This is a genomic window from Erythrobacter sp. S158, assembly GCF_057364915.1.
On sequence record NZ_CP200279.1, the window covers coordinates 3,179,821 to 3,229,147 of the forward strand.

At 61.5% G+C, this 49,327-nt stretch carries 44 protein-coding genes and 1 tRNA gene (1 of these 45 cut by a window edge); 25 read left to right on the forward strand and 20 right to left on the reverse strand.

Annotated features, from left to right (window positions below; translation table 11 throughout):
• The 3 genes from AC0V6T_RS15615 to groES form a co-directional block, all read right to left on the reverse strand.
• Positions 1-249, reverse strand: the 5' portion of a protein-coding gene (locus AC0V6T_RS15615; RefSeq protein WP_486128380.1) for a baeRF12 domain-containing protein. The gene continues 162 nt to the left of window position 1, outside the view; only the first 249 of its 411 coding nucleotides appear in the window; it begins with the start codon at positions 247-249; the stop codon falls past the left edge of the window.
• Between the two features lie 124 nt (positions 250-373).
• Positions 374-2,026, reverse strand: a complete 1,653-nt coding sequence (gene groL / locus AC0V6T_RS15620; RefSeq protein ID WP_007165479.1) for a chaperonin GroEL — start codon at positions 2,024-2,026, stop codon at positions 374-376.
• Between the two features lie 66 nt (positions 2,027-2,092).
• Positions 2,093-2,380, reverse strand: coding sequence for a co-chaperone GroES (gene groES, locus AC0V6T_RS15625; protein ID WP_007165478.1), 288 nt, complete (start codon positions 2,378-2,380; stop codon positions 2,093-2,095).
• 278 nt (positions 2,381-2,658) lie between these two features.
• Between groES and AC0V6T_RS15630 the strand changes: the two genes are divergently transcribed.
• Positions 2,659-3,495: a mechanosensitive ion channel family protein gene (locus AC0V6T_RS15630; RefSeq protein WP_486128383.1), complete on the forward strand. Its 837-nt coding sequence runs from the start codon at positions 2,659-2,661 to the stop codon at positions 3,493-3,495.
• Here the strand turns inward: AC0V6T_RS15630 and AC0V6T_RS15635 are convergent.
• Positions 3,476-4,912, reverse strand: coding sequence for an MATE family efflux transporter (locus AC0V6T_RS15635; RefSeq protein WP_486128385.1), 1,437 nt, complete (start codon positions 4,910-4,912; stop codon positions 3,476-3,478). The two genes, AC0V6T_RS15630 and AC0V6T_RS15635, sit on opposite strands and share 20 nt — an antisense overlap.
• 183 nt (positions 4,913-5,095) lie before the next feature.
• On the opposite strand from AC0V6T_RS15635, the gene AC0V6T_RS15640 reads away from it, so the two are divergent.
• The gene (locus tag AC0V6T_RS15640; RefSeq protein WP_486128387.1) at positions 5,096-6,667 is read left to right on the forward strand and encodes a hypothetical protein; all 1,572 of its coding nucleotides are present in this window, start codon (positions 5,096-5,098) and stop codon (positions 6,665-6,667) included.
• A gap of 82 nt (positions 6,668-6,749) precedes the next feature.
• Here the strand turns inward: AC0V6T_RS15640 and rplL are convergent, their stop codons facing one another.
• Both rplL and rplJ read right to left on the reverse strand, forming a co-directional pair.
• Positions 6,750-7,127 (reverse strand): 50S ribosomal protein L7/L12, encoded by a 378-nt coding sequence (gene rplL, locus AC0V6T_RS15645; RefSeq protein ID WP_007165475.1) that lies wholly within the window; start codon positions 7,125-7,127, stop codon positions 6,750-6,752.
• A 72-nt stretch (positions 7,128-7,199) separates the two neighbouring features.
• On the reverse strand, positions 7,200-7,715 hold the full coding sequence (rplJ, locus tag AC0V6T_RS15650) for a 50S ribosomal protein L10 (RefSeq protein ID WP_040464980.1): 516 nt from the start codon (positions 7,713-7,715) through the stop codon (positions 7,200-7,202).
• Positions 7,716-8,053: 338 nt separating this feature from the next.
• Here rplJ and AC0V6T_RS15655 point away from each other — a divergent pair, with 338 nt between their 5' ends.
• The gene (locus AC0V6T_RS15655) at positions 8,054-8,890 is read left to right on the forward strand and encodes an AraC family transcriptional regulator (protein WP_486128389.1); all 837 of its coding nucleotides are present in this window, start codon (positions 8,054-8,056) and stop codon (positions 8,888-8,890) included.
• A gap of 63 nt (positions 8,891-8,953) precedes the next feature.
• Positions 8,954-10,093 carry a 3-keto-alpha-glucoside-1,2-lyase-like domain-containing protein gene (locus AC0V6T_RS15660; RefSeq protein WP_486128391.1) on the forward strand — a complete coding sequence of 380 codons (1,140 nt, stop codon included), beginning with the start codon at positions 8,954-8,956 and terminating at the stop codon, positions 10,091-10,093.
• Between the two features lie 148 nt (positions 10,094-10,241).
• Here AC0V6T_RS15660 and AC0V6T_RS15665 read toward each other — a convergent pair whose 3' ends face one another.
• The 4 genes from AC0V6T_RS15665 to AC0V6T_RS15680 are packed head-to-tail and all read right to left on the reverse strand — an operon-like array spanning position 10,242 to position 11,857.
• On the reverse strand, positions 10,242-10,913 hold the full coding sequence (locus AC0V6T_RS15665) for a hypothetical protein (protein WP_486128393.1): 672 nt from the start codon (positions 10,911-10,913) through the stop codon (positions 10,242-10,244).
• Complete coding sequence (locus AC0V6T_RS15670) at positions 10,910-11,140, reverse strand: helix-turn-helix domain-containing protein (protein WP_486128395.1); 231 nt, start codon at positions 11,138-11,140, stop codon at positions 10,910-10,912. The genes AC0V6T_RS15665 and AC0V6T_RS15670 overlap by 4 nt, the downstream gene beginning before the upstream one ends.
• Positions 11,140-11,691: a DUF2975 domain-containing protein gene (locus AC0V6T_RS15675; protein ID WP_486128397.1), complete on the reverse strand. Its 552-nt coding sequence runs from the start codon at positions 11,689-11,691 to the stop codon at positions 11,140-11,142. Before AC0V6T_RS15675 ends, AC0V6T_RS15670 begins: the two co-directional genes overlap by 1 nt.
• A 25-nt stretch (positions 11,692-11,716) precedes the next feature.
• Complete coding sequence (locus AC0V6T_RS15680; RefSeq protein WP_486128399.1) at positions 11,717-11,857, reverse strand: hypothetical protein; 141 nt, start codon at positions 11,855-11,857, stop codon at positions 11,717-11,719.
• A 497-nt stretch (positions 11,858-12,354) separates the two neighbouring features.
• Between AC0V6T_RS15680 and rpoB the strand changes: the two genes are divergently transcribed.
• From rpoB to AC0V6T_RS15705, 5 genes are all read left to right on the forward strand, one after another.
• Positions 12,355-16,557 (forward strand): DNA-directed RNA polymerase subunit beta, encoded by a 4,203-nt coding sequence (gene rpoB, locus AC0V6T_RS15685; protein ID WP_486128401.1) that lies wholly within the window; start codon positions 12,355-12,357, stop codon positions 16,555-16,557.
• 82 nt (positions 16,558-16,639) lie between these two features.
• Complete coding sequence (gene rpoC / locus AC0V6T_RS15690) at positions 16,640-20,911, forward strand: DNA-directed RNA polymerase subunit beta' (protein WP_486128403.1); 4,272 nt, start codon at positions 16,640-16,642, stop codon at positions 20,909-20,911.
• Positions 20,912-21,054: 143 nt separating this feature from the next.
• Positions 21,055-21,495: a DNA-directed RNA polymerase subunit beta' gene (locus tag AC0V6T_RS15695; RefSeq protein ID WP_486128405.1), complete on the forward strand. Its 441-nt coding sequence runs from the start codon at positions 21,055-21,057 to the stop codon at positions 21,493-21,495.
• A 42-nt stretch (positions 21,496-21,537) separates the two neighbouring features.
• Positions 21,538-22,863, forward strand: a complete 1,326-nt coding sequence (gene gltX, locus AC0V6T_RS15700) for a glutamate--tRNA ligase (RefSeq protein WP_486128407.1) — start codon at positions 21,538-21,540, stop codon at positions 22,861-22,863.
• A gap of 87 nt (positions 22,864-22,950) precedes the next feature.
• Positions 22,951-24,657, forward strand: a complete 1,707-nt coding sequence (locus tag AC0V6T_RS15705) for a SulP family inorganic anion transporter (protein ID WP_486128409.1) — start codon at positions 22,951-22,953, stop codon at positions 24,655-24,657.
• A 3-nt stretch (positions 24,658-24,660) separates the two neighbouring features.
• On the opposite strand, the gene pyk is transcribed toward AC0V6T_RS15705, so the two are convergent.
• On the reverse strand, positions 24,661-26,148 hold the full coding sequence (pyk, locus tag AC0V6T_RS15710; protein WP_486128411.1) for a pyruvate kinase: 1,488 nt from the start codon (positions 26,146-26,148) through the stop codon (positions 24,661-24,663).
• A 63-nt stretch (positions 26,149-26,211) separates the two neighbouring features.
• On the opposite strand from pyk, the gene AC0V6T_RS15715 reads away from it, so the two are divergent.
• Entirely contained in the window at positions 26,212-26,529 is a 318-nt protein-coding gene (locus AC0V6T_RS15715) for a DUF1244 domain-containing protein (protein ID WP_486128413.1), read from the forward strand.
• Here AC0V6T_RS15715 and AC0V6T_RS15720 read toward each other — a convergent pair.
• Positions 26,526-27,734 carry an adenylate/guanylate cyclase domain-containing protein gene (locus AC0V6T_RS15720; protein WP_486128415.1) on the reverse strand — a complete coding sequence of 403 codons (1,209 nt, stop codon included), beginning with the start codon at positions 27,732-27,734 and terminating at the stop codon, positions 26,526-26,528. The genes AC0V6T_RS15715 and AC0V6T_RS15720 overlap by 4 nt on opposite strands.
• 263 nt (positions 27,735-27,997) lie before the next feature.
• On the opposite strand from AC0V6T_RS15720, the gene AC0V6T_RS15725 reads away from it, so the two are divergent.
• From AC0V6T_RS15725 to AC0V6T_RS15735, 3 genes are all read left to right on the forward strand, one after another.
• Positions 27,998-28,234: a DUF2312 domain-containing protein gene (locus AC0V6T_RS15725; protein WP_007165461.1), complete on the forward strand. Its 237-nt coding sequence runs from the start codon at positions 27,998-28,000 to the stop codon at positions 28,232-28,234.
• A gap of 96 nt (positions 28,235-28,330) precedes the next feature.
• Positions 28,331-30,106, forward strand: a complete 1,776-nt coding sequence (locus AC0V6T_RS15730) for a S41 family peptidase (protein WP_486128417.1) — start codon at positions 28,331-28,333, stop codon at positions 30,104-30,106.
• Between the two features lie 83 nt (positions 30,107-30,189).
• The gene (locus AC0V6T_RS15735; protein ID WP_007165459.1) at positions 30,190-30,507 is read left to right on the forward strand and encodes a heavy metal-binding domain-containing protein; all 318 of its coding nucleotides are present in this window, start codon (positions 30,190-30,192) and stop codon (positions 30,505-30,507) included.
• Here the strand turns inward: AC0V6T_RS15735 and AC0V6T_RS15740 are convergent.
• The gene (locus AC0V6T_RS15740) at positions 30,504-31,256 is read right to left on the reverse strand and encodes a CPBP family glutamic-type intramembrane protease (protein WP_486128419.1); all 753 of its coding nucleotides are present in this window, start codon (positions 31,254-31,256) and stop codon (positions 30,504-30,506) included. The two genes, AC0V6T_RS15735 and AC0V6T_RS15740, sit on opposite strands and share 4 nt — an antisense overlap.
• Before the next feature lie 54 nt (positions 31,257-31,310).
• On the opposite strand from AC0V6T_RS15740, the gene AC0V6T_RS15745 reads away from it, so the two are divergent.
• The 4 genes from AC0V6T_RS15745 to AC0V6T_RS15760 all read left to right on the forward strand — a co-directional run bounded on the left by AC0V6T_RS15745 (position 31,311) and on the right by AC0V6T_RS15760 (position 34,035).
• The gene (locus tag AC0V6T_RS15745; RefSeq protein ID WP_007165457.1) at positions 31,311-32,057 is read left to right on the forward strand and encodes a YebC/PmpR family DNA-binding transcriptional regulator; all 747 of its coding nucleotides are present in this window, start codon (positions 31,311-31,313) and stop codon (positions 32,055-32,057) included.
• A gap of 105 nt (positions 32,058-32,162) precedes the next feature.
• Positions 32,163-32,636, forward strand: coding sequence for a crossover junction endodeoxyribonuclease RuvC (gene ruvC / locus AC0V6T_RS15750; RefSeq protein WP_486128421.1), 474 nt, complete (start codon positions 32,163-32,165; stop codon positions 32,634-32,636).
• A gap of 11 nt (positions 32,637-32,647) precedes the next feature.
• Positions 32,648-32,998, forward strand: a complete 351-nt coding sequence (locus AC0V6T_RS15755) for an ArsC family reductase (protein ID WP_486128423.1) — start codon at positions 32,648-32,650, stop codon at positions 32,996-32,998.
• A complete protein-coding gene (locus AC0V6T_RS15760; RefSeq protein WP_486128425.1) occupies positions 32,977-34,035 on the forward strand; it encodes a glycerophosphodiester phosphodiesterase family protein in 1,059 nt (352 codons plus the stop codon). Before AC0V6T_RS15755 ends, AC0V6T_RS15760 begins: the two co-directional genes overlap by 22 nt.
• Here AC0V6T_RS15760 and ubiG read toward each other — a convergent pair.
• A complete protein-coding gene (ubiG, locus tag AC0V6T_RS15765; protein ID WP_007165451.1) occupies positions 34,032-34,769 on the reverse strand; it encodes a bifunctional 2-polyprenyl-6-hydroxyphenol methylase/3-demethylubiquinol 3-O-methyltransferase UbiG in 738 nt (245 codons plus the stop codon). The two genes, AC0V6T_RS15760 and ubiG, sit on opposite strands and share 4 nt — an antisense overlap.
• Positions 34,770-34,839: 70 nt before the next feature.
• Between ubiG and AC0V6T_RS15770 the strand changes: the two genes are divergently transcribed.
• From AC0V6T_RS15770 to purT, 4 genes are all read left to right on the forward strand, one after another.
• Positions 34,840-36,123, forward strand: a complete 1,284-nt coding sequence (locus AC0V6T_RS15770; RefSeq protein WP_040464432.1) for an aspartate kinase — start codon at positions 34,840-34,842, stop codon at positions 36,121-36,123.
• Positions 36,124-36,256: 133 nt separating this feature from the next.
• The gene (locus AC0V6T_RS15775; RefSeq protein ID WP_486128428.1) at positions 36,257-36,973 is read left to right on the forward strand and encodes a helix-turn-helix domain-containing protein; all 717 of its coding nucleotides are present in this window, start codon (positions 36,257-36,259) and stop codon (positions 36,971-36,973) included.
• A 242-nt stretch (positions 36,974-37,215) separates the two neighbouring features.
• Complete coding sequence (locus tag AC0V6T_RS15780) at positions 37,216-38,292, forward strand: GGDEF domain-containing protein (protein ID WP_486128638.1); 1,077 nt, start codon at positions 37,216-37,218, stop codon at positions 38,290-38,292.
• A 44-nt stretch (positions 38,293-38,336) separates the two neighbouring features.
• On the forward strand, positions 38,337-39,512 hold the full coding sequence (purT, locus tag AC0V6T_RS15785; RefSeq protein ID WP_486128430.1) for a formate-dependent phosphoribosylglycinamide formyltransferase: 1,176 nt from the start codon (positions 38,337-38,339) through the stop codon (positions 39,510-39,512).
• Between the two features lie 64 nt (positions 39,513-39,576).
• Here purT and AC0V6T_RS15790 read toward each other — a convergent pair whose 3' ends face one another.
• On the reverse strand, positions 39,577-39,912 hold the full coding sequence (locus AC0V6T_RS15790; protein ID WP_486128432.1) for a UrcA family protein: 336 nt from the start codon (positions 39,910-39,912) through the stop codon (positions 39,577-39,579).
• Between the two features lie 291 nt (positions 39,913-40,203).
• Between AC0V6T_RS15790 and AC0V6T_RS15795 the strand changes: the two genes are divergently transcribed.
• Positions 40,204-41,007, forward strand: coding sequence for a DUF4198 domain-containing protein (locus AC0V6T_RS15795; protein WP_486128434.1), 804 nt, complete (start codon positions 40,204-40,206; stop codon positions 41,005-41,007).
• Positions 41,004-41,873, forward strand: coding sequence for a formyltetrahydrofolate deformylase (gene purU / locus AC0V6T_RS15800; RefSeq protein WP_486128436.1), 870 nt, complete (start codon positions 41,004-41,006; stop codon positions 41,871-41,873). The genes AC0V6T_RS15795 and purU overlap by 4 nt, the downstream gene beginning before the upstream one ends.
• Positions 41,874-41,877: 4 nt before the next feature.
• On the opposite strand, the gene AC0V6T_RS15805 is transcribed toward purU, so the two are convergent.
• Positions 41,878-44,073, reverse strand: coding sequence for a PQQ-dependent dehydrogenase, methanol/ethanol family (locus tag AC0V6T_RS15805; protein ID WP_486128438.1), 2,196 nt, complete (start codon positions 44,071-44,073; stop codon positions 41,878-41,880).
• Positions 44,074-44,181: 108 nt separating this feature from the next.
• Between AC0V6T_RS15805 and AC0V6T_RS15810 the strand changes: the two genes are divergently transcribed.
• Positions 44,182-45,084, forward strand: coding sequence for a dienelactone hydrolase family protein (locus tag AC0V6T_RS15810; protein WP_486128440.1), 903 nt, complete (start codon positions 44,182-44,184; stop codon positions 45,082-45,084).
• Positions 45,085-45,343: 259 nt separating this feature from the next.
• On the opposite strand, the gene AC0V6T_RS15815 is transcribed toward AC0V6T_RS15810, so the two are convergent.
• Complete coding sequence (locus tag AC0V6T_RS15815) at positions 45,344-46,348, reverse strand: complex I NDUFA9 subunit family protein (protein ID WP_486128442.1); 1,005 nt, start codon at positions 46,346-46,348, stop codon at positions 45,344-45,346.
• A gap of 198 nt (positions 46,349-46,546) precedes the next feature.
• Between AC0V6T_RS15815 and AC0V6T_RS15820 the strand changes: the two genes are divergently transcribed.
• Positions 46,547-46,633, forward strand: a tRNA-Leu gene (locus AC0V6T_RS15820).
• Between the two features lie 373 nt (positions 46,634-47,006).
• On the opposite strand, the gene AC0V6T_RS15825 is transcribed toward AC0V6T_RS15820, so the two are convergent.
• From AC0V6T_RS15825 to AC0V6T_RS15835, 3 genes are all read right to left on the reverse strand, one after another.
• Positions 47,007-47,477 carry a c-type cytochrome gene (locus tag AC0V6T_RS15825; protein ID WP_486128445.1) on the reverse strand — a complete coding sequence of 157 codons (471 nt, stop codon included), beginning with the start codon at positions 47,475-47,477 and terminating at the stop codon, positions 47,007-47,009.
• 46 nt (positions 47,478-47,523) lie between these two features.
• Positions 47,524-48,243, reverse strand: coding sequence for a hypothetical protein (locus AC0V6T_RS15830; protein WP_486128447.1), 720 nt, complete (start codon positions 48,241-48,243; stop codon positions 47,524-47,526).
• Positions 48,240-49,327 (reverse strand): O-antigen ligase family protein (locus AC0V6T_RS15835; RefSeq protein WP_486128449.1); only part of this gene is annotated, 1,088 nt, incomplete at its 5' end. The genes AC0V6T_RS15835 and AC0V6T_RS15830, both read right to left, overlap by 4 nt.

Below are 49,327 nucleotides of genomic sequence, written 5' to 3' on the forward strand. Positions count from 1 at the left end.
GCCCGAGACGGCCTTTGCGCTGAGCCATTCGGCAACCGCTGCACCATGCGCGAGTTCGTCAAGCTGGGTGCGGCCGAGTTCCTGTCCGATATCGTCCTGGTGGCGCACGCCTGCGCTGAAATTGGTCACGTCGAGGTCAGGGCTTTCTTCCTTGCGCAGTTTGGGTTCGAACAGCTGACCTTCATTGCGGAAGAGGAGGAAAGTCTCTCCATCGACGACGGCAACGTGGGCATTGTGTGGCAGTTTCATGATGCTGATCTCCTTTACCGACTTACACGCAAGCACGCCGCGTGGTTGCAAAGGAGGTACGAAAAAGGCCCCGCCGGACGTTGCCGACGGGGCCTTTTGAAAGGATTGGCTGGGGGTGAGTGGCTTAGAAGCCGCCCATGCCGCCCATACCGCCCATGCCGCCCATGTCGGGCATTGCAGGCGCAGCCTTGTCATCTTCCGGAGCGTCGGTGATCGCCGCTTCGGTGGTGATGAGCAGGCCAGCAACCGAAGCTGCGTCCTGAAGTGCGGTGCGAACGACCTTGGTCGGATCGATAACGCCGGCCTTCACCAGGTCTTCGTAAGTGTCGGTTGCAGCGTTGAAGCCCTGGCTCTCGTTGTCTTCGCGAAGCAGGTTGCCAGAGACAACTGCACCGTCATGGCCAGCGTTCTGGGCGATCTGGCGAACCGGCGCCATGATCGCGCGGCGAACGATGTCGATGCCGCGGGTCTGGTCGTCGTTGTCGCCCTTGAGGCCCTCGAGAACCTTCGTGGCGTAGAGCAGAGCGGTACCACCGCCCGGGACGATGCCTTCTTCAACGGCTGCGCGGGTTGCGTGCAGAGCGTCGTCAACGCGGTCCTTGCGCTCCTTCACTTCGACTTCCGAAGCACCGCCGACCTTGATCACGGCAACGCCGCCAGCAAGCTTGGCGAGACGCTCTTGCAGCTTCTCGCGATCGTAATCGCTGGTGGTGTTGTCGATCTGCGTGCGGATTTCGCCGACGCGGGCCTTGATGTCGTCTTCGCTGCCAGCGCCGTCGACGATGGTGGTGTTGTCCTTGTCGATGGTGACGCGCTTGGCTTCGCCGAGCATGCCCAGCGTGACATTTTCAAGCTTGATGCCGAGGTCTTCGCTGATCATCTCACCCTTGGTGAGGATCGCGATGTCCTGCAGCATGGCCTTGCGGCGATCGCCGAAGCCCGGCGCCTTGACCGCTGCAACCTTCAGGCCGCCGCGCAGCTTGTTCACGACGAGGGTCGCGAGCGCTTCGCCTTCGATGTCTTCAGCGATGATCAGCAGCGGACGACCGCTCTGAACAGCCGCTTCGAGCACCGGCAGCATAGCCTGCAGGTTCGAGAGCTTCTTCTCGTGGATCAGGATGTATGGGTTGTCGAGTTCGACCTGCATCTTGTCCGGGTTGGTGATGAAGTAAGGCGAGAGGTAGCCGCGGTCGAACTGCATGCCTTCGACAACGTCGAGCTCGAATTCGAGACCCTTGGCTTCCTCAACGGTGATGACGCCTTCCTTGCCGACCTTTTCCATGGCTTCGGCGATCTTTTCGCCGACTTCACGGTCACCGTTTGCCGAGATTACGCCGACCTGAGCGATTTCTTCGGAGCCTGAGACGTCCTTCGAACGCGCCTTGAGGTTTTCGACAACCTTGGTGGTGGCGAGGTCGATGCCGCGCTTCAGGTCCATCGGGTTCATGCCGGCAGCAACTGCGGTCATGCCTTCGCGAGCGATGGCCTGGCCCAGAACGGTTGCGGTGGTGGTGCCGTCACCGGCGAGGTCGTTGGTCTTCGATGCCACTTCCTTGAGCATCTGCGCGCCCATGTTCTCGAACTTGTCCTTAAGTTCGATTTCCTTGGCGACGGTAACGCCGTCCTTGGTGATGCGCGGCGCGCCGAAGCTCTTATCGATCACGACGTTGCGACCCTTCGGGCCGAGCGTGACCTTTACAGCGTTGGCGAGCGTGTCGACGCCCTTGAGGATGCCCTCGCGGGCCTCGCGGCTGAACTTTACGTCCTTTGCAGCCATTGGTGTTTCTCCTGAGAATTGGGTGTTGAATTAGAAAACGTTGAGGGTCGGCTCAGCCCCAAGGGCTCAACCAATGATCCCCATGATGTCGCTTTCCTTCATGATGAGCAGGTCTTCGCCGTCGATCTTGACTTCGGTGCCGGACCACTTGCCGAACAGGACGCGGTCGCCAGCCTTCACGTCCATGGCGACGCGGTTGCCAGCGTCGTCACGAGCGCCTTCGCCAACGGAGACGATTTCGCCTTCGCTGGGCTTTTCCTGGGCGCTGTCGGGAATGATGATGCCGCCTGCGGTCTTGGTGTCGGCTTCGATGCGACGGACCACCACGCGGTCGTGGAGTGGACGAAATGCCATTTTGATGACCTTTCTACTTGGGTTGAAAATCACGAATTGGCACTCTTGGCATAAGAGTGCCAGCGGCAGCGCAGATGGTTGCGCGGTGTTCACGAGTCAAGGATTGTTCATCAAAAAAATGGGCCGGATCGGCACAAATTTTCGCTTCAGTGGCCAAGCGCGCGTCCAATCGTTAGGCAGCGCTGAAACTTTTCCCGAAACCGCGTGAATTCAGCGGCGTTCCTATTCAGCGCTGGAATAACCGCGCGCGGCACAAATCAACCGAGGCTTCTCACTTAATGACATTCGATGCAGACATTTCCGCACTGACTATCCCTGAACAGATCTTCGTCTGGCTGCGGCTCAACATGATGGACATTGTCGGCGCGATTGCGGTGCTGGTGATCGGCCTGTTGGTTGCAGGATTGATTTCGCGGTTTGTCTCGAACGCGCTGACCCGCTCCGACAAGCTCGATGCAAGCGTCGCGAGCCTTCTTGCAAGCCTCGTCAAATATGCGCTCTGGGTGCTGCTTGCCGTCACGGTGCTCACGCAATTCGGGGTCGAGACCACGAGTATCATTGCAGCGCTCGGTGGTATGGCGCTCGCCATCGGCTTGGCGCTTCAGGGCACGCTCAGCAATGTTGCCTCTGGTGTCATGATACTTATCCAGAAGCCGTTCCGAGTGGGTGAGGCCATCACCGTGGGATCAATCACCGGTGTGGTGCAGCAGATCGGCTTGTTCACCACCGAGCTCAAGCAGTTCGACGGCCTCTTCGTGATGATGCCCAACAACGAGCTCTGGAACAAACCGATCGTCAACTTCAACCGCCACCCCGTGCGTCGCTTCGAGCTGGTGGTCGGGATCGGCTATGGCGACAGCATGGAGCAGGCGCGCGAAACCCTGCGTGGCCTCGCCGAGGCGGATGAGCGGGTGCTGGACGAGCCCGCACCGCAGGCTTTCGTCAATTCGCTCGACGACAGTTCGGTCGGGATTGGTCTTCGCGTTTGGTGCAGCACGGCTGACTATGTCGGCCTGTCATGGGACCTGACCGAAGCGGTCAAGGCCAAATTCGACGAGGTTGGCCTGACCATCCCGTTCCCGCAACGCGAGGTGACTACGCGGGCAGCGGCGTAACCGCCTCGCCTTTTGTGCGCGTCGTCAGACCCAGTCGCTCGCGCCACATCCAGCGCCACAGCAGCAGCACGGCGGCAAAGGCGAGACCGGTGGCAAGCCCGATCCATACACCAACGCCTTCAAGCCCGGCTCCGAATCCTAGGCCAACAGCAGCGCCGATGCCCGGCACCCAGTAACTGAAGATCGCGATCCACATCGGGATGCGCGTGTCCTGCAATCCGCGCAGCGCGCCTGCTGCAACCGCCTGCACACCGTCGACCAACTGGAACGCGGCGGCAAAGACGAGGAATTGCAGTGCAAAGCCGACCACGGCTGTGTTCTTCGCTGCCTGCGGGTCGACATAGATCGACAAAAGCGCTTCGGGGAACAGCACCATCGCCGCCGCTGTCATCGACATGAAGGCGACGCTGAGCCCGAGCGCAGACCAGCCAGCGCGCGTGATGCCGACAGGGTCGCGCGCGCCGTAAAAATATCCGACGCGGATCGTCACTGCCTGGCCCACTCCAAACGGCACCTGAAAGGCGAGCGCGGCAAGCTGGATTGCGAGCGCGTGCCCTGCGACCTGCGCGGGACCGAACATGCCCATCAGGAAGGGCGCTGCGCCAAAAATACCTGCCTCTGCCATGACAGTGAATGCGATCGGCGTGCCGATGCTGATGATCTGGCGCATGCGCGTCCAGTCGGCGCGGTGCAGGCGATAGAAGATGCGATAACGGGCGAGCGCCGGATTGGTCACGATGGCGAGCACATAAGCACCCAGGACCACCAGCGCGGTGATGTTGGTCGCGATCGCTGCGCCCGCGAGGCCCAGCTCCGGCGCTCCGAAATTACCGAAGATGAAGGCGTAGTTCGCAATGCTGTTCACCACGATGCCGAGCGCGGTGATGAGCGTCGCAAAGATCGGCCGACCCAGCGCGGAAACGAAATTGCGCAGCACGCCTGCAAGCAGCATCGGGATCATCGAGAAGACGACGATGGAGTTGTACTCGTTGGCTAGCGGGATCAGTGCCTCGTCCTGACCGCTCAGAACCATTAGCGGGACTAGCAAGAGGCACACACCCATTCCGGCTGTGCCCGACATGACAGCCAGCCACAGTGCCATGCGCGTCGCGCGTCGGACGGGGCGGGGTGTGCGGGCGCGCGCGCCGATGGCCTCTGCGATCAGCGGCGCGACTGCTCCCGTCAGGGCGGTGAGCGCCCACAACACCATTCCGAAGAGTGAAACCGATAGCGTCGAGGCGGCAAGCGGATCTTCACCAAGCCGGGCAATGAAGATCACGTCCACCGCATAGGTCAGCATCTGCAGCAGATTGGCGAGCGCCAGCGGTGCTGCGAGCGCTATCGTGGCTCGAAGTTCCTGACCCCAGGTCAGTCGGGTCGCGCTGGGCGGACCAGAAGGCTTGGCAATACTCGTCATGTCATGTCCGCTCGCTGAGCCAGACCGTGACAAGCGAGCCGGACCGGATAGGGATTTGTGGGGGTCGGGGAAAGCGGAAACTTGTATCAGCGCGGGGCGCTGCGGGGGGCCGAAACAAGAAACTGCTTTAAAAGCATGGTGAAAATCTTCATAACGCTGCGCAAGATTCTAAGGGGGGAATCCGTGCCTGCACGTATTCAACATGAGGGGGCAGCGCCTGAACTGGCCTGCAATGCGCAAAGCGAGGGGGATGCACACCTCCTCCCTGCGCCGTTGACAGTGGCCGAACTAGCCGCGCGCGAAGCGAGCCTTCACACCAGCCAGCACCGCCGCGCGATGAACGCGCGCATGATGGCAGGCGCCGCTGCCGTGGCGGTCGCCGTTACCATTCCAGACATGTCACTGGGCGCAATGGGTACGCCGCTCATGCGCATCAGCATGGAGCGCGAAGTCGCCGAATTGCCAGCGACGCTCTGGTCGCCCTCTGCAGGAGCGACAACGCCAGTCTACGCGCCTGTGATCGCAGCCGAGGAAATCGCGCCCGATGCGGTGACAATGGGCAACCTCGTCACCTATCGCGAGATCGACCAGGTCATTCCGCTCGAATTTCTCGCCACCGGAGCGGATCGTTTCGAACTCGCCTTTGCCGATATCGAGATGCCGACAGTTGAATCGGTATCGCTTTCGGCTCGCGTTCGCCGGGACCAAATGACTGCACCGCGCCTCGCCGAAGCGGTTCGAGCGCCGTTGGCAGGGCTCGTCGAGGTCCAGCAAGTCACGGTGTCAAACGGTTTCCCCGGCGCAACAACGCCTGCTTTCGAAGGTGTTGGTGCGAGTGAAGCTCCGACTGCAGAATTCGGCGAAGTTTCTCAGCGCACCGTATCGCGCGGGTTCGTCGCAGCGCCCGCGCCCGAAGTGGCAACACTGGATGCATCCGGGCTGCCGCCTTCGGTGGTGTTGAGCTCGGCTTTCGCACCTATCGAGAAGCGCACGGTCTCACGCGGTTTTGTTGCAGCGCCTATTCCCGGTTTCAACGGGACAGAGGCACCCCGTGCTCCTCGCGCCGACCTAGTCGAGGTCCAGCAACTGACCGTCTCGCGCGGCTTCCAGGCCAGGCCGGCGCCGGGCCTTGCCCGCCGTGCCGAAGCGCTTGCTCCAGCAACGACCTCGGTCGGGCCGGTCACTCGCCAAAGTGTCTCTGCAGCGAATGAATTGATCGAGGCCGCGTTTGCCGGTGCGATCGACGTATCGAATGAAGCGCGCCGGTCGATCCCGACAGTTTCTGGCCATGAGCCGCAATTGCCCGCGCCGGTCGCGGCAGCCGAAACGCAGCTGGTCCCAATCCCCGCACCCGAGGCTGGCGTCAGCGCAAGCGCGGCTGCACAAGCAGAATTGGTCCAGAAGACCAAGCTTGATGCTCGCCTGAACGGCGTGTTGACCGGTTCGGTCGATTTCCGCCAGCTCGATGGCACAATTGCGATCCGGCTTGGGTCAGTGGTGGACATTCTGCACGAGCGCTTCAGCCCTGGTGAGATCGAGCATCTTCGCGCTGGCGATTCGATCGACACCTTCGTCACTCTTGCCGAGTTGCAGGCAGCGGGTATCCCGATCAGCTACAATCCGGCCTATGACGAGGTCGAATTCGGCGTCGATTATCAGGATGCCCCATACGCCGGGAAAGTGCAGATCGACCAGATTGGCGCTCCGACCGTCGGAACACAGCGAGCCGGGATCGACCAGATCATCCCACGCTAGCCCGAGGCACTCGGCGCAAAAAGAAGGGGCGGCGCCATCGCTGGCACCGCCCCTCTTTTTTGAGCAGTAGCTCGAAAGAAGCTTACTTGAGCTCGACGGTACCGCCGGCTGCTTCGATCTTGCCCTTGATCTCTTCGGCTTCCGCCTTGTTGACGCCTTCCTTGAGCGGCTTGGGCGCGCCTTCGACGAGACCCTTGGCTTCGGTGAGGCCGAGACCGGTAATGGCACGGACTTCCTTGATGACCTGGATCTTCTTGCCGCCGTCGCCGGTGAGAATGACGTCGAATTCGTCCTTCTCTTCAGCCGGTGCACCAGCGTCGCCACCGCCGGCCGGGCCAGCAACAGCAACTGCCGCAGCAGCGCTAACGCCCCACTCTTCTTCAAGAGCGGTTGCAAGTTCAGCCGCCTCGAGGACGGTCAGCTTCGAAAGTTCTTCAACAAGCTTGGCAATATCAGCCATGATGTTCACTCCAATATGTGGCGGGGCTTTTCAAATGCCCCATGATGTTTCGTCTCTTGCGAGAAAAGTCTCTTAAGCAGCGTCCTTGGCGCCATAGGCACCGAAAACACGGGCGAGCTTCGATGCGGGCGCGTTGACGACCTGGGCAATCTTTGTTGCCGGGGCGTTTACGAGACCAACGAGCTTGCCGCGCAGTTCGTCGAGCGACGGCATCGAGGCGAGTGCCCGGACCCCAGCTTCGTCGAGAACCTGCGTGCCCATCGAACCGCCGACGATTTCCAGCTTGTCGTTCGACTTTGCGAAATCGACAGCAGCCTTGGCGGCTGCGACGGGGTCTTCAGACCACGCCAGCGCGGTCGGGCCGGTGAGAAACTCATCGATCCCGACGTAGTCGGTGTCCTTCAGGGCGAGCTTGGCGAGACGGTTCTTCGCAACCTTGTAGGAAGCACCAGCTTCGCGCATCTTGCCGCGCAGTTCGGTGGACTGATCCACCGTCATGCCGAGGTTGCGGGTGACAACCACCACGCCGACCTCGTTGAAGACCGCATTGAGCTGGGCAACCGCGTCGGCTTTTTGCGAACGATCCATGCCATACTCCTTCATTATGGCCGCTTGAGCGTTGCCCGCGCGACCGGCTCATGTCTAACGGTGCCGTTCATCGACACCGATAAGTCCAGCGATGGGGAAGGAGGGTGAGCTGATATGCTCGGTTGCGGCCACGTAGGTCCGCGAAATCTCTTTTCCCCGTCTAGGCTGCAAATTAAGAACGGACCAATTCCCGCTCAGCAACTGTCTTGGACGGATGACCGATTGCTCGGTCGGGCGGGCAAATACCCTCACTCATGTGAAAGTCAAGTCAAATGCCTCTGGTCGAGCCGCGCACGTCGCTGACCGAGAGGTGCTTTCAATAGCCATGCGCAGGGTAGATGCACCCACTCATGAGCTTTGAGGAGCGCATCAGAAACACCCCGGTTCAGTCGAGCGGGTTCTATCGCGCGTGGCAGGTCGGCGGCAGCGCGGCGGCCGCGATCGACCTCGCGTGGCATAGCAGGAGCGATTATGGGCGCCCCGAAGCGCATCGCCTGCTTCCCTTTACGGAACCATCGCTCGCCCTGCGCAGACACTTTTCAAAGGCAGGTGAGACGCTCGATTGGGACTTCGTTATATTGAGAGCGCAGCCCGATGGCGGTGCATATGTGCCGCCGGAAGGTGAGGAACTCTATGCGCTTCGCCTCGCGCCTGAGCTCATGGAGGTCGCGATTGACCTTAAGGCGACTGACCACAAACGAGAGGACTGCGCGCCCCCGGGATTTCTCATGCGCCGATTGGAGGGGGCGGCTCGGCTGGCTGACTGCGGTCAATTCGGAGCAGCCTGGACTGCGATGTACCGGATCGTGTCGCAAGAGGCAGAGGGACTACACGTCGACCGGGTGTCCCAAGCGGTCCACATTGCCCGTCACAGCAAGGGTGCGATCGGGCCAGGCTCGATCGCTGAGAAAGCAGGTTTAAGCGCGCGCCACATGCGGCGTAGCTTTATGGAACGCCTCGGCCTCACGCCCCGCGCGATCCAGCGCAGAGCGCGGCTTACTGCGACGATGCTGGAAGCGGAACAATTCGCACGCCCTTCGTGGGCAGCGCTCGCTGCTGGTCAAGGCTTCTCGGATCAGGCGCACATGATCCGCGAGTTTCGCAGCCTCACCGGGATTACGCCTGGTCAATGGCATACGATGCGCCGGGACGTGGCCGTTTCTTTCAATACGTGATGCATCATCTGTGATGTCTTCCCGCATGCCGGTCACCGGGATCGGCCCTTTGCGGAGGATTGAATGCGAAGACTGTTTGTAAAGCTTGTGGGCGCCATCTGCGCGCTTGCCCTGACGGTGCCTGGCACGGCGCAGGAAAGCCCGGATGTATTTGCCGGATACACGGTGAGGCCCCTGGCCAACCCGGATGGCGTTAGCGTGCAGGATGAGGGCGGTGTTCAGACGCTCACCGTCGCGCGCGCTTCTGTAATGCTTGATGGCGCTCAGATAGCCGACGGAGTCATCGAGTTCGACTTTGCCTTCGAAAACAAGCGCGGCTTCGGAGGCTTAGTCTGGCATTCGTCAGCAGACGGCGAAAACAGCGAATACATGTATTTCCGACAGCATAAATCGGGGCTGCCCGACGCGGTCCAATATACGCCTGTGCGCTCCGGCCTCTCGGGCTGGCAGATCTACAACGATCGGAACGCAATGGCACCGTTCGCCTACACGTATGATGGCTGGAACCATGTGAAGATCGTGATTGCAGGTGACCGCGCCGATGTTTTTTTGAATGGCAGCAAGACGCCGCAGCTGCACGTGCCCGACCTTGCCAGCGACCGCGGTTCGGGCGGCACCGGTTTCCGTGCTTCTGGGCCAAATGGCCGGATGACCGTTGCAAACCTCACCGTGCGCCCACTCGCGTCGGGCGAAGGCATCGTCGGCTCGCCCGCAGAGGTCGCTGAGCCACCTGCGGGAGTGATCGGGCAGTGGACTGTTTCGGCTCCCTTCGAGGAAAGCCTAGTCACAGATGCGCTGACCCTGCCGCAAAGCCTGCCACCGGCGAGCACGGGCGAGGCGGTCGTTGCGGTCGAGCCATCGGGTATCGCCGATCTGGCGCGTGTCACTCGTCTCGAGGAAGGTGCGGACACCGTCCTGGTTTCAACCCGCATCAACTCCGATGAGGCGAGATCGGTGCGGCTGCGCTTCGGCTATTCCGACCGCGTGCGCCTGTTTCTGAACGGCGATTTGATCTTCGACGGCGTTGCCGGCTTCCGCGCGCGCGACTTCTTCTTTCTCGGCAATGCCGGCTTCAACGATGCGGTCGTGCTCAATTTGCGCGAGGGAGAGAATGTGCTCACCGCCGCCGTTTCCGAGACCTTCGGGGGATGGGCGATGGCAGGCGCGATCGAGGACCGTGCAGGGTTGCGGATTAGCCCCTGAGGCCCTGCGCGCAAGAAAGAAGGGCCGCCACTGGACAATGGCGGCCCTTCGATTCTCAGCGAAATACCTGGTCCCGCGTCCTTGCTCCAGCAGACCACCCGGCTGGCAGTCGACGCGCCGATCTTTTCTTCGTGTCCGGCAACATAGCTCAGATCGCATCCGGAGTCTCGCGCAAGAGCATCAATCCGAGCCATGAAAACCAAAGGATCTGACCAAGCCCGAACACATCTACCAGCGGCATAAGCGGCGGGAATACGGTGAGCACTCCGCAAAGGCCGACCGTATAACCCAACCAAGCTAACGGAACTGGAATCAACCGCTGACTTCTGGCGATTGCACTCACGAGTCCCATCCATAGGCCACCGACCATTTCGATCCCGCCACCCAGAGCATTCTGGAGGATCGAAAGTGATGCCCAGCTCGAAATCGCGACGGCCTGATCCTCGGCAGCCATACCGATAACCGCCTCCATCGCGATCAATCCGACAAAGCCGCTCGCCGTGAGCAGTGCGACCCAGACGATCCCGAAGATCGTGCTTACCATTGCAACAGATTGGACGCCTTCGCTGCCTTGCCCCGCCTTCCGGTGAAGGGCGGCCACCAAAATCGCCAATGCGCAGGCAGCGACTGGATAGAGGATGACAAGGGCGACAGTCAGAATGCCGTGCTGGTCGCTGATGAAGGCAAGGTCACCTGCCGGTCCATCGTACCCCGTACGGTCAATCACTCCCAAGAATAGCCCGAAGCCGAATATGTAGGAGGCGGCGAGGAACAAAGCAGCCCCGCCGCCCCATTTGTCTAGAGAATACGACAGCTTCACTTTACTGCCTCGTAACTGAGCAAGTCGCCCGGCTGACACTCCAGCTCCCTGCAGATCGCGGCGAGGGTGGAAAAGCGGATCGCCTTCGCCTTGCCGGTTTTGAGGATCGAGAGGTTGGCGAGGGTCAGGCCAACCCGGTCCGCCAATTCGGTGAGCGTCATGCGGCGTTCGTGCAGCAGGTCGTCGAGTTTGACCATGATGGTTGCTCCTTCGTCGTCGGCTGGCATCACACAGTCCCTTCGAGATCTTCGCGCATCGCTGCGCCATGTTTGAACACGCGGGCGAGGATGAAGAGCACGATCACCATCAGGATGCCTGTCAGGTCCAGGCCGACATCAATGGTGAATTCTGCGTGCTCCATCTCGTCAGCCCATTTCGCGAGCATCAGGCCAAATCCTGCGGCGGGGATGAGAAGAAACTGAATGCCAAGCATGAGCCACGCCATGATGTTCAATCGCTCGGCATTCTCCGGCACGAAGGGGTCGCCTTCACCCACGCTCGAGATGATCGCGCGCAGTTTCCCAAAGAAGAAAAATGCGAGGAACATCGCGAAGAGGACGGTCACGATGAAAGCCAACATTGCGAAGGTGGGAAATGGTCCGATCGCAGTCGTTCCCTGCTCCGCGATTTCTGCGCTGATCTCGTCGCCGAAGAAGAGGAAGAGAGGAATTGCTATCGTCAGTGCCAATCCCCCGATAGCGAGACCAATCTGACCGATCACGGTGAGGACCTTGCCTGCCAGCAGCAGGAGGTCATTGGGTCGTTCGTATTTTGTCATGGTGTCTGCCCCTTTCTGTTCGCGCTCAGGCAAGCTCGGCCGAAACCAGCGACCCGTGTGCGGTGCTTGCCGATGCGGGCGGTACGGTAATGATGGCGCCGACCGAGGTGATCGTGAGGATCACAGCGGCGAAGACGGCGAGCGATTGATTAATGAAGCGGGTCATATCGTTCTCCTTTAAGGTGCATATCGAATTTCAATAATCTCTATCTAGGCGACCTGCGATTTATCGTCAATCAATAAATATTGAAAAACGATAAGTCCCTCTATGAAAAACAATAAATTTGACCATATCGGTATTCGATAAGCGACTGTGGCGGCGTTTGAGGGTGCGAGATGGATTTGATCGCTGCCGAGTTGAATCGCGTCACGGCGCTGCCGCGCGCGGCGTTGACAAATCCAACATGGCTCCTAGATAGCCCTCACACGTCAGCTTCGAGCCGGACCGATTCATGCGCGGGGATTGGGCCAAGAATGGAAGCGGCGCTAGCCATATTCGCGACGATACAAGCTGCAACCGAAGCGGCCCGATAGGGTGCGTTCCGGCGTGCGGCTTCTTTGCGTCGGATATGGCGGGAACGCTCTCGCGTGACGAAACGTTTTCATTTTTGCGTGCGGGAGCCTCTCTCTCGTGCGCGCAGGCAAAAGAGGCATATCTCCTCCATGGCAACCAAGGCGAAGACCCCGAGCAAGGGGAAGGTCCGCAGCCGCAAGGCGCAGGGTACCGCTAAGAAGCGTATCCGCAAGATTTTCGGCGACATTCACGAAGTCGTCCAGATGCCAAACCTGATCGAGGTCCAGCGCGAGAGCTACGAACAGTTCCTGCGTTCGGACAAGGAAACGGGCTATGTTTCGGGTCTCGAAAAGACCCTGCGCAGCGTCTTCCCGATCCGCGACTTCGCCGGCACGGCCGAGCTCGACTTCGTTCACTACGAACTCGAAGAGCCGAAATACGACACGACCGAATGCCGCCAGCGCGGCATCACTTACGCAGCCCCGATGAAGGTGACGCTGCGCCTGATCGTGTTCGAAGTCGACCAGGAAACCGAAACCCGCTCCGTCCTCGATATCAAGGAGCAGGACGTTTACATGGGCGACATGCCGCTCATGACCGAGAACGGCACCTTCATCATCAACGGCACCGAGCGTGTGATCGTCTCGCAGATGCACCGTTCGCCGGGCGTTCTGTTCGACCATGATCGCGGCAAGACGCACTCGTCGGGCAAGCTTCTGTTTGCTGCACGCGTCATTCCGTATCGTGGTTCGTGGCTCGATTTTGAGTATGACGCGAAAGACATCGTCAACGTCCGCATCGACCGCAAGCGCAAGCTGCCGGTCACCGCGCTGCTGTATGCACTTGGCCTCGATAGCGAAGGCATCCTGCATCACTTCTACGACACCGTGACGTGGGAGCGTGCGAAGGACGGGTGGAAGATTCCGTTCGTCGCCGAAAACTGGCGCGGCCAGAAGCCGACCTTCCCGCTGGTTGATGCATCGACCGGCGAAGAGATCTTCGCCGCTAACCAGAAGATCAGCCCGCGCGCTGCCAACAAGGCGGCCAAGGACGGTCTCACCGAACTGCTTCTTCCTACCGAGGAAGTAGTCAGCCGCTACGCTGCCAACGACATGATCGATGAGACCACCGGTCGCATCTACATCGAAGCGGGTGACGAGATCACGCTCGAGCATGTCGAAACCTTCGACAATGCCGGCATCGACAGCCTCGAGCTGCTCGACATCGACGAGATCAACACCGGTCCGTGGATCCGCAACACGCTCAAGGTCGACAAGGCCGAGAACCGTGATGAGGGCCTTGAGGCGATCTACAAGGTGATGCGCCCGGGCGAGCCGCCGACCAAGGAAACCGCAGAAGCTCTGTTCGAAGGCCTGTTCTTCGACGGCGAGCGTTATGACCTGTCGGCTGTTGGCCGCGTGAAGCTCAACATGCGTCTTGGCCTCGATGCCGAAGACACCGTGACCACCTTGCGCAAGGAAGACATCCTTGCCGTAGTCAAGGAACTGGTCGGCCTCAAGGACGGCAAGGGCGAAGTCGACGACATCGACAACCTCGGCAACCGCCGTGTTCGCTCGGTTGGTGAGCTGCTCGAAAACCAGTACCGCGTTGGCCTCCTTCGCATGGAGCGTGCGGTCAAGGAGCGCATGAGCAGCGTCGATGTTTCGACCGTCATGCCGAACGACCTCATCAACGCGAAGCCGGCTGTTGCCGCGGTCCGCGAATTCTTCGGCTCCTCGCAGCTGTCGCAGTTCATGGACCAGACCAACCCGCTGTCGGAAGTCACCCACAAGCGCCGCGTCTCGGCGCTTGGCCCGGGTGGCCTTACGCGTGAGCGCGCTGGCTTCGAAGTCCGCGACGTTCACCCGACGCACTATGGTCGTATCTGCCCGATTGAAACGCCTGAAGGCCCGAACATCGGTCTGATCAACTCGCTGGCCTCGTTCAGCCGGGTCAACAAGTACGGCTTCATCGAAACGCCTTACCGCAAGGTCGAGGACAACAAGGTCACGGGCGACGTGATCTATCTCTCGGCTATGGAAGAGCAGAAGCACACCGTTGCGCAGGCATCGGCTGAGCTCAACGATGATGGCTCCTTCGTCGAAGACCTGATCTCGGCACGCCAATCGGGCGACAACCTGATGGCGCCGAACGATCAGATCACGCTGATGGACGTTAGCCCCAAGCAGCTCGTCTCGGTCGCCGCTTCGCTCATCCCGTTCCTCGAGAACGATGACGCGAACCGCGCACTGATGGGCTCGAACATGCAGCGCCAGGCGGTGCCGCTTGTGAAGGCCGAGGCGCCGTGGGTCGGAACCGGCATGGAAGAAACCGTGGCGCGCGATTCGGGCGCTGCGATCGCAGCCAAGCGCGGCGGTATCGTCGACCAGGTCGATGCGACCCGTATCGTGATCCGCGCGCAGGGCGATGTCGAACCCGGTCAGTCGGGCGTTGATATCTACACGCTGCAGAAGTTCCAGCGTTCGAACCAGAACACCTGCATCAACCAGCGTCCGCTGGTGAAGGTGGGCGAAGTGATCGAACCGGGCGACATCATCGCTGACGGTCCTTCGACCGACCTTGGTGAGCTGGCGCTTGGCAAGAACAGCCTCGTCGCGTTCATGCCGTGGAACGGTTACAACTACGAGGACTCGATCCTCATCTCCGAGCGTATCGTGAAGGACGACGTCTTCACCTCGATCCACATCGAGGAATTCGAAGTCATGGCTCGCGATACGAAGCTTGGCCCGGAAGACATCACCCGCGACATCCCGAATGTCGGCGAGGAAGCCCTGCGCAACCTCGACGAAGCGGGCATCGTCTACATCGGTGCCGAAGTGCACCCCGGTGACATCCTCGTCGGCAAGATCACGCCGAAGGGTGAAAGCCCGATGACGCCGGAAGAGAAGCTTCTGCGCGCCATCTTCGGTGAGAAGGCTTCGGATGTTCGCGACACCTCGCTGCGTCTGCCGCCGGGTGTTGCCGGTACGATCGTCGAAGTTCGCGTGTTCAACCGCCACGGTATCGAGATCGATGACCGTACGCGCGCGATCCAGAACGAAGAGATCGAACGTCTTCGCAAGGACGCGGCTGACGAACGCAACATCCTCAATCGTGCGACCTACAACCGGCTGAGGGACATGCTGCTTGGCCAGACCGCTTCGGCGGCGCCCAAGGGTGTGAAGAAGGGCATCGAGATCAGCGAGCAGGTGCTCCAAGATGTCGAGCGTCACGAATGGTTCAAGTTCGCGGTTGCCGACGATGGTCGCCAGGCGCAGCTCGAAGCGATCAAGTCGCAGTATGACGACAGCGCAGCGATGATCGATGCCAAGTTCGAGGACCGTAAGGAAAAGCTCGAGCGTGGTGACGAACTGGCTCCGGGCGTACTCAAGATGGTCAAGGTCTTCGTCGCGGTGAAGCGCAAGCTGCAGCCGGGCGACAAGATGGCTGGCCGTCACGGTAACAAGGGTGTGATTTCGCGCATCCTGCCGATCGAGGACATGCCGTTCCTCGAAGACGGTACGCCGGTCGACCTCGTGCTCAACCCGCTGGGTGTGCCTTCGCGCATGAACGTCGGGCAGATCTTCGAAACCCACCTTGGTTTTGCGGCTCGTGGCCTGGGCATGGACATCGCCGACAAGCTTGAGGAATGGCACGCTGCCAACCCGAATGCCAAGGAAGACTACGCCAGCGCGAAGCCTCCCGAGGCGGTCGTGGAGCGTCTCAAGGACGTTTATGGCGAGCAGTATTTCGAAGACCTCGAAAGTCGTTCGACCGCTGGCATCGTTGAGCTTGCGCAAAACCTCAGCGCCGGTGTCCCCATGGGCACGCCGGTCTTTGATGGCGCACGCGAAGCGGATGTGACCGATTACCTGGTCAAGGCCGGCGTGGACGGTTCGGGCCAGTCGACCCTGTTCGACGGTCGCACCGGCGAAGCGTTCGACCGCAAGGTCACCGTGGGCATCATCTACATGCTCAAGCTTCACCACCTCGTCGACGACAAGATCCACGCTCGCTCGATCGGTCCGTACTCGCTCGTCACCCAGCAGCCGCTGGGCGGTAAGGCGCAGTTCGGCGGACAGCGCTTCGGTGAGATGGAGGTCTGGGCACTGCAGGCATATGGCGCCGCCTACACCTTGCAGGAAATGCTCACCGTCAAGTCGGACGACGTCGTTGGTCGTACCAAGGTCTACGAGGCGATCGTCAAGGGCGACGACACCTTCGAGGCCGGCATTCCGGAGAGCTTCAACGTTCTCGTGAAGGAAATGCGCTCGCTGGGCATGAACGTCGAACTCAAGTCCCTTTCCGATGGGGAAGAGGACGAGGACGAATGGCCGGAGGCAGCGGAATAAGAGGGACGGGGCCCCTTCAAGTCTGAGGGCCCCTCCCACCTTCCGCCACCCAAGAGATTTCACCCCCCGAGGGAACTAAGTCATGAATGAACTGACCAAATTCACCAACCAGCTGGCTAAGCCGGAAACCTTCGACCAGATCCAGATCGGCATCGCTTCGCCTGAGCGTATCCGTTCGTGGTCATTCGGCGAGATCAAGAAGCCGGAAACCATCAACTATCGTACGTTCAAGCCCGAGCGTGACGGCCTGTTCTGCGCCCGCATCTTCGGTCCGGTTAAGGACTACGAATGCCTGTGCGGCAAGTACAAGCGTATGAAGTACAAGGGCGTCGTCTGCGAAAAGTGCGGCGTCGAAGTCACTGTCACCAAGGTGCGCCGTGAGCGCATGGGCCACATCGAGCTCGCCGCTCCGGTTGCTCACATCTGGTATCTGAAGTCGCTGCCTTCGCGCATCGGCCTGCTGCTCGATATCCAGCTCAAGCAGCTTGAGCGTATCCTTTACTTCGAGAGCTACGTTGTGATCGAGCCGGGTCTCACCCCGCTTGAGAAATTTCAGCTCCTGACCGAAGACGAACTGCTCGAAGCGCAGGACGAGTATGGCGAAGACGCCTTCTCCGCCGATATCGGCGCAGAAGCGGTCAAGGTCATGCTGATGGATCTCGATCTCGAACAGGAGCGTGAAGACCTCCTCGAAGAGCTCGCGACCACCAAGTCGGCTCTTAAGCCCAAGAAGATCATCAAGCGTCTGAAGGTCGTCGAAAGCTTCATCGATTCGGGCAACCGTCCCGAATGGATGATCCTTGAAGTGATCCCTGTAATCCCGCCTGAGCTTCGCCCGCTGGTGCCGCTCGATGGCGGTCGCTTCGCGACGTCGGATCTCAACGATCTCTATCGCCGCGTGATCAACCGTAACAACCGTTTGAAGCGTCTGATCGAACTGCGCGCGCCGGACATCATCGTCCGCAACGAAAAGCGCATGCTTCAGGAAGCTGTTGACGCGCTGTTCGACAATGGCCGCCGTGGCCGCGTCATCACGGGTGCCAACAAGCGTCCGCTGAAGTCGCTGTCCGACATGCTCAAGGGCAAGCAGGGCCGCTTCCGTCAGAACCTGCTCGGTAAGCGCGTCGACTATTCGGGCCGTTCGGTCATCGTGACCGGTCCGGAACTCAAGCTGCACCAGTGCGGCCTGCCCAAGAAGATGGCGCTCGAGCTGTTCAAGCCGTTCATTTACGCCCGCCTCGATGCCAAGGGGCTCTCGATGACCCTCAAGCAGGCGAAGAAGTGGGTCGAGAAGGAGCGCAAGGAGGTCTGGGACATCCTCGACGAAGTGATCCGTGAGCACCCGGTTCTCCTGAACCGCGCGCCGACGCTTCACCGTCTTGGCATTCAGGCATTCGAGCCGGTGCTGATCGAAGGTAAGGCGATCCAGCTTCACCCGCTGGTCTGCTCGGCCTTCAACGCCGACTTCGATGGCGACCAGATGGCTGTGCACGTTCCGCTCAGCCTCGAAGCCCAGCTCGAAGCGCGCGTGTTGATGATGTCGACCAACAACATCCTCTCGCCCGCCAACGGCAAGCCGATCATCGTGCCTTCGCAGGACATGGTTCTGGGTCTGTATTACCTCTCGATGGAACGTCAGGAAAAGACGCCTGAATACCTCGAGAACGAAGATGGCTCGAAGGTCGAGAAGCTGCCGCGCTTTGCCGACATGGCCGAAGTGCACCATGCGCTCGAAACCAAGGCTGTCACGCTGCACACGAAAATCCTCGCCCGCGTTCCGCAGGCCGATGAGGATGGCAACATCGTGATGAAGCGCTTCGAGACGACGCCGGGCCGTATGCTTATCGGCGAGTGCCTGCCCAAGAACCACAAGGTGCCCTACGACATCATCAACCGCCTTCTCACCAAGAAGGACATCGGTGACGTGATCGACGAGGTGTATCGTCACACCGGTCAGAAGGACACGGTGCTGTTTGCCGACGCCATCATGGTGCTGGGCTTCCGCAACGCGTTCAAGGCCGGTATCTCCTTCGGTAAGGATGACATGATCATTCCTGACGCGAAGGATCCGCTGGTTGACGAAACCAAGAGCCTCGTTGCTGACTATGAGCAGCAGTATCAGGACGGTCTCATCACCCAGCAGGAAAAGTACAACAAGGTGATCGACGCCTGGAGCCGTTGCGGCGACCAGGTGGCCGACGCGATGATGGAAGAGATCAAGGCGCAGCCGATCGACGACGATGGCAAGCAGGCGCAGATCAACTCGATCTACATGATGAGCCACTCGGGTGCGCGTGGTTCGCCAGCGCAGATGAAGCAGCTCGCCGGTATGCGCGGCCTCATGGCCAAGCCGTCGGGTGAGATCATCGAGACCCCGATCATCTCGAACTTCAAGGAAGGTCTGACCGTTCTTGAATACTTCAACTCGACCCACGGCGCTCGTAAGGGGCTCGCGGATACCGCACTCAAGACGGCAAACTCGGGTTACCTGACCCGCCGTCTGGTCGACGTGTCGCAGGACTGCGTCATCGTCGAAGATGACTGCAAGACCGAGAACGCGCTTGAAATGCGTGCGATCGTCCAGGGCGGTAGCGTCATCGCTTCGCTTGGCGAGCGTATCCTTGGTCGTACGGTTGCCGAAGACATCGTCAACGCAGCCACCGACGAAGTGATCGTCAAGGCCGGTACGCTGGTCGACGAACCGATGGTCAAGCTGATCGAGGAAGCCGAAGTTCAGTCCGCAAAGATCCGTTCGCCGCTCGTCTGCGAGAGCGATCAGGGCGTTTGCGCGACCTGCTACGGCCGTGACCTTGCTCGCGGTACTCCGGTGAATATCGGTGAAGCTGTCGGCGTTATCGCTGCGCAGTCGATCGGCGAGCCGGGCACGCAGCTGACCATGCGTACCTTCCACATCGGTGGTGCAGCGCAGCTCAACGAAACCTCCCACCTTGAGTCGATTTCGGACGGCAAGGTCGAACTTCGCGACATGCCGACCATCACTGACAAGAAGGGCCGCATCCTTTCGCTCGCACGCAACGGTGAGATCGCAGTGATCGACGCCGAGGGCCGTGAGCGTGAAATGCACAAGGTGCCGTACGGTACCGTGCTGCACTTCAAGAACGGTGCGAAGGTCAAGGAAGGCGATCGTCTGGCTGAATGGGATCCGTTCACCCTGCCTATCATCACCGAGCAATCGGGTGTGGTCCGGTATCAGGATCTTGTCGAGGGTACGACGCTCGAAGAGCAGACCGACGATGCGACCGGTATCGCGCAGCGTGTCGTTACGGAAAACCGTGCGACGGGCCGCAAGAAGAAGGAAGAGCTTCGTCCGCGCCTGATGCTTCAGGGTGAAGGCCAGAGCGAGGACGACACCGAAGCGCAGCGTTACATGCTGGCTCCGGGTACCACGCTTTCGGTCGAAGACGGTCAGCAGGTCGAGGCCGGTGACATCCTTGCGCGTGCATCGCGTGAAGCTGCCAAGACCCGCGACATCACCGGTGGTCTGCCGCGTGTGGCTGAACTGTTCGAGGCACGTTTGCCGAAGGACATGTCGGTCATCGCCAAGATTTCGGGCAAGATCGAATTCGTCCGCGAATACAAGGCGAAGCGCAAGATTGCGATCATTCCCGAGGAAGGTGATGCAGTCGAGTACCTGATCCCCAAGACCAAGGTGATCGACGTGCAGGAAGGCGACTTCGTGAAGAAGGGTGACACCCTGATTTCCGGCTCGCCCAACCCGCACGATATCCTCGAAGTGATGGGCGTCGAGGCGCTGGCCGAGTATCTCGTCAACGAGATCCAGGAAGTCTACCGACTGCAGGGCGTGAAGATCAACGACAAGCACATCGAGGTGATCGTTCGCCAGATGCTGCAGAAGGTCGAGATCACCAATGGTGGCGACACCACGCTTCTGCCTGGCGAACAGGTCGATCTTGCTGAGATGCTCGAGACCAACGCAAAGCTCGGCAAGGGCAAGCAGCCGGCTGAAGGCACGCCGATCCTGCTGGGCATCACCAAGGCGTCGCTGCAAACCCGCAGCTTCATCTCGGCTGCCTCGTTCCAGGAAACGACGCGCGTTCTTACCCAGGCTTCGGTCGAAGGTAAGAAGGACACGCTGATCGGTCTGAAGGAAAACGTGATCGTGGGCCGTCTCATCCCAGCCGGTACCGGCGCGGGCATGAACCGGATGCGCGTCACCGCCTCCAGCCGCGACGCTGCGCTCAAAGCCCAGTGGAAGAAGCAGCAGGAAGCGCTTGCCGCAGAGAATGCGTCCGAGCCTGAGCCTGAAGCCGACGCGGTTCCTTCCGAGGAAGCCATGAAGGCAGCCATGGGCGGCGGAGACGCCGCCGAATAAGAGCTCAGCTTCAAACCTGACACAAAGACCCCGCTGGGAGCGCACGCTTCCGGCGGGGTTTTTTGTGCGACAAGCGGATATTATGCAATTGCGAAGCGCTTGCAATAAGGTAGAGTGAGGGCGATCCACACGAAAGGAATCGCATGCCTTCAAGCAAGCCCTCGTTCTCTGCCGCACAAGCCACGATAGCCGCACTCGCCAGACCGGCGCGGATTGACGATCACGGCCCGATCGCTGCCCGCTTTCTCTATTCGCTGCGACTGATTGCGCTGCATGAGCGGGTGAACCGCGATCCCATACCCGAGCTGACGCAGCGTCTTGGCAGCGTCGAAACCGCCGCCCGCTCGCTCGCACTGGCTCAGACCGTCAAGGCGACGTGGCCGGAAGACATCCGGATCGGTTGCTATTGCTGCCAGATGCTTACCCATGACGAGGCGACTATCGCCAAGATGATCGATTCCGCGTCGCAGCGGGAAAGGGCTGGCTTCGAAGGCGCGGTGCAGGGCCTCGTTCGGCACGACCGCATGCATCGCCTGTGGGACGGTGTGCTCGGTTTGATTGCCGCAGAGATGCGCTCACTCTGAATTCCTTGCGGGAGGCGGCGGCGCGTTCTAACGGCAAGCGCCATGACAACCACCCGTTTTGCCCCTTCGCCAACAGGCCGCCTGCACGTCGGCAATATCCGCACTGCGCTCCATAACTGGATGATCGCCGAGAAGTCCGGCGGTACGTTCGTTCTGCGCATCGACGACACCGACGCAGAGCGTTCGAAGGAAGAATATGTCGAGGCAATCCGCGCGGACCTCGCCTGGCTCGGGATCGAAGCGGATCGAGAAGAGCGCCAGTCCGAGCGGCTCGACGCCTACGAGGCCGCGTTCGAGCGGCTGCGCGAGGCAGGACGCATTTACCCCGCATATGAGACGCAGCAGGAGCTTGAGCTCAAGCGTAAGGTGCTGCTCGGGCGCGGAAAGCCGCCGATCTATGATCGCGGTGCTCTCGAGCTAACAGACGAAGAACTCGCGGCGAAGGAAGCGCAGGGCATCGCTCCGCACTGGCGCTTCAAACTCGACCACGACCAGCCGATCGCGTGGGAAGATGGCGTTCGCGGCAAGCAGAAATTCGATCCCGCACAGCTGTCCGATCCCGTCATCCGCCGCGCCGACAGCTCGTGGCTCTACATGTTGCCGAGCACGGTGGACGACATCGACATGGGCATCACGCAGGTGCTGCGCGGCGAGGACCACGTCTCCAACACGGCGGTTCAAATTCAGATGTTCACCGCCATGGGCGCCGAGCCACCCGCCTTTGCGCACGAGGCACTGCTGGTGGGCAAGGAAGGCAAGCTGTCGAAGCGTCTCGGTTCGCTCGGCTGCGATGCGTTTCGTGAGCGCGGGATCGAGCCTGGAGCGATCATTGCGCTTCTCGCCCGCCTCGGCACTTCGCTCCCGGTGGAGCCGATTGCCGAGCGCTCCAGACTGCTCGACACCTTTGACCTGTCCACCTTCGGCCGCGCACCTGCGAAATTCGACGATGCCGAGCTCGAGCGGGTTAACACCGCGATGGTGCACGCCATGCCTTATGACGCGGTGAAGGACCGCCTCCCCGAGGGCATGGACGAGGCTGGCTGGCACGCGGTTCAGCCCAATGTCTCGACCGTGAGCGAGGTGGGCGAGTGGTGGCGGCTCGTTACCGGACCCATCGAACAGCCAGAGTTCAACGATGAAGACCGTGCTTATCTTGCCGATGCTGCACAGGCGCTGGATTGGGGCGATGATCCTTGGAGTGCACTCACATCTGCGCTCAAGGAAAAGACCGGGCGCAAGGGCAAGGCGCTGTTCCTCCCGCTGCGTCAGGCGCTAACCGGTATGAACCACGGACCGGACATGGGGGAGTTGCTGCCGTTGATAGGCGAAGATGAAGCGCGCGCGCGGCTGGAGTGCGCTGGGGGCTAAGCAAGCGTAAGCGCTACCAAATCGGAACAGGCTCCAAGCTCCATGCGTTGATGGGGCAATGATCAAATCTGTGCGCACGAGGCCTTGATGGCCAACCCGCTGATCCCGAACCTTTCGAGCCTCAAGGGCTACGAGGGCAAGACCGCGCTTGCCGATGCGATTGCGGGAACGATCCTCGCGATCCTGCTGGTTCCGCAGGCGATGGCCTACGCGCAACTCGCCGGGCTTCCCCCTCAAGCAGGGCTCTACGCTGCGCTCGTCCCGCCGGTGCTCTACCTACTTTTCGGGACCAGCCCGTTCGTGTCGGTCGGCCCGGTCGCGCTCATCTCGCTCGTCATTGCCGAAGCGGCAAGCGGGACAGACGTCGAAGTGATCGAAGCTGCGGCGATTGTCGGGATCGAGGCGGGGATCATCCTCGCAGCCATCGGCGCGTTGCGGCTTGGAAGGTTGGTCAACTTCATCAGCGAGCCGGTGCTGCTCGGTTTCACGGCGGCTGTGGCTATCCTGATCTTCACAAGCCAGCTTCCGACCCTAATCGGCACAAATCCCGAGCGCGCCGGCAACCTGCCCGACGCGCTTGCGGCTATGTGGTCCGTGCTTCCGCAATGGAATGTGACGACGGCTGCGATTGGCGCGACGGCGCTTGCCCTCTTACTGTTGTTCGACTGGCTTGCCGCGCCCGCGCTCTGGAAAATCGGTGTGCGCCCGCCATGGCGGCAGGCCATTGCAAAGTCGCTCCCGTTGCTGGTGGTGGTCGGATGCGCAATTGCAGCGAGCTACGTCAGCGCCGATGTCGCCCGCGTCTCGCCACCGTCGGGCGAGTTGCCGAGGCTCACCATGCCCCCGCTCGACCCGCAGCTCTGGCTGAAATTTGCTCCGAGCGCGCTTGCCGTGGCGGTGGTCATTTTTGCTACGGCTACCGCAGTGGCAAAGTCGCTGGCCGGCAGCGACCGGTCACGGCTCGACACGAGCCGCGAGGCGGTTGCGCTGGGTCTCGGCAATATCGGTGCCTCGCTCACCGGCGGTTATGCGGTGAGCGCGAGCCTCAGCCGCTCGGCACTGGTCGAGGACAGCGGCGGCAAGACGCCGATTGCACACGTGATCGGCGCGGCGTTGGTGCTGGCGGTCATCCTGTTCTTCGCGCCAATCCTTGCATACCTTCCTGAAACGGCGCTTGCCGCGCTGGTGATCAGTGCGGTGTTCGGCCTCATCAAACCTGGCGAGATGAAAAAGGTGTGGCAGCACGACCGGCTTGAGGGCGTGGTCATCGCGATCACGTTCGCCGCGACATTGCTGCTCGGCGTGATGCTCGGCCTCGCGGTGGGGGCGCTGGCGGGGCTTGCGCATCATCTCTGGATATCCTCGCTTCCCCGAGTAACGCGCGTCGATACCAATGACGGGGGACGCAGCTTCCGCTCGATCGAGCGTGACGAGATGGACTTAAGGACGCTGCCGATCCTCATCCTGCGCATCGACCGTTCGCTGTTTTTTGCAAACGCGGCATTTGTCGAGGACGAGTTCTTCCGCCTGCTCGGCGAGCATGACGAGGTGACGTGCCTGGTGATCGACATGCGCGCGGTGAATGCGGTCGATGCGAGCGGGGCGGCCATGATGCAGCGCCTGACCGAGCGTGTGCACAGCCAGGGGACCGCGATCCACTTCGCCGCCGTCCACGAGCCGGTGCGAGAGCGCCTCACGCGTCTCGACTCCAACAAATGCCATTTCCACCGCACGGTTGGCGACGCGATGGAGAGCTGCGGTTCGCCTCAGGACGAACCCATTGCGCCTAGCTAGCGGTTACTTCCGGTGCTTCTCAAGCTCGTCACCAGCAAGCGTGACGACGTGAAGCAGGTTGGTTGCGCCCGGTGTGCCGAAGGGGACGCCTGCAAGCACCACCTGTTTCGATCCAGCCGTTCCGAACCCGTGGCGCAAAGCCATGCGCTTGCCCTTGGCAATCATCTCTTCGAAGCTGCCGATGTCGCGGGTGACCACCGCATGTGCGCCCCACAGGAGCGCCACCCGGCGGGCCGTGCGCATACTCGGGGTGAGGACCAGCATCGGCGTGCCGGGCCGCTCGCGTGCGACGCGGCGCGCAGTGGAGCCTGAGGAGGTGAAAACTGTGATCGCGCTGATCGGGACGGTGTCGGCGATGGTCATGCACGAATGCGCCAGCGCGTCCGAAGTCGTTGCATCGGGCGGCGTGTCGAGCATGCGGATGCGCTCGCGATAGCCCTCGTCGCGCTCCACCTGTGCTGCGATTTTGTGCATCATGGTGACCGATTCCTCGGGCCAGTCTCCGGCTGCGCTTTCCGCGCTCAGCATCACGGCGTCCGCCCCGTCATAGACCGCGTTGGCAACGTCGGAGACTTCGGCGCGGGTCGGCATGGGGCTTTCGATCATGCTTTCGAGCATCTGCGTGGCTACGATCACCGGTTTACCGGCACTGCGGCTGGCAGCGACGATGCGCTTCTGTAGCGGCGGGACTTCATGCGGCTCAAGCTCGACGCCAAGGTCGCCGCGCGCGACCATGATCGCATCGGACAGCTCGATAATTTCTTCGAGCCGCCCGATTGCCTGCGGCTTTTCGATCTTGGCACACAGGGCAGGGCAATGGCCCCCGGCCGCGTGCGACGCGATCAGTTTGCGCGCTTCAGCGAGGTCAGCGGGGCGCTGGACGAAGCTGAGAGCGATCCAGTCGACACCCTGTTCGACCGCGAAGGCGAGATCTTTCTTGTCCTTGTCCGTCAGCGCCGGGATCGGAACCTCGGCATCGGGCACATTCACGCCTTTGCGGTCCGAGATCACCCCGCCAACCTCGGCGGTGCAGAAGATCTTGTCCTCGTCTGCTTCCTTCACCACGAGGCGGATCTTCCCGTCATTGATGAGCAGACGCTGCCCACGCTCGAGGATGCCGAACAGTTCGGCATGGGGAAGGCAGACACGGGTCTCGTCGCCCGGCGTGTCATCCCGGTCGAGCGTGAAATGCCCCGAATGGCGAAGCACCGCCTGACCGTCCTTGAACGGCCCGACGCGCAGTTTGGGCCCCTGAAGGTCGGCGAGGATCGCGATCGGGCGAGCGAATTCCTTTTCCAGCGCGCGAATAGAGGCAATGGCCTTTGCATGATCGGCATGCTCGCCGTGGCTCATGTTCACTCGGAACGCGTCGGCGCCAGCCTTGAACAGCTTGCGCAGCATTTCGGGTGAGCGGCTGGCCGGGCCGATCGTCGCCAGAATCTTGACCTTGCGACCGCGCGGGTCGATCCGAGTGTTATCGCGTTTTGACATGGTATTCCTGATCCCGTTTGCGCTGCTATGACACAGTATAATTGCAACTCAAGGAAAAGCCCGATGACCGATCAAACTGACCCGCTCGACAGCCTCGACGATGAAGTGGCCGCTGCTGCGTTTCGGCGGCTGGTGCGCCACCTTCGCCATCGTCACGATGCGCAGAATATCGAGCTGATGGGGCTTGCCGGGTTCTGCCGCAATTGCCTTGCCGACTGGATTCGCGATGCAGGCTACGACGGCGACAAGGCGCAGGCGCGCGAGCTCATTCACGGCATGCCGATGGACGAGTGGAAGGCGACCAAGCAGCAGCCAGCAACGCAGGAACAGATCGAGGCGATGGAAAAGAGCCTGACGAAGAACCGCGCGGATTTGCGCTAGGTCCTGGCTCCTGTCTTCGCGTTGGGCTGAGGCGGCTCGACATAATCGGCGCCTTCAAGGTGGAAGAGTTCGACCTCGCCATATTTCTTGGGCAGCAGCACACGCCCGACAGAGGTGAACTTGCAATCCTGGCAGTCGGCCATCAGCAGGGCAGCGGCGAAACTCTCGGTGCAATAGACGCCGCCCACGGGCGTCACCGGCTCGATCCGCGCCGTGCGATTGACTTCGCCACCATACCACAGCCGGTTGCCGGTGATGCGGTCGGTGCCGACCCAGATCGGGCCGTAATGCAGGCCCAGCCGCATGCCAGCTACGGCGCCTGACGGGATAAGACCCCTTGGCAGGTCAGCGAGCACTTCCTGCAATTTCAGCGCAATGGCAGCGGCGGTTTTGGGCTCATCGACAATCGCATAGATCGCATCGCCCCATGTGTTGCGAAACTCTACATGGTCGCCGAATGAATGGAGCACCTCTGCGATGCGTCCCATCACGATGTCCATGAATCCGGGCATCTCCCGCTCGCCAATGCGTGAGAAGCCCTTGTAATCGGCAAAGATGATCGAGCGGATTTCGCGCTTGGTCCCGTTACCGACTTTTGGCCTGTTGGGGAAGCGCAGCTCGCGCGGGACGGGCCCTGCCGGGATCGCAACCGTTTCGCGGCCCAGTGATTGCCAAAGCTTCATATCCGCCTTGGTCCCGGCAATTCCGGTGGTCGAGAAGCTCGCAAAACTGTCGGAAACGACCGCGATCTGGAAAGCTTCGCACTGCCGCTTTTGCGAACGCAGGATCGCAAGGCCCATCGCGTAGAGCGTGTTGTAGGCAAACTGATTATCGTCGCCGACATAGTCGCCCGGCGTTGCAAAGTTGATCGAGGTCGCCGCGTTGCGACAGGTGTAATACCGCTCAAGCCAGTCCTGCCCGCCGCACAGCACGCTTTCGGCGATGAAATCCTCCTCGCTGAACGGGAGGACCACATTAAGCTCGGCCCCGCGCGCGAGCAGGCTTTCGGCGATCACGATGTCCGCCCCGCATGCAAGCGGGCCATAACCCACCGTGATGTCGAGCGTGTCGAGCTGTTCGCGCACGCGCTTTTTCAGCTCTTCTTCGGCCTCGCTTCCGGTGTTGAACATGTGACCGCAGAAGACGGCGACGTTCCCGCCCTTGCTGGTTTCTGGCTTGGGCGCGGTGAGCTTTTCTCCGGTCACGATGCGCCGCATCCTTCGCCGGCACAACCGCCCGCGAACTTACCTGAGCCTGTCAGCCATAGCCTTGTTTCCACGTGCGAGTTCCCCCTCCGCCGCGCCGTGTCGCTAGGCTCAGACACTACAGCAAGAGGGGCAGTGTGCAAGCTTGCGCAGCCAAAGCGGCCCGGACCGGTGGAGAAGCTGCGCATCCGTGCTTTGCACGCGGCGCTGGGCTGGTAAGTCCGACGGCCAAACCATTTCACTGATTCTCACAGGATACCCCCATGGCCGAAGCCACCGACGACCGCCTGCGCCTTCTGATCGAGCGCATCGAACGCCTTGAAGAAGAAAAGAAGGGCATCGCCGACGATATTCGCGACGTTTATGCCGAGGCAAAGGCCGTGGGCTACGACGTCAAGATCATGCGCCAGATCGTGCGCCTCAGAAAGATGAAGCCCGACGATCGCAGCGAGCAGGAAACGATCCTCGAAACCTACAAGGCTGCGCTCGGCATGGGTTGATCGGCGGTTGATATGACCGGCCAAAGTTGGCTGGTTTATCCGGCGTTCATTTTGGCGATTGCATGACGTCGCTTCCGGTTTCGGGGGGACGCATCCATGAAAACACTCGCTTTTTTCCGTTTGTCGCTCGCACTCGCGCTCGCGCTCGTGCTTCCGTTTGGCGTGGCACAGGCGCAGTCGGCTGAGCCGCCCCGTGATTCTGCGGTTGAGGGAGATATTCCCGCCTCCGCGCTGAGCGATGGCGAACTTGAAAGGCTGCGGACCTTCGCGCGCATCTACACCGTCGCGCGCTGGTTCCACCCGAGTGATGCGGCGCTGAAGGCCGACTGGGATGCGCTTGCCATCGAAGCGGTCCCGCAGGTCATCGCAGCATCTGGCGAGCGCGAGTTTGCCGAGGTGCTCGAAGTGGTCTTTGCCCCCGTTGTCGAGCATTTTGAAGCCTCGGCCGAGCCGCTTGGACCCTATGCCGGGCCAGCCAATGCGAATGGCCGCTGGCAGTGGTTTCACAACGGCTTTCAGGGGATGCGCCAATCGGGATACTCGAAGTTCCGGCGTGAGATCGGCACACTTGGAAGTGGCCCGATCTTTCACGAACAGCTGGGAGGGCTCCACGTTCGTTTCCCGCTAACCGGAGAGAAGCTGGGCGACGAACATCCCCCTACCGAGCCGCAAACTACGTTCAACGGTCGCCCCGAAGGTTGGACGCCAGCCGGGTTCGACCGCACCACGCGGATCGCCGCGACGATCATCGGTTGGGGAGTGCTCGACCAGTTCTATCCCTACTGGGACGTTGTCGATGTCGACTGGGACGCCAAGCTTGGCCGGCAATTGCAGCGGGCCGCTATGGCTGAGGACGACACGGCGTTCCACGACGCCTTGCGGCTCATGATGCATGAGATCGAGGACGGCCATGGCGGAGCGCAGCTGCGATGGCGCGAAATCGAGATTGCTCCTGTGGCGCTTCAATATGCAGAAGGTCAGGTGGTCGTTGCATGGGCGCGGCCCGAAACCGGTATTCCTTCAGGCAGCATCGTTTCTGCGATCGACGGAGTGGATACAGGTGAACTGATGCACCAATTCAAGTCGGAGCGCGCTTCGGGCAGCGAGCATTTCCGCACCATGCGGGCACTCGCCGTGATGATCGAAGGCGAGCCGGGCACGCGCGCTAATTTCTCGATAGTCGAGCCGGACGGAGCCGAGCGCGAGGTCGAGGTCGAGCGCGTTGCCTATACCCGTGAAAACTGGCCCATGCCGCCGCGCCCCGAGCCCGTGACCGAAGTCGAACCGGGTATCGTCTATGTCGACGTGAGCCGCATCACCGACGAAGAACTGATTGCAAATGTCGACTTGCTGGCCGGTGCGCAAGGGCTGATCTTCGACCTGCGCGGACGGCCCAAGGGCTCCCCTTTCTTCCTGTCGCACCTGACCGATGAGCTGGCCCTCTCGGCGCGGATGGAGCGTCCGGTGATCGAGCGGCCCGACCAGCAGGGCATGAGTTTTAGCGAAGGCGGCTGGCGGATGCAGCCGCTCCTGCCGCGCCTCACCAGCAACACTGTGTTTCTGAGCGACGCGACTGCGGCGAGCTATCCGGAATCGATCCTCGGCTTCGTGAAGGGCAACGCATTGGGCACGATTGTCGGTCAAGCCAGCGCCGGGGCGAACGGCAACGTCACGCTTGCCGGTTTGCCCGGAGGCTACCGCATCATGTTCACCGGAATGCGGGTCGTCAACCAGGATGGCAGCGTTCATCACAATATCGGGGTGGTCCCGGATGTACTCGTGGAGCCGACGATTGCCGGCCTTGAAGCAGGGCGTGATGAAATCCTCGAAGCGGGCCTTGCGCTGGTGCGCGATGGAGCGGCGCGACCTTGAATTTGCGGCAAAGTGTTATATCTATCTAACACACCAAAAAGAGGAGAGAATTGATGGCCGGACCTTGGGCAGATGCACGCGGCGTGATCGTGACGACAACCCCTTCGATCGAGGGCAAGCCAATCCAAGATTATTGCGGCATCGTGGTCGGCGAAGTGATCGTGGGCGCGAACCTCTTTCGCGATCTGTTCGCCAATATCCGCGATATCGTCGGCGGGCGCTCGGGCAGCTACGAACGCATTCTTTCCGATGCCCGCAATCAGGCAATCGAGGAATTGCAGGCCGAATGCGCCGCGCGCGGCGGCAATGCGGTGGTCGGGATCGACCTTGATTACGAGGTCATCGGCGACACCGGCTCGATGCTAATGGTCAGCGCCAGCGGGACAGCGGTGAAGGTTTAGGCCCCGAGGGTCGCCAGCGCCGCAATCGACAGCGCGGTCGCGTTGTGGGCCGCGTGCAGCAGGATCGCGGACCACAGTCCGATCCGCACTCTCACATAACCAAGCAGCATGCCGAGAATGAACTGCGGCAGCACCAGCGGCAGAAGGATCGCGAGCGAGCCTTCCTCGAAGTTCCAAAGGTGAACCAGCGCAAAGGCAACCGTGCTGAGCCAGAAGAAGACGGGGAACGCGAAGGCGAACCAGCCGAATGGCGGTCGGTTGCGAAGTCGGAATGCAAGGCCGATCGCGGCAGCAATTCCGATCACCGGAGCGGCGAGGCCGAGCATCGGACTGGTTTGGTGCGCCACGCCAAAGCCCACCGCGCCAAGGATCACGGCAAGAAGAGCGTAAATGTGCGCTGGCTTGCCCGACAGCCAGCCGCGAAAGAATATCTCCTCCAGCACCGGCGCGCCGATCACGATCGACAGTATGACAAGCGGCGTAAACTCGATCCCCGCAAGCGCGGTCGCCGGGATGTAGATACCCGCCGCCACCGCGATGGTGGCCAGCGTGATGAGCACCGCCATCGCCGCCACATCAAGCGTGTAGATGCGGGCGAGCACCTTGAACGGCTGGGATTGCTCGGCATTCACGCCGAGCGAAGGGCGCTTCAGAAACGCACCGAGGCGCTGCCATTCGCCTCTCATCGTGTCGGCGGGCGCGATCAGGACGCGGGCGGGCGTCACAGGACTTGTCGGATAATCGTTCATCGGTCTAATGCGAGCACCATATTTCGCTGATTCCAGCCAACCAGAAGAGTATCCATGGCAGGCCATTCCAAATTCAAGAATATCATGCACCGCAAAGGTGCACAGGATAAGAAGCGTTCCAACCTTTTCAGCAAGCTGAGCCGTGAAATTACGGTTGCTGCCAAGATGGGTGCGCCCGACCCCGATATGAACCCTCGCCTGCGCCTCGCGATCAACACCGCGAAGGGGCAGTCAATGCCCAAGGACAATATCCAGCGCGCGATCGACAAGGCGAGCGCAGCCGATGGCGAGAACTACGAAGAGGTCCGCTACGAAGGTTACGGTCCCGGCGGCAGCGCCATCATTGTCGAGGCGCTGACCGACAACCGCAACCGCACTGCCACGGCCGTTCGCACCGCTTTCAGCAAGAACGGCGGCAATCTCGGCACCGAAGGTTCGGTCGCCCACGGTTTCGAGCGTGTCGGCTATATCGAATACGGTGCCGATGCGGGCGACGAGGAGAAAGTTCTCGAAGCCGCTCTTGAAGCGGGCGCGGAAGACATTGCATCGTCCGACGACGGCCACGAAATCTGGACCGCTGCCGAAGACCTCCACGAAGTGTCCTCGAACCTTGAAAAGGCTCTTGGCGAGGCGAAGGAAGTCAAGCTTGCGTGGAAGCCAAACCTCACCGTTGAGATGGACGAGAAAGGCGCTGGCACGCTTCTCAAGCTGATCGACGCGCTCGAAGACGATGACGACGTGCAGACCGTCTGGGGCAATTACGAGATCAGCGACGAAGTCATGGAGAAGCTCGACGCGTAAGTCGGCTCATGACGTGGCGCGAGTGGCTCTATGCTCTGATGCTGGGCGGCGCGTTCCTGCTCGCGATTGCGTGGCGGCTTGGCTGGATGGTTGGGCTTTAGCCGCGTGATAATTCTCGGCCTCGATCCTTCGCTCACCTGCACAGGCTGGGGCCTGATCCGTGCTGAAGGTTCGCGCCTGTCGCATATCGCCAACGGTCAGATAAAGACCAACACCAAGGCCCCGATGGCCGAGCGACTTGCAGCGCTGTCGGGCGGCATCGCCGAGGTGATCGCCGCTCACAGGCCAGAGCGCGCAGCGTGCGAAGAGGTCTTCGTCAACGAGAACCCTAAGTCGACGCTCAAGCTCGCGCAGGCCCGCGGCGCGGTGCTGGCGGCTTGCGGCGCGGCAGGGCTAAGTGTCAACGAACACGCGGCGCGGCTGGTGAAGAAGGCAACCGTCGGTACGGGCGCTGCGGACAAGAGCCAGGTTGCCGCCATGATCAAGGTGCTGCTGCCGGGTGTCGAGCTTGCAGGAAGCGATGCTGCCGATGCGCTCGCGGTCGCGATTGCCGACGCGCATCTCGCCCCCAAACGATAAGGACGCCACGAATGACAACCCACCTCTACGGCATTCCCAATTGCGACACGGTCAAGAAGGCACGCAAATGGCTCGAGGCCAATGACCACGATTACACCTTCCACGATTACAAGAAGGAAGGCGCGGATGCCGACAAGCTCGCCACTTGGATCGAGACGAAGGGCGTCGACACCGTGCTCAACAAGCGCGGCACGACCTATCGCAAGCTGAGCGAAGAAGAGAAGGCCGATGCGGCTGACAGTCACAAGGCTGTCGCTTTGCTGGTTCAGCACCCCTCCATGATCAAGCGGCCAGTTGTCGAGCACTCAAACGGTATTCTGGTCGGTTTCAAGGAAAACGAATGGTCCGCAGCATTATCCTGAGCGCGCTCGCAGCTGCGCTTCTCATTCCCGCACCCGCCTTTGCCCAGAACGACCCGCTGATCATCGCGCATCGCGGGTCGAGCGGCGAACGCCCTGAGCACACGCTGGCCGCTTATGAGCTCGCGATCGACCAGGGCGCCGATTTCGTCGAGCCGGATCTGGTGGTGACAAAAGACCTCGTTCTTGTTGCTCGCCATGAAAACGAGCTTTCGGGCACCACCGATGTCGCCAGCCGCGAAGAATTCGAGCATCTGCGCCGCGAAAAGACCATCGACGGTCGCCGCGTCGCAGGCTGGTTCGCGGAGGACTTCACACTCGCCGAATTGCGCACCCTGCGCGCGCGTGAGCGGGTCGGGAACATCCGCCCGGCCAATACGCAATATAACGGGCTCTATCAGGTCCCGACCTTTGCCGAAGTCGTGCAATTGGTCCGGGCAAAGGAAGCGGAGACCGGCCGCAGCATCGGTCTGTACCCAGAGCTCAAGCATCCAAATTTCCTGCTCGAAGCCGAAGGGATCGACGTGGTCGATCTCGTGCTGCGCGAATTGCGCAATCTCGACATTGGGGCGGATCAGAAACTGATAATCCAGTGTTTTGAGGTCGGCCCTCTGCGCCGCCTCAACCAGCGCAGCGACTATCACCTTGCGCAGTTGATCCATCCCGAAGGAGGTCCGGTGGACGAGCCTACGATGCGCTACGCTGAAATGGTGACGGCGAGCGGCCTTGCCGAAGTGGCGGAGTATGCAGACGGGATCGGACCATGGCTCGGCTATGTACTTGATCCAGAAACGATGGCCGAGACGACGCTGGTCGCCGATGCGCGCGCTGCGGGACTGAAGGTCCACCCTTGGACGCTTCGCAAGGAAAACGGCTTCCTTCCAGCGAGCCTTCAGGGCGAGGGCGGTCCGTCGGATGATGGACAATACGAAATGCTCTGGCGCGCCGCGATCGCGAGCGGTGCGGACGGCTTCTTCGTCGACAACGTGAAGGAATTCGTCGAGCTTCTGGATGAAGGCACGAACGAGTCCGGTTTTTAAACCCGCCGCGCGCTTACGATGTAATTGAGGCTCTCATCGTCTGACAGGTGCAGGCCCTTGCCCGGACGCCATGCGATGCCTTGGCGCTTGGTGACCTCGAAGCCGAAATCCGACAGCATCACGTCGAGCTCCTCAGGCATGATGAAATCGTCCCAGTGGTGCGTGCCCTTGGGGACGTAGCCCACGGCCTCCGCCGCGCCGACGAGCAGCAGGCGCGAAGCGGTCGTGCGGTTGGGGGTGGAGATGACCAGCAGTCCCCCCGGTGCAACACGCTGCGTCACATCGCTCAGGAATGCTTCCTTGTCCGCGACATGCTCGATCACTTCCAGTGCGGTGACGAGATCGAATGTCCCGATATCCAGCCCTGCGACCTCGCCTGCCATGTAGCGAATGTCGAGCCCGCTTGCCTCGGCATGGGCGCTGGCGGCTGCGACATTGTCGGCGGCTGCATCGACGCCAGTGACCTCCGCGCCCAGCCGTGCGAGCGGCTCGCACACGAGGCCTGCGCCGCATCCGATATCGAGCGCGCTCTTGCCCTTGAGCGGGCGTATGTTGCGCTCGTCGCCGCCCCAATGCGCGTCGATGGCGGATCGAATGAAGCCGAGCCGCACCGGGTTCACTTCGTGCAGGCTGGCCATTTTGCCTTTGGGGTTCCACCAGTCCTTGGCCAGATCGGCGAAGAAAGCGGCCTCTTCCGGGCGGATGGTTACATTCGATACGTTTGCGTTTCCCATTCACCCCCGTTAGCAGCGCCAATTCGAACACACCACTGTCACCTCACTCACGAAAAGGAGCGAGACGAGCTTGGCGCGAGTAGTGATGAAATTCGGCGGCACGTCGATGGCCGGGACCGAACGCATTCGCCGCGTCGCCAATATCGTGCGCGCGCAGGCCGCGGGCAAGGACGGCGAGGCTAACGAAGTTGCGGTCGTCGTCAGCGCGATGGCGGGCGAGACGGACCGGCTGGTGAACTTCTGCCGCGAGGCAAACGCGCTTTACGATCCGGCCGAATATGATGTCGTCGTATCGAGCGGCGAGCAGGTGACCTCCGGGCTTCTCGCGCTGACGCTGCAATCGCTCGGCTGCAAGGCGCGCAGTTGGCTCGGCTGGCAGCTTCCGGTGAAGACCGAGGAAGCCCACGCCAAGGCGCGCATCTCCAGCATCGAGGCGCCCGATATGGTCGCGAGCCTGGAGGCGGGCGAGATCGCGGTCGTACCGGGCTTTCAGGGCATCACCGAAGAGGGGCGCGTTTCGACCCTTGGGCGGGGCGGTTCGGACACCTCGGCAGTCGCGGTTGCAGCGGCAGTGAAGGCGGATCGCTGCGACATCTACACCGATGTCGACGGCGTCTACACCACCGACCCGCGTATCGTCGCCAAGGCGCGAAAGCTGAAGGCGGTGACTTACGAGGAAATGCTCGAACTGGCATCCGTCGGGGCCAAGGTGCTCCAGACCCGCTCTGTCGGCCTCGCGATGAAAGAGGGCGTGCGCATTCAGGTGCTGTCGAGCTTCGTCGACGACGATGCAGCGCTTGCTGACGACCTTCCGGGAACGCTGATCGTCTCGGATGAAGAAATGGACCAAATGGTGGAGAGAGGCGAAATGGAACGCCAACTTGTGACCGGTATTGCCCACGACAAGAACGAGGCGAAGGTCATCCTCACCCGCGTCCCCGACAAACCGGGCGCGGTGGCGCATATCTTCGAGCCGCTTGCCGATGCGTCGATCAATGTCGACATGATCATTCAGAACGTCGGGCGCGACAAGGGCGAGACCGACGTGACCTTCACCGTGCCCCAGGCCGACCTTGCGCGCGCTCAGGCGCTGCTGGAGGACCGGCGCGAGGATATCGGCTTCAACCGCATCATCACCGACAGCCAGATCGCCAAGATCAGCGTCGTCGGCGTAGGCATGAAGAGCCATGCCGGCGTCGCCTCGACCATGTTCCGCTCGCTGTCGGATCGCGGGATCAACATCCAGGCGATCTCGACCTCCGAGATCAAGGTCAGCGTGATGATCGACGAGGACGAAACCGAGCTTGCCGTGCGCGTTCTGCACACCGCTTACGGCCTCGACGCCGAGGAATAAGCGGGCGTGCCAACCTCGCGGCTAACACTTCATACCGCGAGCAAGGCTTTTCATCGCTGTTAACCATTTTCGGCAAGACCGCGTTTACACTTTTGGCCGGATCGTAAGGCTCCGTTACAGGAGCTTTACTTACATGTCGCAACAAGGCCCCATCCAGGCTCACCTCCCGCCATCGCCCGATGCGGCGGAGGGCCGCCGTCACCCGCGTCGCTCGCTTTATCTGGAAACCAGCGGGTCGTTGCCCGGCGGGGCAAGCGCGAATGTCACCGTGCACAATATCTCGGCGGCGGGCTTGCTGTTGCAGACCGAGCTGTCGCTCAATGTGGGTGAAGTGCTCTCGATCGACCTGCCTGAACTCGGGCCCGTGGGGGCGGAGATCGTATGGCAGAGCGGTGAGCTTTACGGTTGCGCGTTCGAGCAGGCGCTGGGCGAGGCGGCGCTGGCCGCGGCGCAACTTCGCGGCGGGTTTGGCGCAGGGACGCCCACGCAGCCGCAGCCTGCGCCGACCCCCGCTGTCTCAATCGATCCCGGAGCGGGCTCTGGATTTGGCCAATCGGGGCTTGGCAAGCGGCTCAACACCCTGCGACGCGAACGCGGACTGACGCTGGCGCAGGTTGCAGATGCGCTTGGTGTCAGCAAGCCGACCGTCTGGGCATGGGAGAAAGACAAGGCGCGCCCGCTTCCTGAGCGGATCGGCGCGATCGCCGATGTTCTGGGTGTGACGAGCGAAGACCTGATGGAAGTGGCGGGCCGTACGCCAGCGGGCGCACTGATCGAAGAATGCCGACAGAAAATCGCGGCCCAATTTGGCGCGGACCCCTCTAGTGTGCGCATTTCCATCGAACTCTGAGCAATATACTTACCCTGCGAATACTATATCTACCAACCGGTCAATATTATGGTAAATGATTATTGACGTTGATTCGCTTTTTAGTTGCGTAATATAACAAGGTTAACTCAATAAGTGCGAATACATAGCGAGTAAGGGGAAATCTCGACTATTTATATCGCACGGGTTTGCTAACTCATAACGCGTGACGGGAAACGGATTGACTCAAACGGTCGCAAAACACCGGGGGCTGTCACGTGGATATGGGATTTCAGGAATCTGGCGGCTGTGCTGTGCACAGCCAGGGCAAGGACGCGTCTGAGGATATCGTCATCAGGATTGATGCCGATGGATTTATAATCCACGCCTCATCCAACGCTTGCCGATTGGGAATAGACTTTTGTTCGTTGCTTTTGATGCCGCACGTCGCCGATCTGGCTGCGCCTCAATTCGCGGCTGACGTATCGCGCTACTGTTCGGCAGTGCTGGCGTTCGAAAAGCGCGATGACTGGATCGAGTTTGCTCGACCCGCTCAAGAGCATGACAACGCGGAAGGCGAAGAGGAGAGCGAACCCGAACTTCACTGGTACGCGCTCAATCTTCGCCCTGTGGGCCGCGATACGAGCGACATGGGTGGCGCTATCGGCATCCTGCGCTCGGTCCAGAAAAAGCACGACACGGTGCGGGCGATCGGACGCGAAATTACGCGAGAGACTGCGACCCCTGCGGGCCGCGATCCTGTCACGGGTCTCGCTAACCGGCACGCTTTTTGTGCCTCGCTCAACCGCTCGATCGCAGGCGCACGTGCCCACGATAAATCCGCCGCCGCGGTCGCGATCTTCGCGATTGACCGGATGCGCGCGATCTTCATGCAATATGGACAAAGCACCGCAGACGAGATCCGCTGGGGCTTTGCGCGCTATCTCGGTACAATGACATCACCGCCGCACGAATTGGCACAGCTCGACGATGAACGCTTCGGGGTGCTCTTGCGGGGGCTGAGCCAGCGCGAGGCGCGCGCGTGGGCCAATGACGTGCTCAAGACCTTTGCAGGGCTGACCATGGCATCGCCGGGCCGCGCTCCTGAACTCACCGCCAGCGCCGGAATTGCGCGGGCCGAAAGAAGCGTCGACTGGACCATGCGCCAGGCGGAACTCGGTCTTGTCATGGCGCGCGCTGGCGGGGGAATGCAGACGGGTATCTGCCGCACCTCCAGCCCTGTTATCAGCGGAGATGCGATGGAGCGGGCAATGGAAGAGGCCGTACAGCGCGCCGTCGAACAAAGCGGCCAATCCACCCGCGCGGCTGTTTCAGCGTCCGCATTGCAGAAACGCGCGTGAGCTGACCGCTTTCCTCGCGCGCGCAGCGGCGCTAGGCGTTAGGCATGTGTCACACCGCCACCATTCTGCTGCTTGGCTCGGGCGAACTCGGCCGCGAATTCACTATATCCGCAAAGCGCCTGGGCGCGCGGGTCATCGTCTGCGACGCCTATGACGATGCACCCGCGATGCAGGTTGCCGACGGGCGCGAGGTGTTCTCGATGCTCGACGGCTCCGCCCTGCGTGCAGCGGTAGAAAAGCACCGCCCCGACCACATTGTCCCCGAGATCGAGGCGATCCGCACAGAAGTGCTCGCCGACCTCGAAGGTGAAGGGTTCAACGTCATCCCCTCGGCCAACGCGGCGCAGTTGACGATGAACCGCGACGCGATCCGCGATCTCGCGGCAGGAGAGCTTGGCCTCACCACCTCGCTTTATCGCTATGCGGAAAACTTCGAGCAGGTCTGCGCCGCGGCCGGGCACACTGGCTTTCCTTGCGTGATTAAGCCGGTCATGTCCTCATCGGGCAAGGGGCAGAGCAAGGTCGAAAGCGAGGCTGGCCTTGAGGAAGCGTGGGACTATGCCTGCGCCAACATGCGCGGCGACCGTGCGCGCGTGATTGTCGAGCAGTTCATCGACTTCGACTATGAGATCACGCTGCTGACCGTGCGCCATGCAAACGGCATCACGTTTTGCCCGCCCATTGGCCATCGGCAGGAGCGCGGCGACTATCAGGAAAGCTGGCAGCCTGCCGCGATGTCGGCAAGTGCGCTCGCGGATGCACAGGCGATGGCGGCCAAGGTGGTTGAGGCGCTCAAGGGCTCAGGGCGAGGCTGGGGACTGTTCGGGGTCGAGTTCTTTGTGCGCGGGGACGAGGTGATTTTCTCAGAGCTTTCCCCGCGCCCGCATGACACCGGTATGGTGACCAGCGCGGGACAGACGCTGTCCGAATTCGATCTTCACGCCCGCGCCATCATGGGGCTGCCCGTGCCAGAGACGATCGATGCCAAGCCCAGCGCCTCCGCCGTGATCCTCGCCGATCGGGACAGTGATGACTTCGGCTTTTCAGGCCTCGATGCGGCGCTTGGCCTCGATCCCTCGGTGGATGTGCGCATCTTCGGCAAGCCGACGACGCGCCCCTATCGCCGCATGGGCGTTGCACTAGCGGTCGGCAGCGATACGGATGCGGCGCGCGCACTGGCAGCGAAGGCGGCAGCGCTGGTCAAAATCACCTATTCCTAAAGAAAAGAGCCGACTGCATGCGGCAGCCGGCTCCTTCTTACTTTCCGAAATTTGGCGCGGCTGATTAGGCCGGGTTGCTAATGTCGCTTGCCAGCACAGCTACGCGGCGGCCATTGGCCTTGGCGACGGCAACGCGCACCTGTTCGGTGTAGCTGGCCCGTGCCTGTGCGATGCAGGCGCGATAGCTCTGCATTGCGCGCAGGTTGCGCAGGTCCTTGTCGCCAGCACACAGGCGACGGGCAGCCGTTTCAAGGCGCGAGTCGAGCGCGGCGCGGCCTTCGGCGGTGGTGAGGTTGAGGTCGGCAAACTCGACCGAGGTGGAAACGGTTTCGGCAGCAGCAGGCGAAGTGGCAAGCGCAAGACCGAAGGCGATGACGGGGAAGCGAACGCGATTGAACATGGCGGGTACCTTTCAAGGGTTGTCCAAGTCGTTTGTGGTGTCGGCCGCATCGGGGAGAGGTTCGAAGAGAGGCGCGACCGACCCGCGCTACCTCGCAGTCATCGGTTACAAATTGCAGACAAACGAATTTTTATTTCATGACAGAACAATCAATTAGCTGTCGTGCTTTAGCCAAATGACTGTCGTCTTTGTCTTGCGAGCGTTGCGGGGGCACAATGCGCCAAACATGGCGTTGATGACTGGCCGTTCGCTTGCCATGGTAGTGAAGACACTCCGGGAGTATTTCAAAAGATGATCCGCATCCTTCTCACCGCGCTTGCGCTGACCGTATCGACTGGCGCGGCCGCGCATTCCTTTTGGTTGCAGCCGGAAGATCATACGCCTGAGGCGGGTGAGGAGGTGCTGATCGAGTTCAAGGTCGGCGATGCAGGCGATGTGAACGATTGGGGGCTCTATTGGGAACGGATCGCCTCACTGCGTCTCTTCAGCCCCGATGGAGTGGTCGACCAGCAGCGCGCCGTGCGCACGACTGGCGGCGACGAACCGGGCAGCGCGGTGGTGAGCATCCGCTCCGAAGGCACGCACATTCTCGCATTCGAAAGCAATCCGAGCTTTTCGGATCTCGAGGCGGAGCGCTTCAACAACTACGTCAAGCACGAAGGGCTGACCGGTATCGCCGCTGACCGGACCTTGCGCGGAACGACCGGCGAGAATGGGACAGAGCTCTACTCCCGCCGCGCGAAGACCCTGCTGCAGGTGGGCGAGCAGCGCACGCGCAATGTCACGCGTCCGATCGGGCAGGTTCTCGAGATCGTGCCCTTGCAGAACCCATTCACGCTCGAGCCGGGCGACCCGCTAGACCTCCAGGTGCTGTTTCGCGGTGAGCCGCTCGAAGGCGCGATGGTGAGCGTCGCGCCGCTCAATGTGACCGCGAGTTACCAGACCTTCCTTACCAGCGCAGATGGCGTGGTTCGGGTCGGCGCTCCGAGCACGGGGGCGATGCTGTACTCGGTCGTCTGGGGCGTTCCTGCACCCAACGATGCGCGCGCGGACTATTTCACGATCTTTGCCAGCCTCACGGTCGCGTCCGAATGACCTCACCCCAAGCCGGGCCGCTGATCCTCACGCTCGATTGCCCCGACCGCCCCGGTATCACAGCGAAGGTCACCGCCTTCCTGTTCGAGCGCGGCTGCAACATCCTCGACGCGCAGCAATTCGGTGAGGATGAGCGCTTCTTCATGCGGGTGGTGTTCGAGGCGGGCGGGCATGACGGCGATGACCTGCGCCGGGACTTCGCGCCCTTCGCGCAGGATTTCGCGATGCACTGGAAGATCGCCGCGCAGGACCGCCCGCGCCGCGTTCTGATCATGGTGAGCAAGGCGGACCATTGCCTCGCGGATCTCATATATCGCTGGCGCACGGGCGAGCATAATATCGAGCCGGTCGCGATCGTCTCCAATCACCCGCGCGACGTTGCGCTGTCATCGGGGCGCACTGACATCGGCGAAGTGCCGTTCCACCACGTCCCCGTGACGCCTGACACCAAGCCCGAGGCCGAGGCAGTCTTGCGCCGGATCGCCGAAGAAGTGGACGCCGAGCTGGTCGTGCTGGCGCGCTACATGCAGATATTCTCCGACGAGCAATCAGCCCATTTCGCCGGGCGCTGCATCAACATCCATCACAGCTTCCTGCCCGGTTTCAAAGGAGCGCGACCCTATCACCAGGCGCATGCGCGCGGCGTGAAGATCATCGGCGCGACCGCGCATTTCGTCACCGCCGACCTCGACGAAGGACCGATCATTCATCAGGACGTCGAACGCATCACGCACACTGACACCCCGTCAGACCTTGTGCGCAAGGGCCGCGATATCGAACGCCGCGTGCTCGCCGAAGCGGTGCGCCTCTTTGCAGGCGAGCGGGTGCTGATGAACGGCGCCCGCACGGTTGTGTTCAAGGGCTAGGGCGCTAGCGCTGGGCCACCTGCTCGGCCTCGGCCGCCGTTGCAGTCTCCAGCGCCTTGTCCTCGTTCGCGCGGGCGATGACGTAGGCGCGGATGGCCTGCACCTCTTCCTTCGAAAGCGAGTTTGCAAAGCTCACCATGCCGTTGTCCTTGAGGATGCCCTCATGGACGACCGCTTCCCAGCTTCGCGCATTGCCCAGCGTCCCTGAGCGGCGAAGGTCCGGCAGCACGGTCGATCCGACGGCGGCAGGTGCATGGCACACCGCGCAGTACCGCGCGTACTTCTCTTTCCCGAGCGCGATCTCCTCAGCCGAAGCGCGGCTTGGCGGCGGGTCGAGCGGCAGGTTCACAAGCTCGCGCATTTCGGGAAGCTCGGCCTCTCCGCCCAGCTTGAAGACCAGAAGGCGCGAGATGTTGCGCACCGGGCCCTGATCGTTGACGAGATGCCCGTCGGCGGTGATCGCATAAGCGCCGCCCCATCCGGCAAGCACCGCGACATATTGCTCGCCATTGACGGTGTAGGTCATCGGGGGCGCAACCACGCCGGTCTGCGCGCCAAAGCTCCAGAGCTTCTCGCCGGACCCGGCATTATAGGCCGCAAACTCGCTCGACGAATTGCCCTGAAAAACAAGCCCGCCGCCCGTTGCGAGCAGGCCGCCGTTCCATGGGCCAGCATGTTCGACCACCCAGCGGGCTTCTTGCGCCACCGGATCCCACGCCATCAGCTTGCCCTTGACCGTGCCGTAGACTTCCTTGCGGATGCCCAGATCAGGCGGCAAATCGCCCGCGCCAAGGTTGAAGCCCACGTTGAAGCCGCGCGCGACATCGGGCTTCCAGTTCTCTTCAGGAGCATAAACCGACGCCGCCTCGAACGCCGGAATGTAAACCAGACCTTCGTCCGGGTGATACGCCATCGGGTGCCAGTTATGCCCGCCAAGCGGTCCCGGCATCACCAGCGCGGGCTGACCCGTCTTGTCGATCCGCGCTTCGGGGTTGAAGATCGGGCGACCGCTTTCATCGATGCCATCGGCCCAGTTTTGCGGGATATATTCTTCGGCGCTGATGAACTCGCCAGTCTCGCGGTCGAGCACGTAGAAGAACCCGTTCTTGGGCGCCTGCATCAGCACTTTGCGCTCCTCGCCATCCACTTCCATGTCGGCGAGGATGATGTGCTGGGTCGCGGTGTAGTCCCACGTCTCGCCCGGCGTCGTCTGATAGTGCCAGACATATTCGCCCGTATCGGGCCGGATCGCGACGATGCTGGACAAGTAGAGGTTGTCGCCTTCGCCCGTCCCGTCTTCTCCCGGAGAGCGATAGGCCTGGTTCCACGGGCTTCCGTTGCCGACGCCGAAATAGAGCAGGTCGAGTTCGGGATCGTAAGCCATCGAATCCCAGACCGTGCCGCCGCCACCGATCGAATCGGATGAGCGCAACACCTCGGTGTTCCATGTCTCGGCAGCGTCCTGGAGGTATTGCGGGCTTTCGCCGCCCTCGTTCCCGTCAGGCACGGTGTAGAAGCGCCAAAGCTCGCTGCCGTCCGCCGCGTCATATGCCGCGATATAGCCGCGCACGCCGAACTCCGCGCCGCCATTGCCGATGATGACCTTGCCGTCGATCACGCGCGGTGCACCGGTGATCGAATAGGCCATCGACTGATCGACCGTGACGACTTCCCACTGCACTTCGCCTGTGTCGCGGTCGAGGCTGACGAGCCGCCCGTCGAGCGTTCCGAGGAACAGCGAATTGCCCCATGCGGCAAGCCCGCGATTGACCACGTCGCAGCATACCTTGACCCCGGTTTCTCCGGGAACTTCAGGGTCGTAATCCCACAGCGGTTTGCCGGTTGCGGCGTCGAACGCCTTAACCTTGCTCCACGCGGTCGTGAGGTAAAGCTTGCCGTCCATGACCAGCGGGGTCGCTTCCTGACCGCGCGCGGTGTCCATATCGGCGTACCAGGCAAGGCCAAGCTCGCCGACATTGTCCGCGTTCACTTGATCGAGCGGCGAGAAACGCTGCTCGTCATAGGTGCGGCCATGGCTGATCCAGTTGGCGTGATCGGCATTCGCGCCCACCAGCATTTCGCCGGTGATGCCGCCATCGCCCATGACGTCGCCATACATCTCGTTGCAGGCCCCCACGCCCAGCGTACCGAGAACCAGCAACTTGGCCGCCCACGCAGCCTTGCCCGTCGCAAAAATCATGCGGAACCCCTCTCAACTCTCTCCGTTACCAATGTTGCCGGGGAACTGCGCGCTTGTCCATTGCGACTTGTGCATCGTAGGACCGGCGCAAACGACAAGAACACCACAATGGAGACGGGCATGTGCGACGAGGCGAAACTGAAGGTCTGGGCGCGCGACGCCATCAACCGGCGCCAGTTTGGCGTGCTGGCCGGGGCTGCGGCCGTCGCGGCCTGCGCACCGGGCGAAGAGGCAGGCGAGGGCGAGGTGGCCGAAACGCCGGCGCTCGACATCACCGAGCGCTCCGTCACTTTCGACACGGCTGACGGCACGATGGATGCCTTCTTCGTCCACCCGGCGAGCGGCGCGCATCCCGGCGTGATCTTCTGGCCCGACATCGCCTCCCTGCGCGAAGCAAAGCGCAACATGGCAAGGCGACTTGCCGGGCAGGGCTATTCGGTGCTCGTCCTCAACCCCTATTATCGCGATGTGGCGGGCGAACAATTCGCCGACTTTGCCGCTTTCATCGAAGCCGACGGTTTTCAGAAGGTGAGCCCGTGGCGCGACAAGCTCGATGCCGATGCAATTCAGCGCGATGCGGGCGCAGCGGTGGTCTGGCTCGACGGGCAGGACGCGGTCGATTCAGAGCGCGGCATCGGCACGCAAGGGTACTGCATGGGCGGACCGTTCACGATCTGGAGCTCGACTGCGGTGCCGTCGCGGATCAAGGCCGCGGCGAGCTTTCACGGCGGCGGGCTGGTGCGCGAAGAGGACGACCCGAAAAGCCCGCACAACATGCTGGATGAGGCCGATGCGACCTATCTCATCGCCATCGCGCGCGACGACCATGAGGAAGCGCCCGATCACAAGCTTCTCTTCGCCAAGGCCGCAGGCCGCGCCGCGCGCCCGGCCAATGTCGACGTCTATGATGGCGACCATGGCTGGACCGTGCCCGACAGCCCCGCTTATGCCGAGGCCGCTGCAGAGCAAGCCTATGTTGACTTGCTAAAGCTGTATTCGGAGAACCTCTAGGCGCGGGGCGCCTTTGAGGCCCGCAGCATTTTCCTACATGGGGCCGCCGCGATAGGGTCGTGGCGGCTCTTTCACATAGTCGGCACCCGTGCGGCATCGACCGCGATGTTCAGGCGCTTTGGTTGTGCGAAACCGGAAAGTCACACATCCTACAGCGCGATCTGGTAGATTTTCTATATGATACAGGGCCTTGCGGGGCGAGTGCAGTTTTCCAAACCACCCCCTTGCGCGTTCCACCCTGTCTGCAATTGAGAAGGCTTTAGACCTTCGAACCCGCTCCGGTCGGGACGGGCGGCAGGCCGCGCGCCTCGCGCTCCTTGTTGCGCTCGTTCGAGAGGCCAAAGCGGCCGAACTTGCGATAACGCACCATCCACTTGTCGAGGAACAGGCCGAGCGGCTTAGGAGTGATGCCGAGATCGGCGAAGGTCAGCGCGTCGTCGGCAACGACATTGCCGGCCTTGAGCAGCGTCCACTGATCGCGGCTCATCGGCGTACCGGGCAGGGCTGCGAACAACCCGCTCATCGAATCGGACATGGCGATGAAGCGGCGATCGCGACCCTGTGCGGCAGCAATACGCTCGTTGATCTCCATCATGGTGAGCTGCTCAGGCCCGCCAAGCTCGAAGGTCTTGCCGCCGTGGGCGCCCGGATCTTCGAGGCAGACCGCGACCGCTTCGGCCACGTCATCGACATAGACCAGCTGCATCTTCGCATCGGGCCCGAAGACGGGAAGCGCGGGCAACATCTCGATCATGCCGCCGAACATGTTGAGGAAGTTGTCGTCCTTGCCGAAGATGATCGAGGGACGAAGCACGGTCGCCTGCGGGAAAGCGTCGAGCACGCGTTCTTCGCCCAGCGCCTTGCCCCGCGCATAACCCGTCGAGGACGAGGCATCGGCGCCAATCGCGCTCACATGGACGAAAGCCTTCGCGCCGTTCTCGCTCGCGATCGCAGCCATCAGGCCCGGCGCTTCGCCCATCAGCTCTTCGAGGTTGCCGCTGAAATCACCGACCAGGTTGACCACGTGAGTTGCGCCGTGGAGCGAGGCCTTGAGGCTCTCCTCCTTGGTGATGTCGCAATGCGCAAACTGAAGTTGGCCGAGGTTGGCAAGCGGCTTCAGCGGGAAGGCCTTCTCCGGGTTTCGGCTCGCGATCCTCACCCGCGCACCGCGTGCAAGCAGGGCCTGCGTGACGTAATTGCCGAGATAGCCGCTGCCTCCGAAAACGGTGACGAGAGCATCGGAAAGCGAAGAGGTCTTGGACATTGCCCGTATCCCTTGGAGCATCTGTGAGGTTGGAGCGCCCCGGCGGCGCTGGAAACCCGCGTCCCATGCGCCAAGCCGCCGTTCGGGGCAAGACCTCATCGCGATGAGGCGCAGGTTTGCGTTGACAGGCACACAGGCCGAACGCTATTGGCCCGCGCCTACCCAGCGAGCCACACCGATGTTTGCTCGCTAAAGTGTGCCCAGATGGCGGAATTGGTAGACGCACCGTCTTCAGGTGGCGGCGGGAGCAATCCCGTGGAGGTTCGAGTCCTCTTCTGGGCACCATTTTCCCGGTTCTCACCAAGCGCATGTTTCGCTAAGGCCTTGGAATTCCCGCATTAATGCGGCGATCTCTTGGCTGGCTGGCTCCGAAGCCACCCCCGAGGTGCTCAACACATTGCCTGGTGGCTCTTTCGCTTCTGGTGATTTCATGTCCTGTTTGCATACCTCGCGCTCAGAATAGCCCGAAGCCGTCTGTCGCGATCCACGCTATCATCAGGAGTTCGACTCTCCGGATCTTGCCGGAGTGAACGCTGAAAGCCGCGAATGCTGATATACGGGGACCTGCCAATGGTTCCGTTGGAGCCCTACAAGGGAATGTAATCGAGCGAACTGGTTGGCGGGAAGAACTGAAACGCGGGCTTCGTCGGCCGACTGCTTAGTCGCTGCCGAGGCTTTCAAGGTAGGCTGTGATTGCATTGCGATCCTGGGCATTGGTAACCATGACGCCGGCCATGCTGGTGCCGGGGAGCATAGCATTCGGGTTAGCGATGTAGGCATCAATTTCGCCCGTCCTCCAAGTGATGCCGGACGCTTGCATGGCATTCGAATAGGCAAAGTCATCGAGCGATGCCGCAGGCCGTCCGACGACGCCGTTCAGGCTTGGGCCAATGCCGGAAGAGGCGCCGGCGTCGATCGCATGGCAAATCGCGCAATTTGCTTCGAATACCGTCTTTCCGACAGTCAACAGGCCTGCTTCAATTGGAGCCACTGTCCCTGTTGCAAAAACATCAGGTGCCCCGCGATCGCGAACGATGATCTGTTCAGTAGGCCCCTCGGGGGCTGGAGAGCCGCACGCATTCAGCGTCATCGCAGCAATGGCAAGTGTCGATAAAGCCATGGTTCTCATTGTTGGGCCCCTCCATTCAAATCGTGCCGGATCAAGTATTCGGCCGCTAGCATTGGCGGTCAATTGCCGTCTTGATCCGCCCAGCCGCAGCAGCGTCGCGTGGTTCAACACGTTCAATGGCTGTTCGCAGGTTCGAGCAGTTGAAGTCAGTGCCGTTCTCGATCGATGCAATCACGATTTCGGTAAATGCGTCGGTTGAGAGCACTCTTACCCCGCGTGTGAAGAACTGGCTGTGCCAGCGTTCAGCGCCGTCGAGAATGGAGACGAAAGTCTCCCGGCCCATGCCGCCAGGTTCTGCGAGCACTTGCGAGCCGAGCTCTTCCAGCAGGCTATCCGCCGTGTCTCGTCGCACAAAAAGGGCAACAAACCGCCGAGCTGCCTCGGCTTCGTCTCCTGCCTGAAGCGCAAGTCTAAGCATGGACTCCTGAGCCAACGGCTCGCGCCATCCACGCTGGGCTGCGTATTGGATCGTGAGCGCACTGTCGCTTAGCCGCCCGGCATTGAACTGGGCTTGCGCGAGAATTCGCAAATGTTCTGCTGGCAGCGGGCGTCTTCTGACCAGCCTCTCTGCCTCTTGAAGCGCACAATCGGCATCATCCCCTGCGACCGCGAACGCAGCTACGCCTTTCTGGGCCGAAGACCGAACCAATTCAGGCACGCTGGGTGAGAGCTCGGGCGTGCGCCGGGTTTGCCGGTCAAGCTGGAGCCCGATTGCGAGCACAGCGACAGCAAGAAGCGCCGCGCGCCAGATGATCCCCGCAATCATGCTTGCTTCTCGGTCCTGGCCGGTCGATTGGCTTCATCAATTCCGAACCGGACGAGAATCACCAGCGCAAACGCGCCGAACACGAGCAGGGATTGGTTGCGCAGCGGATAGTCGGTTATCGATTGAAGCGCAGCTGCGAGCAAAAACGTGCCCCCACTCCAGGCAATCCAGCGATCGTGGGCTTTGCGCGCTCGCCATGCAAGCCATGCTAGAAGCACAAGCCACGCAGCAATCAGCACCAGACCTGGTACCCCGGCCTCGATTGCGACCTCAAGATAATCGTTATGCGCCCGCCCCGCACGCCGCAGGGTCATGTTCTCAAGCGATTCGTCGATCTGGAACACATCATCAAAAGTGCCCATTCCTGAGCCGACCGGAAAATAACGCTGAGCGGAGTAGGCAGCGTCCTCCCAAATGAAAACGCGCGCATCTGTTCCCGATCCTTCGAACCTGTCGACCACCTCAGCCACGCGTCCGGGCGAGGTGACGGCGAGCATTCCGACAGCGCCGATCACCAGCACGGCGGGAATGTTGGCTACCCACGCGGCCCGCGCTGAGGCAGCTGATCCGAGCCTTGCGAGAATGTACTTCATGGCAACTAGCCCCAGGGGGATCGCTGCAAGCACGATTGCCGTGCGCGAACGAGTAAGAAGAATGGCGAGCAGGAGGAGCGCACAAATGGCCGGCCGGGCCCAAACACCGAGCTGTTGGAAACGCGCAGGAACAGGGAGAAGTGCAGCGAAAGCGAGCGCCCCGACCAAGAAAACGCCCGTCGAGTTGCGATTAGCAAATGTGCCAAACAGGACGCCAGGCATGGGGTTCTCCGGATAGAGCACACTCACCTCGCTGTTTGAAAGGACCTGAGGCACGCCTAAGGCAAGATTTACGAGTCCGATTGCCACCGCGAACCAGCCAAAAGTAATGAGCGTTCCGCGCAGGGCTTGCCACCCGATCGTTAGAATGGCGAGGGGCGCGATGATTGCGCTGAGAGCTAGCAGAGTGCGGATCGGATCAACGCTTAACGTTGCCCAGTCGTTAGCGTTCACGAGTTCCAGCGACTGGATGATCAGCTCGCGTCCGGGGA

Bases quoted from the DNA above. Each gene is read 5' to 3' on its own strand.
- AC0V6T_RS15815 (WP_486128442.1), bottom strand. From the start codon at position 46,348: ATGTCCAAGACCTCTTCGCTTTCCGATGCTCTCGTCACCGTTTTCGGA.
- AC0V6T_RS15795 (WP_486128434.1), top strand. From the start codon at position 40,204: ATGATCCGCATCCTTCTCACCGCGCTTGCGCTGACCGTATCGACTGGC.
- AC0V6T_RS15810 (WP_486128440.1), top strand. From the start codon at position 44,182: ATGGAGACGGGCATGTGCGACGAGGCGAAACTGAAGGTCTGGGCGCGC.
- rpoC (WP_486128403.1), top strand. From the start codon at position 16,640: ATGAATGAACTGACCAAATTCACCAACCAGCTGGCTAAGCCGGAAACC.
- AC0V6T_RS15805 (WP_486128438.1), bottom strand. From the start codon at position 44,073: ATGATTTTTGCGACGGGCAAGGCTGCGTGGGCGGCCAAGTTGCTGGTT.
- AC0V6T_RS15830 (WP_486128447.1), bottom strand. From the start codon at position 48,243: ATGATTGCGGGGATCATCTGGCGCGCGGCGCTTCTTGCTGTCGCTGTG.
- gltX (WP_486128407.1), top strand. From the start codon at position 21,538: ATGACAACCACCCGTTTTGCCCCTTCGCCAACAGGCCGCCTGCACGTC.
- AC0V6T_RS15745 (WP_007165457.1), top strand. From the start codon at position 31,311: ATGGCAGGCCATTCCAAATTCAAGAATATCATGCACCGCAAAGGTGCA.
- AC0V6T_RS15825 (WP_486128445.1), bottom strand. From the start codon at position 47,477: ATGAGAACCATGGCTTTATCGACACTTGCCATTGCTGCGATGACGCTG.
- purU (WP_486128436.1), top strand. From the start codon at position 41,004: ATGACCTCACCCCAAGCCGGGCCGCTGATCCTCACGCTCGATTGCCCC.
- pyk (WP_486128411.1), bottom strand. From the start codon at position 26,148: ATGTCAAAACGCGATAACACTCGGATCGACCCGCGCGGTCGCAAGGTC.
- AC0V6T_RS15695 (WP_486128405.1), top strand. From the start codon at position 21,055: ATGCCTTCAAGCAAGCCCTCGTTCTCTGCCGCACAAGCCACGATAGCC.
- AC0V6T_RS15790 (WP_486128432.1), bottom strand. From the start codon at position 39,912: ATGTTCAATCGCGTTCGCTTCCCCGTCATCGCCTTCGGTCTTGCGCTT.
- AC0V6T_RS15715 (WP_486128413.1), top strand. From the start codon at position 26,212: ATGACCGATCAAACTGACCCGCTCGACAGCCTCGACGATGAAGTGGCC.
- AC0V6T_RS15740 (WP_486128419.1), bottom strand. From the start codon at position 31,256: ATGAACGATTATCCGACAAGTCCTGTGACGCCCGCCCGCGTCCTGATC.
- groES (WP_007165478.1), bottom strand. From the start codon at position 2,380: ATGGCATTTCGTCCACTCCACGACCGCGTGGTGGTCCGTCGCATCGAA.
- rplJ (WP_040464980.1), bottom strand. From the start codon at position 7,715: ATGGATCGTTCGCAAAAAGCCGACGCGGTTGCCCAGCTCAATGCGGTC.
- AC0V6T_RS15660 (WP_486128391.1), top strand. From the start codon at position 8,954: ATGCGAAGACTGTTTGTAAAGCTTGTGGGCGCCATCTGCGCGCTTGCC.
- groL (WP_007165479.1), bottom strand. From the start codon at position 2,026: ATGGCTGCAAAGGACGTAAAGTTCAGCCGCGAGGCCCGCGAGGGCATC.
- ubiG (WP_007165451.1), bottom strand. From the start codon at position 34,769: ATGGGAAACGCAAACGTATCGAATGTAACCATCCGCCCGGAAGAGGCC.
- AC0V6T_RS15760 (WP_486128425.1), top strand. From the start codon at position 32,977: ATGGTCCGCAGCATTATCCTGAGCGCGCTCGCAGCTGCGCTTCTCATT.
- AC0V6T_RS15725 (WP_007165461.1), top strand. From the start codon at position 27,998: ATGGCCGAAGCCACCGACGACCGCCTGCGCCTTCTGATCGAGCGCATC.
- AC0V6T_RS15780 (WP_486128638.1), top strand. From the start codon at position 37,216: ATGGGATTTCAGGAATCTGGCGGCTGTGCTGTGCACAGCCAGGGCAAG.
- AC0V6T_RS15705 (WP_486128409.1), top strand. From the start codon at position 22,951: ATGGCCAACCCGCTGATCCCGAACCTTTCGAGCCTCAAGGGCTACGAG.
- AC0V6T_RS15755 (WP_486128423.1), top strand. From the start codon at position 32,648: ATGACAACCCACCTCTACGGCATTCCCAATTGCGACACGGTCAAGAAG.
- AC0V6T_RS15630 (WP_486128383.1), top strand. From the start codon at position 2,659: ATGACATTCGATGCAGACATTTCCGCACTGACTATCCCTGAACAGATC.
- AC0V6T_RS15775 (WP_486128428.1), top strand. From the start codon at position 36,257: ATGTCGCAACAAGGCCCCATCCAGGCTCACCTCCCGCCATCGCCCGAT.
- AC0V6T_RS15680 (WP_486128399.1), bottom strand. From the start codon at position 11,857: ATGACCCGCTTCATTAATCAATCGCTCGCCGTCTTCGCCGCTGTGATC.
- AC0V6T_RS15655 (WP_486128389.1), top strand. From the start codon at position 8,054: ATGCACCCACTCATGAGCTTTGAGGAGCGCATCAGAAACACCCCGGTT.
- AC0V6T_RS15730 (WP_486128417.1), top strand. From the start codon at position 28,331: ATGAAAACACTCGCTTTTTTCCGTTTGTCGCTCGCACTCGCGCTCGCG.
- AC0V6T_RS15635 (WP_486128385.1), bottom strand. From the start codon at position 4,912: ATGACGAGTATTGCCAAGCCTTCTGGTCCGCCCAGCGCGACCCGACTG.
- rplL (WP_007165475.1), bottom strand. From the start codon at position 7,127: ATGGCTGATATTGCCAAGCTTGTTGAAGAACTTTCGAAGCTGACCGTC.
- purT (WP_486128430.1), top strand. From the start codon at position 38,337: ATGTGTCACACCGCCACCATTCTGCTGCTTGGCTCGGGCGAACTCGGC.
- rpoB (WP_486128401.1), top strand. From the start codon at position 12,355: ATGGCAACCAAGGCGAAGACCCCGAGCAAGGGGAAGGTCCGCAGCCGC.
- AC0V6T_RS15670 (WP_486128395.1), bottom strand. From the start codon at position 11,140: ATGCCAGCCGACGACGAAGGAGCAACCATCATGGTCAAACTCGACGAC.
- AC0V6T_RS15675 (WP_486128397.1), bottom strand. From the start codon at position 11,691: ATGACAAAATACGAACGACCCAATGACCTCCTGCTGCTGGCAGGCAAG.